We start from the raw sequence: 55744 nt of genomic DNA on the forward strand, positions 1-55744 counted from the left end.
TCCACGCGTCTCTATCGCACGCAAGGTCGATCCGGAATTCGCAACTTCGCCGGAATCAAGCGCGACCCCCGCCAGACCGCCGAGCGTAACGATCGCGGCTTCTCGCAAGCGGCGCGGCGACAGAAAAGACAGAGGCGACACCGGCTGCAAACTCCTGTTGAATGCAAATGAGTAAAAGCTTTGTAGCGGTGAATTGAATGAAGCGCGACACCCAATTGACCCGGGCCGGAAGGTCTCACCACGGAACCCGTCCCGTCAACGCGGCAATACAACGCGCCTCAACCGTCCTCGCAGGAGAAGCGAAAGATCTCTACAACCGCCCTGACGGCATACCGCTTTACGCCCGTTTTGGCATGGAAAGCCAGAATGCGCTGAAGAGTGCGCTCTGCGAAATGCAGGCTGCGGATTATTGCGCGCTTACCCCTTCCGGTCTTTCCGCCATGACCCTGGCAACAATCGCCTGCGTATCAAACGGTGGGCATGTCCTGGCAGCCGATTGCCTGTACGGCCCCACCCGTATGTTCCTGAGCGACTTGCTGCCGGACTGGGGGGTCAAGGTCGAATATTTCGACCCGCGCATTGGAGGCGGCATCAGTCAGCACATCCGCGAAAACACCCAGCTTGTTTTCTGCGAGTCGCCGGGATCCCTCACTTTCGAGGTCCAGGATATTCCCGCTATATCTGCCGCCGCGCACAAGGTTGGAGCCAGGGTTCTGGTCGATGACACCTGGTCAGCGGGTCTCAATGCCAACATGCTCGACCTCGGTGCCGATTATGCCGCGCAATCCCTGACGAAATATGCCGGTGGTCATTCCGATGTCATAATGGGCGCTGTCCTGTGCCGCGGTGATAATGCCGAGCGCCTGAAGGGGGCGGAATGGCGCCTTGGCCTGTGCGTTTCACCTGACGATGCTTTTCTCGTGTCTCGTGGTCTGAGGACGCTGGGAATGCGGATGGATAAAAGCGGCGCGGCCTCAATCGAAATCGCTGAGCGCCTCGCGGAACGGCCGGAAGTCTCGGAGGTCCTTCACCCGGCCCGCGCGGATCATCCCGACCACGCAATTTATACCCGTGATTTTTCCGCCCCCGCCGGTGTCTTTGGCGTGCAGTTCAAGGATTGGGATATCGCGCGAAGTGAACGCTTTCTCGATGCGCTTGAAATCTTCGGGCTGGGTTTTTCCTGGGGTGGATTTGAAAGCCTGGCTGTCCATTGCGACCCGCAATTGCGCCGCAATTTCCGCGACCAGCGGGATGGTGCCCTGATCCGCCTGGCGATCGGCCTCGAAGACGTCGACGATCTCTGGAATGATCTGGAGCAGGCGATCCGCGCCAGCGCCTGACTGGCGACCCCGGCAGGACTCGAACCTGCAACCGTCGGATTAGAAGTCCGGTGCTCTATCCAGTTGAGCTACGGGGCCGGTATCTGAACAGGCCCGCGGCCTGACATCCCTAATGCGACCAGGGCTCTTTTCTGTCCGCCGAGAAATTTGCCGCATAGGATTTCGGCTTTCGCACAATTTCCGGCTTTTCGGTCACACGAAACGGGATCCCGTGCTTCCTGGCGTAGGATACGGCCTGATCCTTTTCATCGAATTTCAGTTTCACCTGACTGGCCGTATCGCCGGTCGAGTTCCAGCCCATCAGCGGATCCGGGCGCTTGGCCATGGCCGGTTCGAACTCCAGCACCCAATGCCTTGTCTTGGCCTGACCCGATTGCATCGCATTGCGGGAAGGACGATAGATCTTCGCAAACATTGTGACCCCCGGGTCTTCAGATGAATGGTCGGGGCGGCAAGATTCGAACTTGCGACCCCTCGGTCCCAAACCGAGTGCTCTACCAGACTGAGCCACGCCCCGACATTGTATCCGATTCCTGTTTCGCGGTGTTTAGTGTTGGCGTGTCAGGCTGGCAAGCGCTTAGCCATCTTCGTCTGTATCTTCCGCTGCATCTCCAGCGGATTCGTCATCCGTCGCGCCATCTACAACCGGCCCCTGCTCCGGCTCGGTGTTCCCGAAAATCCGGTGACGCACGATATCGCCCGGACGAATGCCGACATCCCGGGCCAACCCTCCACGCACCTCCAGGACACCCAGGATCGGAAAGTCCGATTCATTGGAACGCAGGGTAAGCGGCTGGGCATTTGCCACGATTTTCACAATGCGGCCATCCTCGGCGATGAAGATGATATCCAGTGATATCAAGGTATTGCGCATCCAGATCGAAGCGGGTTGCACGGTCTCATAGTCAAACAGCATCGCCTCGTCATCAGCCAAGGCTTCACGGAACATCAAGCCCCGTTGCCGCTCCGGATCACTGTCAGCAATCAGGGCAGAAAACGATACGAATCCGTCATCGGTTTCGACTGTAACCGGTTCGGGTTCACCGAATTCGATAACCGTGTCGGGATTCGCCGGGTCACCAGCAGGAGCCGGCGGCAGCTGGGCGCCAGCCACAGATGCCAGGAAGCCGAATAGGGCAAGGAGCGCGATGTGTTTCATGGCGCGCAAGCTAGCTTCAGCCTGCGGCTTTCGCAATTGCGGATGACTGCAATATCAGGCGTACTGGGTCGGGTAGACCTCTGCCGCCAGAATTCCCTTGGGACCATCGGCGCAGCGTGCCTGCATCGTCTCGCCCGGGTGCACTTCATGAATGCCCGCCTTACGCAAGGTGGCAGCATGGAGGAAGACATCCCCGTCGACGCCGTCCACATCAAGGAAACCGTAGCCGCGATCAGCATCAAACCATTTCACGACTGCTGCGCAGACATTTTCGCCAGGTTCCCTTCTGGGATGAAACCGCCTTGGTCGCGGTGGCTCTACCGCTCCGCCTTCCAAGTCAATTATCTCGACGGCTTGCCGGCCCTTGTCTCCGGAAATTGCGAGACATTTAACCCGCGCGCCTTCCGGCGCGAACGATTTGCCGCACATGCGCAAGCGGCTGGCGTGCAGGAGCACATCACCCAAACCGTCTGCTGTCTCGATGAAACCGTATCCCCGGGACGGATCAAACCATTTGACGCGCCCCTCAATGACTGCTGCCAGCTTTTCAGCCGTGGCTGCTTCCCCCGCCATGAGAACCCTCGCAACTCAACTCACAGGGGAATTAATATAACAAATTCGTCATGAAAGGGAATAAAAACCCGATCCGGCAAAGATTAATACGATGCTGACGGAGATAAATGAACGGATTCAGCGCAATAGAGGACTATTACCGAAGTTGTTCACACAACTGTCCACGACAATCTTTGCAAGACAGTCGCATTCGCAGGATTTTCCGGAAAGCCGATGGCAGGCCCTAGGGGAATCGAACCCCTCTTTCCAGGTTGAAAACCTGGCGTCCTAACCGATAGACGAAGGGCCCGCGCGATCGGAGGGCGTCATATATCGACTTCGATGCTGACACGCAAGCGTCACGTTGCAGGGATTTTCATGTCGCCGCCGCAAGGTCTTCCAGATGAAACTGCACGCGCCGGTTTCCCCGCCATTCATCGACTTTCAATCGCCCCGCTGCATGCCAGAGAGACTCGCTTCCACCCAACAGGGCCGCGCCAATCGGCTGATCCGCTTGTCTGAAAATGATCCCGTTCACGCGCTGGCCGGATTCGTCCGTCAAACTGAATCGGACGTGATCAGCTCCGACTCGTTCGGCATATGCGACCCGGACATTGCGCAGGACAAAGCGCGGTTCGGAGAAACCTTGTCCATAGGGAGCTGCCGCCATGAGCGAATCGGCCAGCTCAACGCTCGCGCCGGCCGGGGTCAGAACAGCATCCAGCTTGAGGGCGCGATCTTCGTGAGAAGCCGCCCATTGAGACTGCAACTGGTCGCGCAGACAATCCGTCAGCTCCGCGATCCGGTCCTCGGACACCGTCAGGCCCGCCGCCATCGGGTGACCGCCACCGGCCTGCAACAGACCCGCAGTCCGCGCTGCCGCAACGGCACTGCCCAAATCAACGCCGGACACTGACCGCCCTGATCCCTTGCCAATGCCGTTATCAGTGCCAATGACGATGCAGGGGCGCCCGAAACGCTCTTTCAAACGCCCGGCTACAATGCCGATTACGCCGGGATGCCAACCTTCTCCGTGAGCAACCAGGACAGGCGAGTCAGTGTCTGCCGCCTCCAGCTGCGCCTGCGCCTCTTCCAGAACATCCATTTCGATCTGCTTGCGTTCGGCATTCAGCCTATCCAGCTCCGCAGCAATTTCTGCACATTCGCCCGGGTCATCACTGGACAACAGCCGGGCTCCCAGATCGGCCTTGCCGACCCGGCCACCGGCATTGATCCTCGGCCCTAGGACGAACCCCAGATGATAGGCCGACGGCTCTCCGGTCAGCCCCCCGACCTCTGCAAGAGCCTTCATGCCGGCATGACTCCAGCGCCCCATAACTTTCAAGCCCTGGGAAACGATGGCCCTGTTGATATCTCTCAAAGCGACGACATCACACAGCGTGCCAAGGGCTGACAGGTCTGCCAATCCGATCAGGTCCGGTTCGCCAACTTTGTCGAACTTGTTCCGTCGGCGGCCCTCGCGGTTCAGCGCGGCCAGCAGGACGAATGTCACCCCGGCAGCCGCCATGTGACCACAGCCGGACGTATCCCCGGGCCGGTTCGGATTCACGATCGCAAGAGCGGGGGGCAGATCGGAACTCATCAGATGGTGGTCTATGACCACCACGTCGAGCCCCATCGTTTTGGCTGCTTCCAAAGGCTCGTGCGCCGCAGCGCCACAATCCACCGTGATCACCAGCTCGGCGCCCATCTCCTTCAGTTTTTCAAAGGCCTCCGCGGACGGTCCATATCCCTCCTCGATGCGGTCGGGCACATACAGCAGGACTGATTGACCCAGATGACGGAAGTACCGGATCAATTGCGATGCGGACGTTGCGCCATCGACATCATAGTCGGCGAAAACCGCTATATTACGGCCAGCCTCCAGCGCATCCCAGATTGCGGCCACCGCAATATCCATATCCATGAATGCGGACGGGTCAGGGAAATAGTGGCGCAGAGTCGGATTGAGAAAGGCTTCGGCTTCATCGGCCAAAACACCACGCGCAGCCAGCATGCGCGCCACGATTTCCGAGGTACCCGCCTTCCGGCTGATATCGGCGACAAGGCCGCTATCAATGTCCCGCAGCCGCCAGGCCCGGCCAGAAAGAGATTTTTCGACCTTAAATGCTTCCGCCATCCGCGTCAGCCAAGCGGCCGTGTTGTCCGGATCCGGCGGACAATTGAACCGGATGATTGCATGATCAGCGTTTCCGTCGAGACATGTCCACCCGACTTGCTGACCCCATCCAGTAGACTGCCGTGCATGGTCACACCGGTTGCCACGAACAGGCAGTCTGATGAGGCGAGCTCCATAAGATCGTATTTCCGGTCCAGATCGGTAATGCCGGTCTTGGCTGCACGCGCGCGTTCGTCATCATTCCGGAAGAACAGGCGCGCCTGCATCTGGCCACCGACACACCGCAAGGCCGTTGCCGCAAGGACGCCTTCGGGGGCGCCTCCCTGACCCACATACATGTCGATGCCGGCGTCCGGGTCAGTCGTGGAAATCACACCGGCCACATCACCATCCGGGATCATCATCACCCGGGCGCCGGTAGAACGGATATCAGCCACGATTTTTTCATGCCGCTCACGTTCAAGAACACAAACGGAAATTTCATCCGGCGACACCCCCTTCGCCTTGGCAATCGCCATGACATTTTCGGACGGAGACCGGTCCAAGTCGACCACGCCTTTCGGAAGGCCCGGCCCAACGGCAATCTTGTCCATATAGGTGTCCGGGGCGTGCAGCAGGCCGCCGCGAGCAGCGAAGGAGACAACAGCCAGCGCATTGGGCATGCCCTTGGCCGTCAGCGACGTGCCCTCCAGAGGGTCCAGAGCAATGTCGATTTCCGGCCCCTCACCAGTACCGACTTCCTCACCGATATAGAGCATCGGCGCTTCATCGCGCTCCCCTTCCCCAATGACGATCCGCCCTTTCATGGCCATCGCATTAAGACCGGTCCGCAAGGCATCCACGGCAGCCTGGTCGGCATCTTCCTTTCGGCCATAGCCGATCAATGCGGAAGCTGCGACGGCCGCGGCTTCAGCGGCAGAAACAGCATCCAACGCAAGGCGTTCCAGATCACGGGCGACGGTCATGGCAAGACTCCGGGAAGTTATCAGTCAATCGGGGGCGGTGGGTTGGCACGCTCACGTGCATCCTGAGCGTAGGCTTCGGTATCGGCCACTCCCGGACGGGACGCGCGCTCTTCATGCATCAGAGCTTCGCGGGCGCCCAAAACGGCCTGTGTTGCTTCGGAAATCGTTTCGGCAGTCATGACCGGTGTCTTGTCCGGGATCACGGACGGCGCTCCCTGCGCACCGGCTCCGGCCTCAACACGTGCATCAAACCAGCTTTGTTCGTCCTCGAATCCACCCGGCAATTCCGGGGTGGCACAGGCCACCGCTAGAAATGGCAGCAGGATTGTGAATTTTCGGATCAAGGATCGCTCCGGTGCTGGACGCCGCTGCTGCTATCTATACGCTGTCAGAGATATCTGTCACCCGCCTGAGCACAGAATAGGGACGCCGTTGATGGCCGAGGAAAAAAAATCAACCGGGACGCGCAAAAAGTCGGCAAAAATCGCCACCGCAAGGAAACCGGCGAGGCCCGCTGCGAAAGACCAAAATCCGGAAGCGAAAAAGGTGACGCCGGAAGCTGAAGCGACGAAACCGGCTGCCACGCCAAACCCCGGATTTGATCCTTCCAGTTTCAACGCTCTCAATCCGGCGGATATCGAGGCCCTGGATCACATGTCCCGCAATCTGATGCAGGCCGCGCTCAAAAGCCAGAAACTGATGTCCGATTCCATGCGCAAGGCGCTGGAAGGAAAGGTGGAGTTTCCCGACACGGGGGCCATCAATTCGACACCTGAATTCGGCGAAGTCTGGACCAAGATCGTCTCCGATCCGGAAAAGATGATGAACGCCCAGGCCGGATTATTGCGCGGCTATCTCGACCTCTGGACGAATACGACCAAGCGATTTCTGGAAGGCAAATCGGACCCGGTCGTTTCCCCGGAGCCGGGCGACAAGCGCTGGCGCAGCGAGGATTGGTCTGAAAACCCGATCTTCGATGCGATCAAGCAATCCTATCTTCTGAATCAGAATTTCCTGATGGGCCTCGTCCACGGCGTCGAAGGCGTAGATCCGGCTGTTCAGCGCAAGGTCGAATTCCTGACAAAGCAGATGGTTGATGCGATGGCACCAACCAATTTTGCCCTGACCAATCCTGATGTGATCCGCGAAACCATGCAGTCGAAGGGCGAAAATCTCACAAAGGGCCTGGCCAATCTGGCGAGCGATCTGGAAGCCGGTGGCGGACGCCTGGCGCTTACCCAGACCGACATGGAGGGCTTCAAGGTCGGACAGGATCTGGCTGCAACGGAAGGCAAGGTCGTCTTCCGCAACGAAATTTTCGAGCTGATCCACTATGCACCGCTGACAGAAACGGTGAAGCAGCGGCCTTTGCTGATCGCGCCGCCCTGGATCAACAAATTCTACATCATGGATATGCGCGAGAAGAACTCCATGGTGCGCTGGCTCTCCCAGCAGGGCTTCTCGGTCTATCTGATTTCATGGGTCAATCCGGGTCCCGAACTCAAGGACAAGACCTTCCAGGACTACATCGAGGACGGCCTGTTTGTTGCTCTGGACGCTGTCAAGGAAGACACGGGCGAGGACAGCGTCAACGCTGTCGGTTATTGCATTGGCGGCACCATGCTGGCTTCCGCCCTGGCCTTGCTGGAAGCCCGCGGCGAAGCCGACCGGATCGCCTCGGCCACATTCTTTGCCGCCCAGACCGATTTCGAACTGGCCGGTGACCTTCTCCTCTTCGTGGATGATGCCTGGTTCAAGGAAATAAATCGGCTGATGGAAGCCCAGGGCGGTGTCCTCGACGGCCGCACCATGTCGGACACCTTCAATTTGCTTAGGTCAAACGATCTCGTCTGGTCCTTCGTGGTGTCGAACTATCTGCTCGGCCGCCAGCCACAGGCCTTCGACCTCCTATACTGGAATGCCGACCAGACCCGCATGCCGCAAACCCTGCATCTCTGGTATCTCGACAACATGTACCGCAAGAACCGCCTGTCGAAGGGCGAGATCGAAATGGGTGGGCACACGCTGCGGCTGGATGATGTGAAGGTGCCGATTTTCATGCAGGCCAGCCGGGACGATCACATCGCCCCCTACCCCTCCGTCTATCGCGGCGCCAAGCGTTTCGGCGGACCGGTCCGCTTCATGCTCGCAGGCTCCGGCCACATTGCCGGCGTCATCAACCATCCCGGCGCCAACAAGTACCAGCACTGGGTCAACAAGGATTTGCCCGACACGGTCGAGGAATGGCTCGAAGCCGCCGAGGAAGTGCCCGGCTCCTGGTGGCTGGAATGGCGCGACTGGCTTTATGAGCATTCGGGCAAGGATGTCCCGGCCCGCGTGCCGGGCGAAGGCAAGCTGAAGGCGATCTGCGATGCGCCGGGCGAGTATGTTCTGGTGCGGAGTTAGGGTCGGGGCATTTCCCGAACAAACAGCGCGACCTCAAACAGGCTTCGGCAATCGACAATCACGAAACAAAAAAAGGGCGGCCCGAAGACCGCCCTTTCGAAAGTCGGAGCAAGTGCTCGCCTAGCGCTTCGAGAACTGGAAGCTGCGGCGGGCTTTCTTGCGGCCATACTTCTTGCGTTCCACGACGCGGCTGTCGCGGGTCAGGAAGCCTTCGGCCTTCAGCGGCTTGCGCAGCGCCGGCTCGAACAGGGTCAGTGCCTTGGAGATGCCGTGACGAACAGCACCGGCCTGGCCCGACAGACCGCCACCCTTGACGGTGCAGATCACGTCGAACTCGTCCTTGCGCTCGGCAACTTCAAACGGCTGCTGCAGCATCATGCGCAGAACCGGACGGGCAAAATAGACTTCCTGATCGCGGCCATTGACCGTGATCTTGCCATTGCCGCGCTTGATCCAGACGCGGGCGACCGCGTCCTTGCGCTTGCCGGTCGCGTAAGAACGGCCATGCTCGTCGATTTGCGGCTCGGGAAGCGCTTCCGCTTCTTCGGCAGCAACCGGAGCGTCGGAACCCTTCAGGGCGTCCTTCAGGTCTTCGAGAGAATGAGTGGTCTCGGACATATTCTTAGCTCCGGACATTCTTGGAGGACATCGATTTGAAATCGACGACTTCCGGCTGTTGGGCTTCATGCGGATGCTCGGTACCGGCATACACACGCAGCTTGGAGAATTGCGAGCGCGCCAGCGGGCTGTCTTTCGGCAGCATGCGCTTGACGGCGAGTTCAACAACGCGCTCCGGGAAACGGCCATTGAGAACTTTCTCCGGCGAGGTTTCCTTGATGCCGCCCGGGTGACCGGTATGGCGGTAATAGCGCTTGTCTTTCAGCTTGTTCCCGGTGAAACGCACCTTGTCGGCATTGATCACGATGACATGGTCACCGGTGTCGACGTGCGGGGTGAAGTCCGGGCGGTGCTTGCCGCGAAGGCGGGTGGCAACGAAGGCAGCGAGGCGGCCGACCACGGCATCCTCGGCGTCAACGACGATCCACTTGTTTTCCACCTCTGCCGGCTTAGCGGTATAGGTTTTCATGGCGTATCTCTTCATTCCATTGCCGGGTAACGGCAAGTTGAGCCGCGCGAGTTAGTGAAATGACACTCACCCGTCAACATGTTTTTCAGATTGTAATAAATTCAATGGCATAGATATGCGGTATAATAATACCGCAGATATAATAAGTTTCTTTGACAGGCTTTATCAGGCGGCCATTAGCCCATAAATCCGGTGCTGTAACAGGGATATCGGATTATGGACCGACGTCAGTTTCTGAAATCCACCGCCGCAGTCAGCGCGGCCTTCACCGGCTTCGCTCTGATTTCGGGATGCGCGCGCAACGCGGCAGCCATCGAGGTAACGCCGGTTTCTCTGGTGCCGGACCCTGAGGGACTCCTCGACCTGCCGCCCGGCTTTTCCTATTCGGTAATTTCGACCGAGGGCGAGCCGATGTCTGACGGACTTCTCACGCCCGGCGATTTCGACGGAATGGCGGCCTTCGACATGCCCGACGGCCTCACGCTCATTCGCAACCACGAACTCAGTATCCGCCAGATGGAACGCTCGGCTTACATGCGGAACGGCCAACGCATTGGCGACCCTGACATTTCACGCTTTTACGATCCGATGCACGATGGCAGTGGCGTCCCTGGAGGCACAACCACGCTCGTCCTGGACCCGGATACTCTGGAAATCAGGCGGCAATTTCTGTCGCTCGTCGGCACTTATAACAATTGCGCGGGTGGCCCGACGCCATGGGGCAGCTGGCTGACATGCGAGGAAACCGTGGTTCGGGCCAACGAGCACATGACCCGCGATCATGGCTACGTTTTCGAGGTGCCTGCCGGCGCACGCGAACTTGTCGATGCCCGGGCGCTGACCGATATGGGTCGTTTCCGGCACGAAGCGGTCGCGGTCGATCCGGCTACCGGTATCGTCTATCTCACCGAAGACGATTACGATATCGCGCTGTTTTATCGTTTCATCCCCAATCAACGTGGCAACCTTGCGGCTGGCGGCCGCCTGCAATGTCTGAAAATCCGCGAAGTGCACGGACTTGATACCCGGAATTGGGAAGAGACCGGAATTTACATGGGCGAAAGTTTCGCCGTCGAATGGATGGATGTAGACCAACCCGACAATCCCGATGCGGACCTCGCCGAACGCCATGTTGCGGCAGGCGCCGCTCAGTTCACGCGTGGCGAAGGCATCTGGTTCGGCGATGGCGAGCTCTACTTCACCTGCACCGACGGCGGCCGGGAGCGCGTCGGGCAAATTTTCCGCTATATCCCGTCACGCCTTGAGGGACAGCCGGGTGAAGCCCGGGAACCAGGACGCCTTGAGCTCTTCATCGAGAGTCCGGGCGCCGAAATCATGGACTATTGCGACAATATCTGCATCGCGCCATGGGGCGATCTGATTGTTGCTGAGGATGGTCAGGGCGATCAATACATTCGCGGCGTGACGCCTGCGGGCCGTATCTATACGATTGCGCGCAACGCATTCAGCGTCGATGACCGCTACAGTGAGTTTTGTGGACCATGTTTCTCTCCGGACGGCAATATTCTGTTCCTGAACGTACAATCGGAACCCTCGCGAACCTTTGCAATCCGCGGGCCCTGGCAAAGCTTGGGCTCCTGACCGCAGGCGCAATGCTGCTGGCCGCCTGTGATCCGGCGCAGCCGGACGCGACGGGCGACACGACATCGCAACTGGCCGACGATGGTTACCTGGAAATGGTCTCCACCGGCGTGATGGAGCCGGTCCAGACCGAAGGCGTTTCAGCCGTCTCTTTCGTCCCTGATACATCAACAGCATGGGCGGGACTTGTGGCCGTAGCCCCCACCGAGGGCGGGATCGATCTTTTCAATGCTGATGGCGAATCCGTACACCGGATGACCGGACCCCGTCTTTGGGGACTTGCGACAGCTCCCGGCTTCCAGCTTCGGGGTGAAGCACTGCCGCTGCTTTTCGGTGCCGACCGGAACACCAATCTCGTTCGCGCTTTCGCACTGTTGCGTGACGGGCCGGAACTGATAGAGGCCCCCATTCAGCCGATCGGTCCGCAAGGGGATATTGCCAGCGTCTGTGCCCTTGGTGAGGGCATTGGCTATGTCGATCTTGTCGTTCTGTCTCGTGGTACATCCGTCGAGATCTGGCGGGTCGCAGATGATGGAGGCGATCTGATTGGCGCTGAACGCCGGGCACGATTCGACCTTCCCTCGCCGGCACGCTCCTGTGTCGCGTCCGATGGCGCAATTTATGCTGCGTCGCCAGCGGGCGGAATTTTCCGTTTCGATGAGGAAGGCAATGTCACGGCACAGATTGACGGCTATGCCAGCGCTCTGGCCGCCGGGGATTTTCTGGGCCGCCCCGTTCTGATCTTGTCCGATGGCAATTCCGAAACGCTGAATGTACGCGATGGAACCACCCTCTCCCCGATTGGCAATGTAATTGTCCGTGACGGCTTCTCTATTCCCGGGGTTGATCGTCCCGGCGCCCTTGCCGCAACAGAGGCATCATTCGGCGGCGCATCCTATCAAAGTGGACTGGTTGCGATTGCAGATGAAGAAGACGGCCGGGTCCGGCTGGTCGCCAGGGAAACCTTCGCCCGCGGCATCACCAACGTTGACTAGACCCGCCGCAGCTTCCAGGCCGTAACGCCGGCTGTCGTAAACAGGGCGATTGCTCCGGCCTGGTGCATCAGAGAAAGCGATAGTGGCGCTGCATGGACAAGGGTCGTGATGCCGAGAACGATCTGGATGATCGTGATGGCTGCAATCCACACAGCCGCGCGCTGCAGATCCGGATGACCATCACGCCAGAGCCGGAACGCCAGCACCCCGGCGCTGATCGCCACGATGTAGCCCAGCCAGCGATGATGAAGCTGTACAGCGGGACGGCTTTCAAAAATCGCCTGAAACCAACCCATACCGCCCAGATAGCCATCAGGTATCAGGCGACCTTCCATCAAAGGCCAGCTTGTATAGATGCGTCCGGCGTCCAGTCCGGCAACAAAGGCGCCGAGAATGATCTGAATGAACACCAGTGCCCAGAAAACCACGCCGAACGGCGCCTTGCGGTCTACCATCCGCGAACTGACACCGTAGCGTGCCTCCAGAGCCAGCCAGACTGACAGGCCGAGAATCACGAAGGCCATACCCAGATGAGTGGCGAGGCGATACTGGCTCACATCCAGCCGGTCCACGAGACCGCTGGAGACCATCCACCAGCCAATAGCGCCCTGCAGTCCTCCAAGGACGAACAGCGCGATCAAGGGCAGTTTGAGACGCTCCGGGATCATGCCGCGCAACCAGAAAATCGCGAACGGCACCGCGAAGACCAGGCCAATCATCCGGCCGAGGAATCGATGCCCCCATTCCCACCAGTAGATGAACTGGAACTCGCTCATCGACATGCCCCGGTTCTGGACCTGGTATTCGTGGGTCGAGCGGTAGAGTTCCAGCTCTCTATCCCAACCGGCCTCCGACAGAGGCGGTATGGCCCCTGTGACGGGCCGCCATTCAGTGATCGACAAGCCTGAATCCGTGAGCCGGGTCGCACCGCCGACGAGGATCATCGCCGACACCATGGCAGCGATAACAAGAAGCCAGATGAAAATGGCCTGACTGGTCTGCGGGCGAGCAAGCGGCATGGCGTTTCCTTTCGCTGCTGACTTACCCGGGTTTACGTCCAAGGCAAGTCCCGGCGCCCATTCGCCGCAGGTGGCAAAGGGGCTCGCCTCAAAGGATTCTCGCGCTAGTCTTTCGTCAGGCAAAGAGACCAGATGGGGAGCGTCATGAGCGATCTTGAAACTTTCCGCAGCGAGACCCGGGACTGGCTGGAAGCCAATTGCCCGGAATCGATGCGCAAACCGATGACCAATGAAAAAGACGTTTGCTGGGGTGGCAAGCGTTTCGAATTCGCCAGCGAAGATCAGAAGATCTGGCTGGAGCGCATGGCCGAACGCGGCTGGACCTGCCCGACCTGGCCGGCCGAATATGGTGGCGGCGGCCTCTCAAAGGAGGAGGCCGAGGTCCTGAAAGAGGAAATGGAACGCATCAAGGCGCGTCCGCCGCTTATCTCCTTCGGCATATGGATGCTGGGGCCAGCACTCCTGAAATACGGCACCGAAGAGCAGAAAAAGCACTACATCCCGCAGATCACGCGCGGCGAGATTCGCTGGGCTCAGGGCTATTCCGAGCCGGGCGCCGGATCCGACCTCGCATCGTTGCGTACCAAGGGCGAGGACAGGGGCGATCACTGGGTGGTGAATGGCCAGAAGGTCTGGACCAGCTACGCCGACGAGTGCGACTGGATTTTCGCACTGGTTCGCACCGAACCCGATGCGCCCAAGCATCTGGGCATTTCCTTCCTGCTGATCGACATGGAATGGGATGGTGTCTCGACGAAGCCAATCAAGCTGATCTCGGGCAAATCGCCCTTCTGTGAGACCTTCTTTGATGACGTAAAAGTTCCCAAGGAAAACGTCGTGAACGTGCCCGGCAAGGGCTGGGATGTGGCGAAATACCTGCTCTCGCATGAGCGCGCCAATATCGCAGGCGGTGGCAGCGGCGCCCAGATGAATCCGGTGACCGCCGCCCATAAATCCGGTTCGGTTGATGGCGATGGCCGCGTCGCCGATCCGATTCTGCGCGGTGATATCGCCCGTCTGACGATCGACGCGCTGGCCTTTGAAACGACGCTGCAGCGTATCAAGGACCAGGCCGATTCCGGCCAGGGCGTCGGCGCCAAGGCCTCGATGCTCAAATACTACGGAACCGAGTTGAACAAGCGCCGCCACGAATTGAACATGTCAGCGCTGGGAACAGATGGACTCCTGTGGGAAGGCGACAAGCCGGAAGATGGGGATCCCGCCCGCTCATGGCTGCGCTCCCGTGCCAATTCTATCGAGGGCGGCACATCCGAAATCCAGCTGAACATCCTTGCCAAGCGCGTCCTGGAACTGCCGGGCGGCTAAGCGGAGAACACATCAATGACTTATCTTCTGTCTGAAGAAGAGCAGATGCTGCGCGACAGCGCGAAAGCATTTCTCGAAGAAAAATCTCCGGTCTCCGAACTGCGCCGCTTGCGGGATGAAGGGTGCAAGGACGGATTTCGTCATGCGGTCTGGCAAGAAATGGGTGAGATGGGCTGGAACGGCATCGTCATTCCCGAAGAATATGGTGGAGTTGATATGGGCTTCACCGCGGCTGGCCTGATCCTTCAGGAAATGGGAAAGACGTTGGCAGCAACGCCCTTCCTGGCCTCCTCCATTCTTTGTGCAACAGCGCTCCGCATGGGCGGCACAGATGCTCAAAAAAGCGAGCACCTTCCAAAAATCGCCGCCGGTGAAAAGGTCTATGCCCTCGCCGTTGATGAAAAGGCCCGCCACGACGCCAATTCGATCGAGGCCACCGCATCCAAGGATGGCAACGGGTTCAAGCTGAGCGGCAAGAAACGCCATGTTGTCTGCGGCAATGGTGCCGACATCCTGATTGTTGCGGCCAGGACGGATGATGGTTCAATCGGGCTTTTCCTCGTTGACCCCTCCGCCCAGGGCGTGACCCGCACATTGCGGCGCTCGATCGACAGCCAGGCACCGGCTGACATCGATTTCGATGAAGTCAAACTGGACGGCGATGCGCTTCTGTCGGAAACCGATGACGGGCGCGCCCTTCTGGATGCCGTGCTCAATGCCGGCCGTGCCTGCCTTGCTGCCGAGCAATTGGGAGTCGCCGAGGAAGCGTTCGAACGCACCATTGATTACATCAAGGAGCGCGAGCAGTTCGGACAGAAAATCGGCTCATTCCAGGGCTTGCAGCACAGGGCAGCACACCTGCTGACCGAGGTGGAAATGACCCAGTCGCTTGTCATGAAAGCCTTGCGTCAACTCGATGAATCGCCGTCTCAGGCCCCGCTCTGGATTGCAGCCGCGAAAGCCAAGGCAACCAAGGTTGGCCGCCTTGCCGCTGCAGAAGCCATCCAGATGCACGGTGGTGTCGGGATGACCGACGAGTATGAGATCGGCTTTTTCTACAAGCGCGCTCAAGCCGCCGGCGAATTCCTCGGCGATGATGCCTGGGGTGCCGCCCAGGTCGCGACGATGAGCGGATACTAGCCGTATAAAGCTGAAAACAGGGGCCGCATCAAAAGGTGCGGCCCTTTTTTCATGCCTTCATGCCGCCGCATTTTCCCGGCCAGATACCGGAAAGACAGGGAGGCTGAATTGGCGGAAAGCAGCATTCCGGGGGTATACGGGCGCGGCGGCGTCGTGGCGCGGCTTCTGATTCTGGTTTCCAGCATTTGTCTGGCCGCGGGACTCCTGACACCAATGCTGGAGACCCGGCGGCTGATATTCTTTCATGACGCACATTCCCTTCTGGATGTCACCCGTGCCCTCCTCGAGGACGGCCAGCTGCTTCTGGGAATGGTGATCCTTGTTTTCTCGATCCTGTTTCCGATCGGCAAGGCGTTCTATCTGGCAGCGGTCAATGCCGGCTGGGCCCACGGACGCAGCGTGCTGATCTGGGTCGATCGTCTTGGCAAATGGTCGATGATGGATGTCCTGATCGCGGCCATCATCGTATTCACCCTGTCAGGTGATCGTGCCATGCGAATTTCCGAGCAGCCCGGCCTCTACTTTTTCACCGCCGCGATAATCGGCCTGATGATCGCCTCCGGCCTGATTGTGCGGGACTCCCCTGCCCGCGCCTAACAGGCGCCCAGAGACGATCCATTTTTGCAAAGCGAGAAATTACCGGTCCAACCGGAGCCGCCAGCCGTCCTATAGTAGACAATATAGCGGTCGGGTCCGGTCCGCGGTCCGAAAACGACTCGAATATCGAGAGCGGTGTTCCGGAAATAGACCCAGCTATCATCCGGGTTCACATTGTATTCCTCCATGCAAAGGGCCTCGCCCATTGTAATGGCTTCGGCGTCGTCCGGTGCGCCTTCTGCCAGTGATATCGCCTGCAATCGCCGCTGCAGACGTCCCTGGGTCAAATTCGCTGGAGCGCAGGCATCATAAGCAATCACATTGAATGTGCCGGTCACGGGTGTTCCCTGCCCGGACTGGTTTTCAGCACTGAATTCAAATGTATGGCTGCCTGACTCAGACGGAAATGTTCCCGATACGACCCCCGTCAGATTGTTAAAGCTGTATGGAATGCTTGGAGGCGTTGTCAGAACAAAGCGATCGATCTCGATATTGCCGTCAGCATGATCGTCGAGATCGACGGCAAAGGTCCCGTCGGTATCATCTTCCAGCGTGAACGCCGTCACGACGGGCACAGGTAGCGCATCCACAGTGACAGTTGCAGCCATGGCCGGAGACCATCCCGATGAATTTCCCGCCCTGTAGGTAAAGGTGTCACCCCCGGCCGCGCCGCCGGCCGTATACGTATACGCACCGGTCGCTGCATCCAGCGTCAATGTGCCCAGGCCGGGCCCCGATACGATTTCAAACCGGTCGTAATATCCGGTGGCATGGGTTGAAAGATTCCCGCTCGCCTGATCGTACGCCGTCACAGTAAAAGCATGGGCAGAATTCCCGGGAGGAACCAGATCACCGCTATCGCGAATAGCGACAGATGTGGAGCCACGGACCTGCCCGTCCACCTGCATCTGGAACTGGAAACGCTGGCTGGCATCAAACGGCGTCACATAATCTGTTTGCACAAACACACCGAATGTCGGTGTTTCGTTGGCGCCAATATTCAGCGTCAGCGATTCTGCGGGATTGGCCATGCACGCCCCCACCCCGTCCGTCTGACACACAAGTCCCGTTGCCGGCAGACCAGGATCCAGCGAACGCGCCGAAACTGTCACATCACCGGCACCACCCAGATTGATCGTGGCGACCGAAAACACACCGCCCGGGCCAACAGCAATGTCCACAATGCCGTTATTATTGATCGTGGCGGAAAGCGCGATCAGGTCCGGGCCACCGGCAGTATCCGCGCCCAGATCAATCGTGTTCAGTCCGGGCGATACCAGAGCCATTGGGATATTGTCGCATGAGGCATAGGGAGCGAACCGCACCGTAGAGGTGATGTCATCACCCGGCGTCAGCGACACAAGGAAAGTCTGATATCCACCAGCCGGAATGTTCACCGGCGTATCCGGCGATCCTGTCAGCCCATTGGTCGCCGGGTCAGTGGTCTGATAGCTGAAACTGTTCCGGTAAGGTCCGTGGTGTTCGATAATGCAGTTCGTACCATCGACACTGCCAGGATTGATGACCGTCATGAATGCCGTCGCGGCCGTGTTGGTCGCCACATAGCGGCTGGTTGGCAAAACAGCGCTGGCCAGGCGCGGATTGGGTACACCACGCGAAGGCTGTCCGGTCGCATAATCCGTCAGGGCCCGCGCCGCATAGGCACCATTTCCAGCCGCGTCATCAATCGGCACGCCGCAAAAACTGCCCCGTTCCGGGCATTCCACATTCGGATCGGAAAATTGCGGCGTCCGGTTAGCTCCGTAGGCCATGACAGATGTGAAAATGCCACCGTCAGCGGTCGCACTGTCAATCCTGAAGCCTCGCGCCCAGTTCACAGGCCGGCCGCGCGAGCCGGAACAATTGTCGACACCTTCGTCACAATCCGTGGCAACACCATGCGCCAGTCCCATATTGTGTCCGGTCTCGTGGGCGAGCGTCAGGCCGTTATGGCAAACATTGATATGGGAGCGACCGAACAGCGTGGATTCCGGATTGTGCACATAGCCGAGGCCACAAAAATTCTCGCGACTTGAGTCATAAACCCGGTTAAGCGAGATGACGTCGGTCTGAAGGGAATCAATCCGGTCCTGAAGACCATCGAAAACGCCGCGGCGCCCGCCCAGGTCCGTCAAAAGGTCATCGCTGGGATAATCGATCGCGACGTCCATGAATTGCAGCTGGGTCAGATCAGCCGTTAGCGGAACACCGGAATTGACGAGCGCCGTCGTCAGATTGCCGATATCCGTCACCGCGAGATCCGGCAGGCCCCAACCATGCGTCTCGATCATCTGAATGTCGTAGAAATAGAGAAAATCGAGCGTGTCCGACCCTGCCTGAATCCGGTCGAGTCCGTCCTCGGCTGCCATTGCCGAAACCGGCCCCAGTCCTGGGTCCAGAACCCCGTCATTTTCAGCCAGCGGAGGGTCTTCAGATGTTCGCAGGACAAGGCCGCCGCCGACCGACGGGCTGATCTCGTATTGGGCATCCCCCTGCCAGATACGGGCATAGGTCGCGTTGAGACCGATATGCATCAATACGCGGTCACCACTCTCCAGATCTATCTGGAGATGGCGTCCGCCCGTTGCCGTCGGAAAGTTGGACGTCATCACACCATCAACCATCCCGCCTTCCGGCATTGGTACCCGGATCATGTCTCCCGGAGCCAAATGGCCGATATGCGGTAAAACGTCTACGGGAGCCGAGAACGTTTCCTGGAGTCCACCGATATTTTCCGTGCCCTCAACCTGCTGCTCCGCTGTCCGCTGGATGTCCCAGGCAACGGGCACCTGAGCCTGAACAGGCGCCGACGCAATCAAGCAGGCAATGGAAAGGATGGCACGCATCAACATCTCCCTTTGTTATCCGGGAGTGTGACTCAGCCCGTATGGCAGGCCAACCACAAATCGTGTGCGGGAAATGGTCGGAGCGGCGAGATTTGAACTCGCGACCCCCGGTCCCCCAGACCGGTGCGCTAACCGGGCTGCGCCACGCTCCGAACCGAATTAGCAGGATCGCAAAGCGCCTGCAGGGGAAGCGTCTTATAGGAGCGGCTTTCGCCCACGGCAACTGCGGAAGTTAGTGCGTCGCGCGCGCTGCCAGCGTTTCATCCAGCTTGGCCTTGGCGGCCGCAAGTTTCCGGATCACCTGGCGTAGCCCCGCAGTATCCCCGTCAGTTGCGGCCGGCACATAACGATCAGCAATGGCAGGCGTTGCTGGAACGTCGCCATCGCCTGAGGCCAGCCCTGCCACATCTGCCACGCCATGTTCACGTAGGTATTTCTGGGCCCCCTTGATGGTGTAGCCCTGCTCGTAGAGCAATGTCCGGATGCCGCGCAGGAGCTGGATGTCACCGGGCCGGTAGAGACGCCGTCCACCGGCGCGTTTGACGGGTTTGATCTGCGAAAAGCGGCTTTCCCAGAACCGCAAGACATGCGCCGGCAGGTCCAGCTCGTCGGCTGCTTCACTGATAGTCCGGTAGGCGTCGGGTGCCTTCTTGGTCACTGGCCGTCCTTAGGAATGGCCCGCATCAACCTTTTCCTTCAAGACCTGGGATGGCTTGAAGGTCAGAACACGGCGGGGCTCGATGGGCACTTCTTCGCCCGTCTTCGGATTACGTCCGATCCGCCCGTTTTTGTCACGCAACACAAAAGAACCGAATGAAGAAAGCTTCACCGAATCTCCGGCAGCCAGCGAATCCGAGATCATTCCCAGTACGGACTGGACCAGATCAGACGATTCCTGTCGCGACAAACCGATCTTCTGATGCACGGCATCTGCCAGATCAGCTCGCGTTACGGTTTTACCTGACATTTTATTCCCCCACTAGACGAGAACAGGCTAGTCCCAACAGGCCAGCCTCGTCAATGTGTTAGCGCGTTCTAATCTTTAAAAACGCACCAGCGCCGACCCCCAGGTCAAGCCGCCGCCCAAAGCTTCCAGCAGACACAGATCACCGCGCTTGATCCGGCCATCATTGACGGCCTGATGAAACGCCAGAGGCACGGAAGCGGCAGACGTATTTCCATGTTGCGCGACGGTGGAAATCACCTTGTCCCGCGAGATTTTCAACTTGTCGGCCACGCCTTCGAGAATGCGCTGATTGGCCTGGTGCGGTACAAACCAGTCAATCTCCTCGATGGCGATCTTTTCGCGTTCGATGAGACGTTCCATGGAATTGGAAATCTTGGTCACCGCATGCTTGAAGACGGCAGGGCCTTCCATGGTCAGGACGCCCGATGATTGCGTCGAAGAGACCCCTCCGGTCGTTTTCAGCAAGCCGGAATAGCGGCCTTCGGATCGCAGATCATAGCCAACCAGGCCAGCCTTGCCGCCTTTAGCGCGCTCCAGAACCCAGGCCCCGGCCCCATCGCCAAACAGCACGCAGGTCGTCCGATCCTCCCAGTTGAGGATGCGCGACATGGTTTCAGCACCGATGACAAGCGCTCGCTCGAATACGCCGCCCTTCAGCAAACCATCTGTCACCGCCAGCGCGTAGACAAAACCAGAGCACACGGCCTGGACGTCGAATGCAGCACCGTGACGCATGTCCAGCTTGTTCTGGATCAGAGCGGCCGTAGACGGGAAAACAAGATCCGGCGTGGTCGTCGCGACAACGATCAGATCAATGTCATCCACCCCGCAGCCTGCATCGGCCAGCGCCGCCAATGCCGCCGCATGTCCCAGGTCGGCTGTCGTCTCTCCATCAGCCGCAACGTGACGCTCCCTAATACCCGTCCGGGCCTGGATCCATTCATCGCTGGTGTCCACGAAAGTGGAAATTTCGGCATTGGTGAGAACGCGCTCTGGGAGATACGCCCCCTGCCCCGCAACTCGGCTGATTATACGGGTCACGAATTGCTTTCGCTGGATTGTTCTTCGGCGGCTTTAAGCCGGTCGAGATTGGCTTCAATCTCGGTCAGGAAGTGGCTGCCGGCCATGTCGATTCCCAACCCCAGTGCTGTCGCAAAGCCTTCACCGTCCGTTCCCCCATGACTTTTCACGACCATGCCGTTCAAGCCCAACAGGACACCGCCATTAATGGATCGCGGGTCGAGTTTTGCCCGCAAATGATCGAGTCCGCCCATCTGGAGGAAAGCCGCGCCAATCTTGGCGGTGATCGAACTGGTGAATGCTTCCCGCATCCAGTGCCCTACGAGCTTAACGGCACCCTCAGCAGTCTTCAGGGCTATATTGCCACTGAAACCGTCGGTGACGACCACATCCGTCAGGCCAAGCGAGATGTCATCGCCCTCGACAAACCCGTGGTAATTGAGGTCCAGAGCCGCTTCGCGGATCAAGCGCGCGGCGGCCCGCACCGTATCATTCCCCTTGAGTTCTTCCTGACCGACATTCAGCAAGCCGACAGTGGGATTGGTTGAACCATGCACCGCCCTGTGAAAGGCCTCGCCCATGATTGCGAATTCCACGAGCTGGGATGGTCCGCACTCGACATTCGCCCCGACATCCAGAACCACAGTATGTCCGCGCGGCGTTGGCCAGCTGGCCGAGATGGCCGGGCGGTGAACGCCCTTTTTCATACGCAAAACAACTTTGGAAATGGCCATAAGCGCACCGGTATTGCCCGCGGACACGACCACATCCGCATCACCGGCCTTAACCGCAGCCAGCGCATTCCACATCGAAGAGCCTCTTGACCGACGAACCGCCTCACTCGGCTTGTCGGTCATTCGAACTTCGGTATCCGTGTGCTGAACCGCGATCCGATCTCGGGCTTTGGCGCTCAACTTTTCGATCAATGGCGACAGCTGCGCTTCATCACCGTGCACCAGGAAACGGGCTGCACTGTCGTGCCGGCGTTTCAGGATATGCTCTATGCCTTCAACCGCGATAGAGGGGCCCTGATCGGCTCCCATCGCATCGACCGAAATGATTGGCGAAGTGTGTGACATACCCACGCAAGTGCTGTGCGCGGCGAACCGGCGCAGTGAACGATTGGCGCGACCTTAGTCCAACATGAAGGCGATGCAAGCAGCCAAAACCGGAGGTTCAGCTCCCGTCAGCAGCAGGAAATAACTGGCTGTCCGGCGCGACGGGAGCCAACAGGTCACGGCCCGAGAGATGCTGTTCCGACGCCCTGCAATAAGCCGCCAGGCGATCAGAATTCCGGTCTGCTTCCGTTTCGAAAATGTTTCGCGCCATCATTGCGGAAAGAGCATCGGATTCATCTGCATCACGCGCTTCGAGATAGGCCTTGAAGCGCCCGAAGAAGACTTCCGCCATGGCTCGTACCTTCTTGCCGATACTGGTATCACCGATACCCATCTCGCGCATGGCGTAATCCATGTCCTTGAAGAAATGTTCGAACAGATTCTGTCCGACCGCTTTGCCTGCCTCGCCCTGGCCGTTCAGCCGGTCAACCGCGAGAATGACATGCAGCGCAATAATCTCGAACCGCCCCTCTGCGGTATCGGGCACGCCCATGTCACGGTAGAAAACCGGCTGGCGGGCGGCATCGACGATGCTGCTGTACAACGCCTCGACATGCGCTTTCGCCTGCCTTCGGCGCTTGAAGATCGACCACATGCGATGAACACTCCCTTGCATTCGCCCTTGAAGCTATGATCAGGCTTGGGTAGGTCAACGCGGCATACTTTCATCCGCTTGGAGTCAGGGTTTAATTCATGAAGCGCGCATTGCTATTGGCTGTTGCAGCCGGATCCGTCTTTGCCGCCGGTTGTACGCCGGTGCTCCGGAACCATGGCTTTATCTATGTCGATGGCGAAGTGCCGGAGATCGTGCCGGGTGAAGACAATCAGGCGAGCGTTCTCGAGCGCCTCGGCAGCCCGTCAACTCAGGGCGTCTTCGAATCGACAACCTGGTATTACATGTCGGACACACGCCAGTCTCTCGCCTATCAGCGCCCGCAAACCAGCTATCGGCGGATCATGGAGATCCAGTTCGATGATGCCGGCACCGTTACCGCCGTAAACGAATACGGAATTGGCGATGGCCGCCGCGTGACGCTGGTCGATCGCGAAACGCCTACGCCGGGCCGCGAGATGAGCGTCTGGGAACAGCTGTTTGGCAATATCGGCAATCTGCCGTCAGAACAGTTTGGCGGCGAACAGAATTTGCCCGGTGGCGCTGGCGGCCCCCGCCGCGACGAATAGTTTTCTTCCACGTCTGCTGGATACAAAAAAGCCCCGGCCGAACGACCGGGGCTTCTTCGTTGGATATGCAATCGTCTACATGTGGGCGATCACAGCCAGCAGCAGCAGAGCCACGATGTTCGTGATCTTGATCATCGGGTTCACAGCCGGACCAGCCGTATCCTTGTAGGGGTCACCCACAGTGTCGCCGGTGACGGCAGCCTTGTGAGCCTCAGAACCCTTTTCGTGCAGAACGCCATCGGAGTCGGTGAAACCGTCTTCGATCGCCTTCTTCGCATTGTCCCAGGCACCACCGCCAGAGGTCATCGAGATGGCCACGAACAGGCCGGTCACGATCACACCCAGCAGCATGGCACCAACAGCCGACAGAGCCGGACCCGGACCCGCAATCAGCTGGATCACGAAGAACAGCACGATCGGCGACAGAACCGGCAGCATGGACGGCACGATCATTTCGCGGATCGCAGCCTTGGTCAGCAGGTCGACGGCGCGGCCATAATCCGGGCGCTCCGTGCCCTGCATAATGCCCGGCTTTTCCTTGAACTGACGGCGCACCTCGACGACGACCGACTGGGCCGCACGGCCCACGGCCATCATCGACATACCGCCAAACAGGAAGGGCAGCAGACCGCCGAACAGCAGGCCGACCACAACATAGGGGTTGGACAGCGAGAAGTTCACGACATTCGCCGCGACTTCCGTGCCACCGTAGATGAGGCCCGCAAAGAAGCCCTCGCCATTGGCCGTTTCGATGAAGTGCTGGATGTCTGCAGTGTAGGCGGCAAACAGGACCAGTGCACCGAGGCCGGCCGAACCGATCGCATAGCCCTTGGTCACAGCCTTGGTCGTGTTACCAACAGCGTCCAGCGCATCCGTGGTGTTGCGCACTTCGCTGGGCAGCTCCGCCATTTCGGCAATACCACCGGCATTGTCGGTTACCGGACCGAAGGCGTCGAGGGCGACGACCATACCGGCCAGCGCCAGCATGGTGGTGACAGCGATCGCGATACCGAACAGACCGGCCAGCATGTAGGTGGCAATGATGCCGCCAATGATGACCAGAGCCGGAAGCGCGGTGGCTTCGAGAGAAACGGCCAGACCCTGGATGACGTTCGTGCCGTGGCCCGAGACCGAAGCCTGGGCAACCGACTTCACCGGGCGAGCAGAAACGCCGGTATAGTATTCGGTGATCCAGATGATGAGGCCGGTCACGATCAGGCCGATCAGGCCACAGATGAACAGGTCCATACCGGTGATATCCGACCCGGTGGCGATCGCGCCCATGCCGTTCGGTGCGACATACATGACCGCGGCGTAGACGGCAGGAACCGACAGAACGGCCGAGGCAATGAAGCCCTTGTAGAGCGCGCCCATGATGTTGTTGGACTTGCCGAGGCGAACGAAGAAGGTACCGATGATTGAGGTCACAATACAGACACCACCGATCGCCAGCGGAAGCAGCATCAGCGGACCGGCTTCACCGGCAAAGAAGATCGATGCCAGAACCATGGTTGCCACAACGGTCACGGCATAGGTCTCGAACAGGTCAGCCGCCATGCCGGCACAGTCACCGACATTGTCACCGACATTGTCGGCGATCGTCGCCGGGTTACGCGGATCATCTTCGGGGATACCCGCTTCGACTTTGCCGACCATGTCGCCACCAACATCGGCACCCTTGGTGAAGATGCCGCCGCCGAGACGGGCAAAAATCGAGATCAGGGACGCACCAAAGCCCAGAGCCACGAGAGCGTCGATAACCGTACGGCTTCCGGCATCATACCCCATGGCCAGAAGAACGTAGAAATAAACGGCCACGCCCAGAAGCGCGAGGCCAGCCACCAGCATGCCGGTAACAGCACCCGAGCGGAAAGCCATCGACAGACCGCCGGCCAGGCTTTGCGTCGCCGCCTGGGTGGTCCGGACATTCGCGCGAACCGAGATCAGCATGCCGATGAAGCCGGCAATGCCTGACAGAACGGCGCCGATCACGAAGCCAAGGGCAACGAGCGGTCCAAGCAGGATGCCGACAACAATGGCAACGACCACACCGACGATGCCGATCGTCATGTATTGACGGCGCAGATAAGCATTTGCGCCTTCCTGGATCGCCGAAGCGATCTCTTTCATGCGGTCATTCCCGGCGTCGGCCGCCAGGATCGACCGGCTTTGCCAAACGCCGTAAAGTACGGCGAGCAGGCCGGCGATGATAACCAGTCCCAGTTCCATATTCATGGCTAGAAGCCTTTCGTCCCAAATCGTTATGACTGTGAGGAGATAACGCGAAGGCCGAGCGCCGAGAATCGGCGAAGGGCCCTTCCCCCCCGTGGAAAAGTGGCGGGAATATGCCCAAACGCATAGGCGGGCGCAACACACCCGCCTGCATCCTGTCAAGCTATTGAAATATCAGCGAAGAAGCCGCGTGTCTGGCGTCATTATTGCCAAACGCTGGATAACACCCTCACCGAAATACTCCGCCAGCGTGTCCATCCAGACCTGAGTGGTCAGGTCGATATCAACCGTATCACCGCTCTCCGCTGTCAGATTTGTACGGTGGCTGGCCCGGATGAGGCGGTCCAGCGCAAAATGGGTGTGTTCGATGACGTCCCGTGTGCTTTCACCTTCAGCAACAAGCAAACGCGAGTGGAGATACGCATATCCCTGGAGCCGGTCATCGACGACCAGCGGCACAACGATCGCCGGCATGACCACAACGCGGGGATTGCCCTCATCGACACCAAGTGCCGCCACTGCGCTTTCATACTCGGCCTGGGCACTGCCTTCGTCCTGATTCCAGTCGATCGCAATCCGGTTGCTGTTGGCGCTATTGTCGCCACTGCCACCGCCACCCCCGCCGCTGGCAAAAGCCGGGGTCACCGCAAAAAGCGAGCAGATCGAGAAGGCGAGAAGAAAGCGTTTCATGCCGCTCTCTTAGCAAAACACCCTCAAAAATGCGTAAAGCCGGCCTGATCAATTCGAACCAGTTCGCCGCTCGTGGTCCGGACCTCCACGCCCTTGCCTTCGATGAGAGACCCGATGCGGGCGATATGCGTCCCTGCACGTTTGGCCGCGGCGAGAATTTCCTCGCGCTTTTCCGGCCCCGCGCTGAACAGAAGCTCATAATCATCACCCGACGTGATCAGCTTGACCAGCGTGGCAATGGGATCGCGCTGGATCCGGACCCAGGTTTCAGCCGCCGACGACAGCGGGATGGAATCCAGTTCTATCCCGGCTTTAACCCCGCTGGCCCGGGCAAGGTGTCCTGCGTCAGCAACCAGACCATCAGAGACATCCAGTGCCGCACTGGCCAGCCCGCACAATTCGCGGCCCAACTTCAGCCGCGGCGTCGGAAGCAGGTGCCGGTCTTCTACAATCGCCTTGTGCACGCCGGTCAGTCCCGCCAGCGTGTCGACTTCCAGGCCCAATACTGCGTCACCAATCGTGCCGGACACATACAGGTCCTGCCCGGCTTCACCCCCGGACCGCAGAAGCGGATGTTCGCATTGTCCGAGTGCGGTGACGGTCACCACGAGCAGTTCACCGCCCCGCGTAGTGTCACCGCCGATCAAGGGAATTCCAAAGGCTTCCAGATCGGTCTTCAGCCCGTCAACAAAACGCTGCATCTGCGCTGGCCGAACCGCTTGCGGCCATGTGATTGAGAGCAGAACCGCATGTGGGTCTGCTCCCATGGCCGCCAGATCGGATAAATTCACGCGAAGTGCCTTGCGCGCGACAAGATCCCACGGCTCCAGCTTTCTGAAGTGCACGCCCTGGATCATCGTGTCGGTGGTAATTACCAATCCCGGCACGTCTGCCAGGATTGCCGCGTCATCGGTCAGGCCGAAAGCACCCTCATAGCCCTGTGAAAGCGGCGCAAGGTGCTGCGCAATGAAATCGAATTCACCGGCCTCGCTCACGCATTTCCTTCCTGTGGACGGAGATCCCTTGCGATACGGTCGAGCACAGCATTGGCGAACGCCGTTTCCTTGTCGCTGAAAAACGCCCCGGCAAGGTCTACGTAATTCTGCAGGATGGTTCCGATAGCCAGATCCGAATGCGCGGTCAGCTCATAAACACCGCAGCGCAAAATGGCTCTCAACGTCGGATCCAGCCGCTGAACCGTCCATTTGTCGCTCAGAGCAGGCCGGATTTGCTGGTCAATCACCGGGACGGTCCCGACCACCCCGCGAACAATGTTCTCGAACAAGCGCTTATCCGCAGTGGGTTGCATCCGGTGCTCGAGGAATTGTGCCACGATCCGGTCAATCCCTGCATCATCCTGCTCGGCCTGGAAAACCGCCTGGACCGCGGCCAGCCGTGCGGCCGGCTTGGGCTTCATCTCCGGCATAATGTCCTCAGCCGGTTCCATCAGGCGGCACCGAAGCGTTCACGCAAACCGATCATGGCAAGACAGGCACGAGCCGCATCGCCGCCCTTGTCCTTCTCGCCTGCGCGCTTCATCGCCTGCTCACGGTTCTCGACCGTCAATATCCCGTTTCCGACAGCGACCCCATCCAGCGTCAGATCCATCAGCGCCCGCGCGGATTCGCCGGCCACGTAGTCATAGTGACTGGTTTCACCACGGATCACGCAGCCAAGCGCGACATAACCATCGAACCGGGTACGGCTCTTCACCGCACAGGCAATCGCGCCCGGGATTTCCAGCGCGCCGGGCACTTCCGCTATGTCGACATCAGCATCGCCAAGCGCCGCTTTGGCACCGGCCAGCAGGGCATCGCTGACTTCCTCGTAATAGGGAGCAACGACGATCAGGATACGCGGATTGCCATTCATGCTTCAAAATCTCCAAGCGGCACCGTCGAATTGATCGACAGGCCATATCCCTCAAGGCCGACAATCGGTCTGGGCGCTGTTGTCAGAAGGTCCATCTCGCCGACGCCCAGATCCGTCAGGATCTGCGCCCCGATCCCATATTCCCGCAGGCGGCGCTCTTCGCGCTTTTCATCGGGTTCAACCGGCTTTGCACCGAAGCGCTCACGGATGGCATTCAAATTGGTTTCACGGATGAAGACCATTACAGCGGGCCCGTCATGCTGTGCCAGGGACTGCATGGCCACTTCAACAAGACCTGACCGCCGTCCGGTGGCAGCTATCACATCATCGACGAAACTCACCTTGTGCATGCGCACCAGAGTAGGATGGTCCGCTTCCGGCTGGCCTTTCAGAAGGGCAACATGCTCGAATCCGTCCACCAGGCTGCGATAGACGACGAGCTTGAAAATCCCGCCCCAATGGCTTTCAAATGGAACCTCGGCACGGCGTTCGATAAACCGGTCATACCGGCGGCGGTACGCAATCAGATCAGCAATCGTCCCGATCTTCAGCCCATGCAGTTGCGCAAACGAAACGAGATCCGGCATCCGCGCCATGGTGCCGTCTTCATTCATGATCTCGCAGATCACGCCTGACGGGTTCAGCCCTGCCATCCGGGAAACATCGACAGCGGCTTCCGTATGCCCTGCACGCACCAGCACTCCGCCATCGCGTGCGATCAGAGGAAACACATGGCCCGGCGTTACAATGTCGTCCTGGCCTCTTGCCGGGTCGATGGCTGTGGCAATCGTCAGCGCCCGGTCATGCGCCGAAATACCCGTCGAGACCCCTTCCCTCGCCTCAATCGAGACCGTGAAGGCCGTCTGATGGCGCGTCCTGTTGTTCGAGGACATCATCTCCAGGCCGAGCGCATTGGCCCGCTCTGCAGTAACCGACAGGCAGATCAGCCCCCGGCCATGCCGCGCCATGAAGTTTACGGCCTCAGGCGTCGCAAACTGTCCCGGAATGACGAGATCGCCCTCATTCTCGCGGTCATCGGCATCGACAAGAATGAACATCCGTCCATTCCGGGCGTCCTCAATAATATCCTCGATCGGAGAAAGCGGCGTGTCGCTAGCCATGCCTTATCGGTCCACCTGCATCAGGCGTGCGGCGTATCGCGCCATGAGATCAACTTCAAGATTGACCCGCGCGCCAATTTGCAGTGAGCCGAGCGTCGTCACCTCGGCGGTGTGGGGAATGATCATCAGTTCGAAGCGATCTTCCGCGACGCTATTGACGGTCAGCGAGACACCATCGACGGCAATCGAGCCCTTTTCAGCAATAAATCTCGAAAGTTGTTCCGGCGCCTTCACCCTGAAGGACAGCCAGTCACCATTGTCTTCCCGGTCCACAATCTCGCCCACGCCATCGACGTGCCCGGTCACCAGATGACCACCCATTTCATCGCCGAGACGCAGGGATTTCTCCAGATTGATCTCCTCACCCAGTTGCCACGCCCCAAGAGTTGTGCGCGCGAGCGTCTCGGGAGAGACCTCAACTTCAAAGACGCTGCCCGAAGCAGTGGCCTGTTTGCTGACAACCGTCAGACACACGCCTGCGTGGCATATCGAAGCTCCCAGATCGATCGTCTCGACAGGGTAAGAAGAAGCGACTGTAAAACGCCGGTCCCCGGTACCGGTGGCGCTCTCCAGCCTGCCTTTTGCGGTCACAATGCCGGTAAACATCTAGCCGGCCTTTCTTTCATAGACTTCGTGCAGGTCTTCGCCGGACTCCCCGACGCTGACCCGGGTGAAGATGGGAGCTTCGTCCATGCGCTCAAGGCCAAGCACTGAAACAACCGGCAATCCGTCACCACCGAGCAGTATGGGGGCACGAAACCATTCAATACGATCGACCAGATCGTTACGGATCGCGCTTGCAGCCAGTTTACCACCCGCTTCGATCATTATCCGCTCGCCACCCAACGCCCTCACGCGCTCGATCACGGCCTTCAGGCTGAGACTGGGGCCATCGAAGCGGTTCAGTGTCTCGACTGTGGCACCTCTGGCTTCAAGAGCCGCACGGCTATGGGCAGGTACATCTCCGCCACACATGATCAGGACTGGTCCGCCATTATCCAGTATTCGGGCACTTTCAGGTGTCCGCAGCCGTGTATCGACAATAACCCGCCCTGGCTGGCCGCCGTCATATCCAGGCAAACGCGCCGTCAGTTCGGGGTCGTCGGCCAGGACTGTTCCGATGCCGGTCAGAACCACATCATGATCTGCTCTTAGCCGATGGACCTGTTCTCGCGATTTTTCGCCGGTGATCCACTTGGAGGTCCCATCGGACAAAGCGATGCGGCCATCCAGGGAGGTCGCCAGTTTGAGGGTGACGCACCGTTTCGGCGCCCCGCTCATTTCTTTGTCTTTACGGCTTCGGTGCCTTTTGGCGCCAACTTCTCGCCCTTGATAAAGTCCCGGAAATCATCGACTTCACGGAAATCCTTATAGACCGACGCATAGCGGACATAGGCGACAGGATCGAGCCCCTTGAGCGCATCCATTACCAGCTCGCCGATCGAATCCGACGTCACGTCGGAATCGCCTGAACTCTCAAGCCGGCGGACAATCCCGGAAATCATCTGATCGATCCGGTCCGGATCGATGTTCCGCTTCTGGCAGGCCAGGGCGACCGACCGCGCCAGCTTGTCCCGATCAAATGGCGCCCGGCGATTATTGCGCTTAACCACAGTCAGCTCACGCAGCTGCACCCGCTCGAATGTCGTGAATCGCGCCGAACAGCCCGGGCAAAACCTGCGGCGTCGGATAGAAGCACCATCTTCCGCGGGGCGGGAATCTTTGACTTGCGTGTCAGGATGGCTGCAGAACGGACATCTCATGGAACAAGTCTAGGACAATTCTGGATAAATCGGAAAGCGGGACGTCAGTTCAATCACCCGGGCCTTGACGGCTTCCTCCACGGACTTGTTGCCAGAACGGTTTTGCGAGAGTGCATCCAGCACCTCAACCATCATTTCGCCGATCTGACGAAACTCTGCTTCACCGAAACCGCGTGTTGTGCCCGCCGGCGAGCCGATACGAAGACCAGAAGTCACCATCGGCTTCTCGGGATCGAACGGCACGCCATTCTTGTTGCAGGTCATGTAGGCGCGCTCCAGCGCCATTTCGGAAATATCACCCGTCAAAGACTTCGGCCGCAGATCAACAAGCGCCAGGTGCGAGTCTGTACCACCCGAGACAATTTCATAACCGCCATCTTTCAATGTTTCGGCCATGATCTTGCAGTTCGCCACGACGGCCTTGATATAATCCTTGAAGCCCGGTTGCAGGGCTTCTCCAAACGCAACGGCCTTGGCCGCGACGACATGCATCAGCGGCCCGCCCTGCAAACCCGGGAAAATGGCGGAGTTGAACTTCTTTCCCAGATCTTCGTCGCGCGAAAGGATCATGCCACCGCGGGGCCCGCGAAGTGTCTTGTGTGTGGTCGTGGTCACCACATCAGCATGCGGGATCGGACTGGGGTATTCGCCGGCCGCAACCAGCCCTGCGAAATGCGCCATGTCGACCATCAGATAGGCGCCAACCTCGTCGGCGATCTTGCGGAAACGTTCAAAGTCGATGATCCGTGGATAGGCCGAACCGCCGGCAATGATCAGTTGCGGCTGCACCTCTCTGGCTTTCTCTTCCAGAGCATCATAATCAATCAGCGCGTCGTCCTCGCGGACGCCATAATGGTGCGCCTCGAACCACTTGCCGGAGATGTTCGGTTTGGCGCCATGCGTCAGGTGGCCTCCGGCATCAAGGCTCATGCCAAGAATTTTGTCACCGGGCTTCAACAGAGCCAGGAAAACACCCTGATTGGCCTGGCTTCCCGAACTCGGCTGCACATTGACGTAAGCCGCTCCGAACAATTTCCGGGCGCGGTCGCGTGCCAGGTCCTCGGCGATGTCGACGAACTCGCAACCGCCATAATACCGGCGCCCGGGATAGCCTTCTGCATACTTGTTGGTCAGCGGGGAGCCCTGTGCTTCCAGCACAGCTCGCGACACGATATTTTCCGATGCAATCAGCTCGATCTGCTGCTGTTGACGGCGGATTTCCTGGCCAACGGCTTTCGCCAGATCGGGATCGGACTCGGCCAGAGACTGGCTGAAAAACTCGGAAGACACGTGAATCACTCCTGGGCACGCCGGTTACTGGAGATCAGTGATAAGAGGCAACCGCTATCGTGACAACGCGAGTCTTGCGGCACTTGTGAATACCAACGCAGGTTCGACCCAAAGTATAATGAGAATTTTGTACAGAATGGCGATTGCCAAACCGGCTGTTGAATTCTAGACAAACCTCATCTCACCTAGGATAGCCGCAAAAAACCAAGTCTAATGGAGCTATTATGACAGACGAAAACCTCCCCATGATCGATGAAGAAGAACTTCTGCGGATGACAACTGATATTGTTGCATCTTTTCTGACGCACAATTCAGTTCCCGCCGAGAATGTTCCTGATCTCATTCGTTCTGTTCATGCAACAATGGGAGAAATCAGCGGAACAGCAGCCAAGCCTGAGCCAAAATCAAAACCGGCCGTTCCTGTTTCCAAGTCTGTTACTGACGAATACATCGTCTGTCTGGAGGACGGCAAGAAACTGAAAATGCTGAAGCGCTATCTGCGTTCGCAATACGACATGTCGCCGGATGATTACCGCCGGAAGTGGGGATTGCCATCTGACTATCCTATGGTCGCACCGGCCTATTCTCGTAAGCGCTCGGCGTTTGCAAAGGATATCGGTCTGGGGCGCGGAAAGCGCAAATCCAAATAGACCGAAGCTAGACCTTTATGCCGCGGCCGGGTGAACCCTCATCCGGCCGTTTCTTTTTGCCCGTCAGTCCCAGCTTTCTCGCCAGCTTTGCACCCGCGACGCGTTCCATTTCATGACGCGCCGCCGACTTTGGTGACTGGATCACCACTTCCTCACCGGTCGCCACATCAATGGCCGCCACCCGGATAGCCGGGCCGGTATCGATAAATTCGAAAATGATTTCGCGGTCGACGAGCGCCCGCGCCAGATCGGCGTTCGAAGTCAGGCGGTGCGCCGGGCCTTGAACCGGACCCAGACCTCTTGAAGAGCCTCAATCAGCTGATCGAACATTTCATCATCATGCGCCGGCGAAGGCGTGAAACGCAGCCGCTCGCTGCCCCGCGGGACCGTGGGATAATTAATCGGCTGAACATAAATGTCATGATCATCCAGCAGGGCATCGGAAAGACGCTTGCAGAGGACCGGATCGCCCACCCACAGTGGGACAATATGCGTTTCACTATCCATGACCGGCAAATCGGCATCCCGCATGCGCTGCATCAGCGTTTTCGCGCGTTCTTGGTGCTGCTCGCGAAGGTAATGGGCCGATTTAAGATATTCGACGCTCGCTCGCGCACCGGCTGCCAGTGCCGGAGCGAGAGACGTCGTAAATATGAATCCAGGTGCCCAGGAGCGGATCGCATCCACAATGTTCGCATCAGCAGCGATGTAACCGCCCATGACACCGAACGCCTTACCAAGCGTGCCCTCAATGATGTCGACCCGGTCGAGCAGACCTTCGCGTTCGGCGATCCCGCCGCCACGCAACCCATAAAGGCCAACGGCATGGACTTCATCAAGATAAGTCAGCGCATTGTATTTGTTGGCGAGATCACAGATCGCCTCGATCGGACCAATATCGCCATCCATGGAATAGACGGACTCGAACGCAATGAGTTTCGGCGCATCCAGGGGAGCTGCCCTTAGCAATTCCTCGAGATGCTCGACATCATTGTGTCGGAAAACATGCTTCTCGCATTTCGCTCCGCGCACGCCTTCGATCATGGAGGCATGGTTCAATGCGTCTGAATAGATGATCAGACCCGGCAGGATCTTCCCGAGCGTCGCGATCGTTGCCTCATTGGCGATATAGCCCGAGGTAAACAGCAAGGCGGATTGCTTTTGATGCAGGTCGGCGAGCGAACGCTCAAGCTCGACATGGTAATTCGTGGTTCCGGAGATGTTGCGAGTACCGCCGGCGCCAGCGCCAACATCGTCGATCGCACCTTTCATCGATTCGGTCACGCAGGGCTTCTGGCCCATGCCGAGATAATCGTTGGAACACCAGACCGTTACGTCCCGAACATCGCCATCTTCCGTGCGCCAGCGCGCCCTCGGAAACTCGCCGCGATAACGGCGTAGATTGGCGAAAACACGATACCGGCCCTCGGCGCGAACGCGCGCTACGGCAGATTTGAAGGCGTCCTGATAGTCCATGAATGAATTGCCACCGAGAGTCGCTTACCAAACGGATATCGACACTACTTAAACAATTCCGCCGCAAAGGCGAGTTGGACGTTTGGACGCAGGCTGAAAAATTACAGCCTGAAGCGAATATGATCGGTCCAGAAACGTTCCAGGCGATCCAGCGCAACATTGGTCGCTTCGACTGTTTCAGTATTCAGGCCGCCCGACGGCTCCAGGGCAACGGATTGCCGCGCGAATAGCGCGGTCAGGCGCTCACACACGTCGAGCCCTTCCTGGGTCAGGCTGATGCGGACCGTGCGCCGGTCGGCGCTGGAGCGCTTCTGATTGACGAAGCCGAGATCGACCAGCTTCTTCAGATTGTATGAAACGTTGGACCCCAGATAATGGCCTCGCGACTTCAGCTCGCCCGCGGTCAGAACCTGATCCCCGATATTATAGATCAGGAGCGCCTGAACACTGGTCAGATCACGCAGGCTTTCGCGGTCCAGCTCATCCTTCACGACATCCAGAAGCTGGCGGTGAAGGCGCTCGACGCGCTGCAGCAATTCGAGGTAATCGGGACGCGTTTCCACGTCCTGCGACGGCGACTCGGCAAGGGCCATGTCGGATCTCCATTCCACCCAATAGGTATTATTGTTTTGGCAGAACGCTAACCCAAACAGACTAAAAACCGATTAATTCGCCTTCCAGCTTCCGTCGATCAGCTTGAAGATGCCCGAGAAATCGGCCTCCCGGCCACCCAGATTGTCAAACATCGCATAGAGTGCTTCAGCCTGCGCTCCGAGCGGCGTGGACGCCCCGGCAGCAGCAGCGGAATCCATGGCCAGCTTCAGATCCTTCAACATCATCGCGGTTGCAAAACCCGGCTTGTAATCACGATTGGCCGGCGAGGTTTCGACTGGCCCGGGTACAGGACAATAGCTGGTCATTGACCAGGACTGGCCGGATGCCTTCGAGGAAATGTCGAAGAAATTCTGTCGATCGAGGCCCAGCTTGTCGGCCAGCGCGAAAGCTTCGCACGTTCCGATCATGGTAATGGCCAGCAGCATGTTGTTGCAGATCTTGGCCGCCTGCCCTGTCCCGGCATCACCGGCATGAATGACGGCTTTGCCCATGTTCGACAGGAAAGGTTCGGCCTTGGCAAAAGCCGCCTCGGGGCCACCGACCATAAAGGTCAGCGTGCCCGCATCGGCCGCCGCCACTCCACCAGACACAGGCGCATCAACGAAGTGAAACCCCTTGGCGGTCGCGGCTTCACCAACGGATTTCGCGGTGGCCACATCAATTGTGGAGCAATCCATGATCACGGTGCCGGCGGCGGCGGCATCGAATATCTCGCCCTCATAGACAGCCCGCACATGCTTGCCCGCCGGCAGCATGGTCACGATGGCGTCGGCACCACTGACCGCCTCGGCAGCGCTCGTGGCCGCGCTGGCGCCATTCGATACAGCACGCTGGACGGCATCCGCGCTCAGATCGAAGGCGCGCACATCATGGCCGGCCTTGGCGAGATTGGCGCACATGCCCGAACCCATATTGCCGAGGCCGATGAAAGCGATAGTGGCCATGATCTACTCTCCCAGAAAAGTCTGTTCTTTGTCCGCGGCAAGCGGCTCGAAATAGGCTTCCAGCGCCTCCGCATCGACCTTGCCGATAGCGGCCGGTGACCAGCTCGGCGCATTGTCCTTGTCGATGATAACGGCGCGGACGCCCTCGTAGAAATCCGTCCCGGCCAGACAGCGCATCGAGACGCGCAAATCCTGCCGCATGACATCCTCAAATGACAGATCCGCGCCACGGCGGAGGCATTTCGCTGTCAACACCATGGCCGTCGGCGACTTCGTGCCCATGATCTTCAATTGCTTGGCCGACCATTGATCGCCTGCAGCCTCCATGCGGGCCATCATCGCCGGCACATCATCGCCTTCGAACGCCGCATCAATCAGTCCGCGAACCAGCGCCAGCTCGGAAGAGCCCGGATCACCGGAATGGGCTTCCAGAATCTCTTCCAGCTTGTCTTCATCCGACGCGAGGTCGGCCTTCTCGAGCGCATCCAGCAACGAAGCCTGATCAGCCGACGGGCAATAATGAGTCGCCAGGCCTGCGGCGAGACAATCAGCCGCTTTCAACCGTGCGCCGGTCAGCCCCATCCACATGCCGATCTCGCCCGGCAGGCGCGGAAGGAAATAGGCCCCGCCAACATCCGGATGGAAACCGATCCCGGTTTCCGGCATGGCGAACATGGTCCTGTCGCCCGCCACCCGGTGGGAGCCATGCACCGATATGCCGACACCACCCCCCATGGTGATGCCGTCGATCAACGCGACATACGGTTTCGGGTATTCCTGGATCAGCGTATTCAACTGATACTCGTCATGCCAGAACCGCCAGGCATCCTCACCGCCCGCCTTGCCGCTATTGTGCAGCATCAGAATGTCGCCACCGGCGCAAAAGCCCTTCTCGCCTTCGGCGTCTACGACAATTGCCTGCACCCCGGCATCGTCCTTCCAGGACATAAGCGCCTCGGTCATCGCATGCACCATGGGCAGGGTCAGCGCGTTGAGCGCTTTGGGACGGTTCAGCGTGATCCGGCCCAGCTGGCCGACTTTTCGGGCAATGATTTCATCGGTCATGAACATGTGTCCTCAGAACTTGCAGAAGGGGTATTCGAAGGCTTGCCAGATGCATACCCCAATGAGTGAGAAAACCGTATTTGAACGCGTGAACAGCCTTGTCTTCTCCGGCTTCTGACGCGAGAAAAACAACGTGCTGGAGGTCGATCACCGTATGATGCAAATCATCCCAAGGCCGCACGTTTTCGGAAGCAAAAGGCTCCAGGATGGCAAATCGGTGTCGGATCGCATCCACCGAAGGCTCGACCAAACCGACTTCATCATCTTGCCGGCCCGTCTCCTTGATTGCCGGCAAGGTCCGCCCCAGCAATACAAGCTTGTCCGAAAGGCTTTTGACCCGCGCGATGTCGTCAATCGTGGCGGCACCCGGCGCAAGAACAAGGCCGATGAAGCCTCTTGCGCACTCGACAGCATCTTGCCCGGGGCTGGCGCCCATTACCTCATCACATCCTTCGCGATGATCACACGCATGATTTCGTTCGTGCCTTCAAGGATCTGGTGGACCCGCAGATCGCGCAGGATCCGCTCGATCGGATAATCCTTCAGATAGCCATATCCGCCATGCAGTTGCAGAGCCTGGTTGACGATGTCGAAGCAGGCATCGGTCGCGAAGCGTTTGGCCATGGCGCAATGCTTAGGCGTCGACGGATCCTTGGCATCAATCGCGGCCGCAGCGCGATACAGCATCAGGCGGGAGGCTTCGAGATCGGTAGCCATATCAGCCAGCTTGAACTGGGTGACCTGGAAGCCGGCGATCGGCTTGCCGAACTGCTGGCGCGACTGCACATAATCGGCAGCAATATCCAGCGCCTCCGCCGCACCGCCGAGTGAACAGGCGCCGATATTCACGCGCCCGCCATTGAGGCCGTTCATCGCGATCTTGAAGCCAATGCCTTCATCGCCCAACCGGTTGGCGGCCGGCACCCGGCAATCCTCGAAATTGACGACAGCGGTCGGTTGGGAATTCCAGCCCAGCTTTTTCTCGTTGGCGCCAAAGGAAAGCCCCGGCGTGCCCTTCTCGACCACGAAGGTGGAAATGCCTGAGGGCCCCTCACCGCCCGTGCGCGCCATCACGACATAGATATCCGAGCGTCCGCCACCGGAAATGAAGGCCTTGGATCCATTGAGGATGTAATCGTCGCCATCCTTCACCGCCTTCGTTCTGAGAGAGCCGGCATCAGAACCCGCACCAGGCTCGGTCAGGCAGTAGGACGCAAAATGCTCCATCGACATCAGTGCTGGCAGGAATTTCGCGCGCTGTTCGTCATTGCCCCATGTGTCGATCATCCAAGCGCACATATTGTGGATGGAGATGTAGGCTGCCGTAGAAACACAGCCGCGCGACAATTGTTCGAAGATCAGCGCCGCATCCAGCCGGCTCATGCCCGAACCACCATGCTCGTCGCCGGTATAAATCCCGGCAAAGCCCATTTCGGCGGCTTCACGCAGAATGTCTTCCGGGAAATGCTTGGTCTCGTCCCATTCCGCCGCGAACGGTTTCATACGGTCGTCGGCAAACTTGCGGGCGGCGTCCTGTATCAGGCTCTGGTCTTCACTCAGCTCGAAGTGCAAGGAAAGCTCCATCAGGCTTTTGATTGAGGCCGCGAAGCCCTAACGTGGACCACGCGTCAGGGCAAGCTGCGAGGGTAGAAGACGATGAGCGCATTTCCAGCCACACGCATGCGGCGGCTGCGCCAGGCCGACTGGTCGCGCCGCCTGGTCTCGGAAAACACGCTGACGGCAAATGATCTGGTCTGGGCGGTCGTCGTCTCCGACACAGCCGATCCGACCGAACCGGTCGCCGCCATGCCAGGTGTCGAACGCCTCGGCCTTGACACCCTCGCGAACGCTGCCAAACGCGCGGAAATGCTGGGCATCCCGGCAATGGCGATCTTTCCGCATATCGATCCGGCGAAGAAAGACGAAAAGGGCAGCGAGGCCTTCAACAAGGACGGGCTGGTGCCCCAGGCCATCCGGACCATCAAGGAGGCTGCGCCGAATGTCGGGGTGATCTGCGATGTGGCGCTCGATCCCTTCACCACGCATGGCCATGACGGGCTGATGCAGGATGGCGCCATCCTGAATGACGAGACCGTCAATGTGCTCATCAAACAGGCCCTGGTGCAGGCCGAAGCCGGCTGCGACGTGATCGCCCCGTCCGACATGATGGATGGCCGTATCGGCGCGATCCGCGACGCACTCGAGGCCCATGGATTCACCGATACGATGATCCTGTCTTACGCCGCGAAATACGCATCGGGCTTTTATGGTCCCTATCGGGAGGCCATCGGGTCCGGCGCGGTGCTGCAGGGCGACAAGAAATCCTACCAGATGGACCCGGCCAATACCGAGGAGGCGCTGCGCGAGGTTGCGCTCGACATTGATGAGGGTGCCGACATGGTGATGGTCAAGCCCGGCCTGCCCTATCTCGATATTGTCCAGCGCATTTCCGAGACCTTCGGCGTTCCTACCCTCGCCTTCCAGGTCTCCGGAGAATACGCCATGATCGAAGCTGCTGCCGCCAATGGTTGGATCGATGGCAACCGGGTGATGATGGAAAGCCTGATGGCTTTCAAACGCGCCGGAGCGGCCGGGATCGTCACCTATTTCGCGCCCCGCGCGGCGGAGATCCTCAATGGCTGACGAGCACCGGGAAATCGCGGCTGTTCAGGCCCTTCACCGGATCGACCCCGAGACCGGCGCGGTCATTCCACCCGTCCACCTGTCCAGCACCTATGGGCGCGGGTCCGATAACGAATTGCTTGGCAGTATCGATTATCGGCGCCCTCACGGGCCAACCGAGCAACACGCTGCCGACGTCATCGCCCGGCTGGAGGGCGCGGCTGAAACCCGCCTGTTCTCTTCCGGCATGGCAGCCATTGCCGCTGTGTTCGAGACGGTTCCGACCGGCGGCCATGTCGTCGCCCAGACCGAAATGTATTACGGCGCCAAGGCCCTTTTGAACCGCCTGGCCGCCAAACAGCGCCTGTCGGCCAGCTTCGTGGAACCGGGCAATCTGGAGGCGCTTCGGAATTCGGTCCGCCCCGGCGAAACCGATCTGGTCTGGGTGGAAACGCCCGCCAATCCGGGCTGGAAAATCGTCGACATCGCCCCAACGGCAGACATTGCGCATGCCGCAGGCGCCCCCCTCGCCATCGATTCCACCTGCGCGCCGCCGTGCACCACAAGGCCGCTGGAATTGGATGCGGACATCGTGATGCACTCGGCGACGAAATATCTGAATGGGCATTCGGATGTCCTCGCCGGCGTTCTGTCGACCCGCGAAATAACGCCCCGCTGGGCCGAGATCGGCGAAATTCACAACAAGACGGGTGCGCTGGCCGGTGGCATGGAAAGCTGGCTGTTGATGCGGGGTCTGCGCACGCTTTTCATCCGTTTCGAACGCCAGAGCGCCAATGCCCTGGCTGTTGCGGAAGCCATGCAAACACATCCGGCCGTCGAGTCGGTCCTCTATCCGGGGCTACCGTCTCACACCGGACACGAAATCGCCGCCCGGCAGATGACAAACGGCTTCGGCGGTATGCTCTCGCTTCGTCTGAAAGGCGGATACGAGGCGGCCCGCAAACTGGCTGCCGGGACAAAGATCTTCATCCAGGCAACGTCGCTGGGCGGCGTGGAAAGCCTGATCGAACACCGCAAGCCGATTGAAGGCCCGGATAGCCCGACGCCAGACGATCTCGTTCGCCTGTCTTGCGGGATCGAACCGGCCGAATCCCTGATCGAGGATCTGAGGCAGGCGCTGGCCTAGCCGACCTTGCCGAGCGGCGGCAGCGTCCAGTTAAACAGAATCGCACACCCGCGAATGACAAAAGCAATTAAAGCGGCGCCAATCGCCGCCGTGCCGGTCGCGATTCCCAGAGATATGGCCAACACATAGGCGCCCGCTCCCGCCAGCGCAGCCAGCGCATAGATTTCCGCGCGCAGCACCAGCGGCACGTCATTGACAATGATGTCCCGCAACAATCCACCGAAAGCCGCACTCATAACGCCGGTCAGCATGGCTATCGACCAGTGCGATCCAGCGGCCAGGCCTGCTTTTGCTCCCAGGACGCAGAAGACAGCCATACCGACGGCATCCGCCCAGACAAGAGCCGCCCGACGGCTGGCCAGGGACTGCGCCCAGGGCGAGGTATAATAGCCCAGCAAGGCACCGCCGAGCGCGATCCAGAGATATTCTGGGGCTTCCACCCAGTAGACAGGCACATCCCCCAGCAGGACATCGCGAAGCGTGCCGCCACCCATGCCAGCCACAGCGCCCAGAATCGCCGCACCGAACGGATCCAATTCCTTGCGCGCCGCCAGCATGCCTCCCGAATAAGCAAAGAGGCCGATCCCGGCAAAATCAAGAATGAGAAAGAGAGTTTCGACTGTCATGCTCACAAAATCCTGTTCGGAACAATCAAATAAAACCTGTTGAATACTGCCCGCTTCGGGATTGAGAAAAAATCCTTAACCCACTTACACTGGACGCGCCACGCATGACGTTTTGGTCATGCGAGAAGCAAACGACAAAGGGGAGACCAATGTCACTCGATAAGATCATCTGGGCCGTCGCGTTTCTGGCGGCTATCGTGTTCGCGTTCGTGAGTTTCGACTATGCCGCACTTATTCTGGCTGTGCTCGGCCTGGCAAGTGGCTGGTTCGTGAAGGGCGATCATCGCAAATCCCTGCTGATGGGCGCAATTTTCCTTCATGTCGGTCATGCTGCGCTGGGCGGCGTACCGGCGGTCGGGGAATACCTGACAGCCATCTTTGCCAATTATGGCGCCGTGCTGAATGCGGCCGGCCTGCTGGTCATCGTTATGGCAACGGTAGAGCGGCTGATGCCGGGCGGCGAATAGCCTCACCGGATTGTCCTTTGGAAATGGCCCCGTGGCGCAAGCTGCGGGGCTTTTTTCATGGAAGCTGAAGCGCATCCCGGGCTGCCACATGCCAAGCGACAACCGTCAGTACGATGATGAGAACGGCCCAGACTGCATAATTCACGAACACGGACCGCTTGGCCGATTTTCGTTCCAGCCAGGTTCGCGGCCGCACGCCTTTGACCCGGTAGGTAAACAGAGCGGCCAGATTGACGCTCACCACATTGATCATCAGCAAGAGGCCGGCGCGCGCCGCCATCCCCCACTCGCCAGCACCGGCATAAAGTCCCATCGCAGCCGAAGGCGGCAGCAAGGCCACGGCGACCATGACACCGACAAGTGCACTGGCGACACCGGTCGAAAGCGAAAGCGCCGCCGCCGCACCAGAAGCCAGGGCCAGCGCTGTCGTATCGACGCCGACAATCGTGCGCGCCACGAGTTCCGGACTTCCGGTATTGACGGATAACGTCATGCCAAGAGCGACACTGATCAGCAGACCGAACGCCAGCCCCGCTACAGCAGTCCGCGCGGCCTTGGCCATCAATTGTAGATCACCGAGCGCCGATCCGAAAGAGAAGGCCAGTATCGGTCCCAGAAGGGGCGCAATCACCATGGCGCCGATTACAGCCGCCACATTGTTGGCGTTCAGGCCGAGCGCAGCCACCACAGCCGACAAGGCCGTCAGGATCAGGAAATCCCTATTCAGCTGCGCACCGGAAGCAATGTCTTCGTAAAGCTCTTCCCGCAGCGCCAGCGTCTTTCGTTTCTTGCGGGTTTCCTCATCCTCCACTTCCTCTTCCTTGGGAAGCGTTGCCTCAATGGGAATGACAACCAGACGCCAATCTGTCGTATCGGCCAATTGCCCTTGAATGGCATCGATCGCCTCCTGCCCCTGCCCACTCTTGAAATAGAGGCGCAGCACACGGCGGCCACGGTCATCGGCTGGCTCCAGCCTGTAATCCACGGGCTCGGCGCGAAGGCAGGATTTCAGAAGCGGCTTGGTATCTACCGTGTCGGGAAAAGAGAGCTCGATAAGGCGCATTCAGCGTTTATCGGCGTTTTTCAGGCGCGCAATCAAGCTTGATGTATCCCACCGTCCACCGCCCATGGCCTGGACCTCGGCATAGAACTGGTCAACCAGCGCCGCCACAGGCAGTCGGGAATCATTCCTCCGGGCCTCGTCCAGGGCAATGCGGAGATCCTTGCGCATCCAGTTCGTGGCAAACCCGTGTTCGAACTCCCCTGCGACCATCGTCTGCCAGCGATTTTCCATCTGCCAGGATTGTGCAGCACCTTTCGAGATGGCGCCGATCACTTTCGACGGATCGAGACCGGCCTGCTCGGCAAAGTGCAGGCCTTCAGAAAGGCCCTGGACCACGCCGGCAATACAGATCTGGTTGACCATCTTGGCCAGCTGCCCGGCGCCAGCCTCACCGATCAGCGTGATCGCCTTGGCATAAGCATCCATGACCGGCTCTACCTTGGCAAAAACCGCTTCATCACCGCCGCACATGATGGCGAGCTGACCGTTCTCGGCACCCGCCTGACCGCCGGACACCGGAGCATCAATAAAATCGACGTCCCGCGCCGCACAGACGGCATAAAGCGACCGGGCCAGCTCGGCCGATGCCGTCGTATGATCGACAAGCACGCTGCCCGCTTGCATGGCGGGGATGATCTGGTCAGCTACAGCCTGAACATCCGGGTCGTCGCCCAGACACATGAAAACAAAGTCCGCTTCGTCCACGGCATCGTTCAACGACGTTGCCGCCTGCCCCGGATGATCGCTGGCCCATTTCTCGCCCTTCGAAGCCGTCCGGTTCCAGACCGTGACGTCATGCCCGGACGCCGCCAGATGGCCCGCCATCGGAAACCCCATCACACCCAGTCCGAGGAATGCGCATCTGGCCATGGGCTACTCCATTGTTCCGTACTGGCTGCGATAGAAGGTCAATGCCCCGGCCTCATCGCGCATTGAGATGCGCAGCACTTCTCCAATGATAATGTCATGATCACCAGCGGGGTATACGGCATGCTGGCGGCAATCCAGCACGACCGGGCAATTCTCGACAACGGGAAATCCGTAAGCGTTCTCACTCCACCGCCCCGCCGGCAGGGCCTCATTGTCTGCACAGAATTTTGCAATTTCCGACTGGTCCGAGCCAAGGAAACAAATGGAAAAGCTCTTGGCATCCGAAAATACCTGGCCGCGGCTGCCCGTCTTGCCGACCGACCACAAGACCAGAGGCGGTTCCAGCGAGACTGAGGCAAAAGAATTCGCCGTCATGCCGACCGCGCGCCCCTCATGATATGTCGACACCACCGTCACCCCGGTCGGGTATCGGGACATCGCAGCGCGGAAATCATCTGATGCGGACAAAATGCCCTCCGAATCGTTTCGAAACCGGACCTTAACCGTGTTGCGACATAATCCGCCGCTAAAGAAGAACAAACAGGGTGGTACGGAAGATGGCTTCGGATCAACCGATCATCATCAAGAAAGTCAAGAAAAGCGGTGGTCATGGACACCATGGCGGCGCCTGGAAAGTGGCCTATGCAGACTTCGTAACGGCCATGATGGCATTCTTTCTCCTTATGTGGCTGATCAATACAACGACGCCGGAGCAGCGTCGCGGCATCGCCGATTATTTCGCACCGGCCAGTGTAAGTCCGTCACAGTCAGGTAATGGTGGAATTCTCGCCGGAACCGCTCTCGGCGAGGACGGGGCGCGCGGCGCAGGCACTTCTTCGGTGATCGAGCGTTTGTCGCCCGACGCCATTCGTGACGAAAATGAAGATCCGCAGGAATCGCCGGAATCCGCGACCAGCCAGGCCAGTGCTGAAGCGATGGCTGAAGCCCGCGAGCGCCGCGAACAGGCCCAGTTTGCCTCCGCCGAAATGTCTTTGCGTCAGTCCCTGCAGGATATGCCGGAACTGGCAGAGCTAACGCGTCAGTTGATCATCGAGGAAACGCCGGAAGGCCTGCGCATCCAGCTGGTCGATGAAGAAGGCCGGCCAATGTTCAACCCGGGTTCGGTGCAGCCGAACGAGCGGGCTGTCATCCTGTTGCGCGCCGTGGCCGAGATTGCCGAGCAATTGCCGAACCGAATTGCGATTTCGGGCCATACAGATGCCGGCCCTGCCCCCAGCTCTGAATACACGAACTGGGAGTTGTCGGCCGACCGCGCCAACGCCGTCCGGGCCATCATCCAGGAGGGCGGCCTTTCCGATGACCGGATTGCCGAAGTGACCGGCCGCGCGGGATCCGAACCGCTTTACCCGGATGATCCCTACATGGCAGGAAACCGCAGGATTTCGATCCTCTTGCTGCGGGAAGCGCCGGTAATTGCGCCTGGACACGGTCTCAACCGGTAATCCACAACTCTACCTGAAACTGGATCGCCCAAAGCCCAATGGCTCGTGTTAGGGTCGAGTCAGGTTTGTTCCTGACCGTGCGAGGCGAACGGGATGATCGAAGGTTTTGCCGGATCCTGGCAAATGTGGGCAGCCATGGCCTTCGTGGCCGTCGCAATTGTCTTTTATGTATGGGAAAGACTGCCGATCGAGGTGGTTTCGGCGTCGATCGTCGCCGTCGTCCTTGTCTTTTTCCAGTTTTTTCCGCTGGAGCGGGGCAATCCTGACACCGCGCAGATTCTGGCAGGCTTTGCCAATCCGGCCCTCCTGACCATCATGGCGCTTCTGGTGGTCGGACAGGGCATTTTTCAGACCGGCGCAATGGAAGGCCCGACGCAGCGTTTGCTCGCCTCGTACGACAAACGGCCGCTCCTGACTTTGCTCGCAATATTTTTCTTCGTGTTTGTTGTCAGTGCCTTCATCAACAATACGCCTGTAGTGGTGATGTTCATCCCGATCCTGGTCGCGATCGCCGGGAGAATGGGCGCATCCCCGTCCAAGATCATGATCCCCCTCAGCTTCGTGTGCATCCTCGCCGGGATGACCACGCTGATCGGCTCGTCGACCAATCTACTGGTGTCTGACAGTTACGCGGCCTTCACCGGCGAAGCGCTGAACTTCTTTGCTCCATCACGATACGGGGTGATCCTGGCCTTTGTCGGCATCCTCTATGTCACTTTCGTCATGCCGCGCCTCTTGCCGGAACGCGCGACGATGGAAAAGGAGATCGCCGGAGGCGATGGCAAGCAATTCATCGCCCAGCTGGAAATCACCCGCGACCATCCTCTGCGGGGCCAGTCGCCTGTAGCCGGTATGTTCCCGGACTTGCCCGACATCACGGTACGCATGATCCAGCGGGGTGAGCATGCCATTCTCCCCCCCTTCGACGACGTCAAACTGCGGACCGGTGATCTTTTGATCGTTGCCGCAACGAGAAAAACACTTTCCGACCTTCTGACGTCGCGAGCCGAATATCTGCGCGGTCTTCTGCAGAGCGGAGCTGGCGGAGACGAGCCCTCACCCGGAGAGCGGCTGGGTCTGTCTGAAACGGTCGTACCACCGGGCTCGCGCATGATCGGGCGGACAGTTGAGCATATCGGATTCCGGCATCTGACCGGTTGTGTCGTGCTCGGCGTTCAACGGCGCTCCCGGATGATCCGCAAGAAGATGGGCGAGATCCGCATCGAAGCTGGCGATGTCCTGCTGCTTTTCGGGAAAGCCGATGCGCTACGCCGCCTGCGCAACGACCGGGACCTTTTGCTTATGGCCTGGGCAACGACAGATCTGCCAGACCCCAGGCGGGCCAATTTTGCGCTGATCATCTTTGCCGGCGTCGTCGTCCTGGCAGCCACAAATCTGATGCCGATTGTGCATGCATCAATACTGGGCGCGGTCGGAATGATTGCCGCCGGCTGCCTCAACTCTCGTCAGGCGGCCCGCGCCATTGACATGCGGGTCTATCTCCTCGTCGGCTCGGCCTTTGCGCTCGGCACAAGCCTGCAGGCTACCGGCGCCGCAGATTTCCTGGCCGGCGTCGTCGTCAGCACATTTGCGCCATACGGTCCGGTCGCCCTGGTGTCGGTATTGTTTATCCTGATCGCGGCGCTCACCAACGTCCTGTCGAACAACGCCACTGCCATCCTTTTTACCCCGGTCGCCATCGGCGCTGCCAACCAGATGGGAGCGGATCCTGCACTTTTTGCGTTGACGGTATTGTTTGCGGCAAACACCTCTTTTGCTACGCCGATCGGTTATCAGACCAATCTGCTGGTCATGGGGCCCGGCCATTACCGGTTTGCCGATTACATCCGCGCCGGCGCTCCACTGGTGATCCTGATGTGGATAGTGTTCACGGTCATCGCGTGGTTCCATTTCGGAATGTAGCATTCCAAGATAGACTTGATCCCGAAGGCAAGATTCGAAGGACCACGTGACCCATCCGTTCACCACACGTCAGATCCCGTTCTACCTGACGGCGGCAGGTCCTTGTCCCTACTTGCCCGGACGGCTGGAGCGCAAATTGTTCACGCGTCTGGAGCCAGGTGATGGTCCGGCTCTCAATGATGCTCTCACACATGCCGGGTTTCGCCGCTCGCAGGCCGTGCTTTACCGGCCTGCCTGTGAAGGGTGCGACGCTTGCCGGTCTGCCCGTATTCCGGTTCAGGATTATGTATTTACACGCAACAACCGCCGGGTGCTGAAAGCCAATGCGGACCTCGTTCGCGAAGAATTGCCGGCACATGCCACAATGGAGCAATTCCAGCTATTGTCGCGTTACCTTGATGCACGCCATGGCGATGGTGACATGGCGGGTATGAGCTTTGCCGATTATGCGATGATGGTGGAAGATGGCGCGCAGCGGACGGACATCATCGAATATCGCGACGAGGCCGGAATATTGCGGGCCGCTGCCCTGATCGACAGGCTGCGGGACGGCCCGTCGCTTCTCTACAGCTTCTTCGATCCGGAACAGCCGCAGCGCAGTTTTGGCAAGTTCGTCATTCTGGACGCCATACGCTGGTGCCAGAACGAGGAATTGCCTTTCGTCTATCTGGGCTACTGGGTGCCCGGCAGTGCAAAAATGTCCTACAAATCGCGCTACCGGCCGCTGGAAATCCTGACTGCATCAGGTTGGCGGCGCTTTGAAGACACTGAATACGGTCGCCAGACCGAAATGGATTTTGGGGAAGATTGATATGGATCGCCGGACCTTTCTGAGCGGAGCGAGTATTGCTGCCGCCTCTGTCGCCACGGCCTGCAGCAGCGGTCAGGAAAGCGAGGTCGCCTCGCCGAATGTCCAAACGCGGCGCACGCGCCGGTTACGCATGGTGACAACCTGGCCGGCCAATTTCCCCGGTCTCGGCACAGCGGCCGAACGCGTCGCCGAGTACTGCAACGCCATGTCCAACGGCTCTCTGGAAGTGGAAGTCTTCGCAGCTGGCGAAATTGTCGGCGCTTTTGAAGCCTTTGACGCCGTCGCGACCGGCACGGCCGACATGTATCATGCCGCCGAGTATTACTGGCAGGGCAAATCCCCTGCTTTCAACTTTTTCACCGCTGTTCCGTTGGGCATGACGGCCTCGGAAATCATGTCCTGGGTGGAATTTGGCGGCGGTCAGGAGCTCTGGGAGGAGCTGGGCCGCTCCTTTGGTGTGATTGCCTTCCAGGCCGCCAATTCAGGCCACCAGATGGGCGGCTGGTTCAAACGCGAGATCAACTCCCTGGAGGATTTCCGCGGCCTGAGAATGCGTATTCCCGGCCTCGGCGGCAATGTGCTCAGGGAGCTCGGCGGTGCCGCCGTTGCCCTGTCGGGCGGCGAGATCTACCCGGCCCTGCAAAACGGCACCATCGATGCCACCGAATGGGTCGGCCCCTGGAATGATCTTGCCTTCGGTTTCTATCGCGAAGCTCCATACTATTACGGTCCCGGGTTCCACGAGCCGGGATCTGCGCTCAGCCTTGGCATCAATGCCGATGTCTGGGACGGCCTGGATAGCGATCACCAGGCCATCATCCGGGCCGCTGCCCGCGCGACGAACAATATTTCACTGGCGGAGTATCCGCACGAGAATGCGCGCGCGCTCGACGTTCTTGTTAATGAGCACAATGTCCAGCTCCGGTCCTTCTCGGACGAAGCCTGGCTTCGGATCGGTGAAATCTCCGAACAGGTCGTTGCCGATGTCGCAAACGCTGACCCGCTGACCCGGCGGGTCTATGACAGCTACATGGCGGCCCGCCGGCGCGGCCGAGAATGGGCCCGCATTTCCGAACATCCCTACTTCACGCAACGCGAACGCGTTCTGGGCCGCTAACCCATGCGCGGGGGAGATGCGCTCTTACTGCTGATCATCGCAATCAGTCTCCTTCTGGTGATCGGTGACGGGACCAGCGGCGGCGCCGTATCGGGATGGATCGAAACCAGCCTCTATGACCAGGCCCGCGGGTTTGGTGCGGCGATTCGATGGATCGGTTGGGGTCTCCTTCCATTCCTGGCGCTTCCTCTACTCGCTGGCCTGCTGGGCCGGTTTGCCGGTTTGCCGAACCCGTTGGAAAACCTGTTCAACCGGATTATCGGCCTGTTCGATTCAGTCAGCACGGTCGTGGGGGATGCTGCGCGTTGGTTGGCCCTCGCCCTGGTGGTCGTAACCGCCACGGTGGTGATCCAGCGCTATGTGTTCGGCTTTGCCTCGACCAAGCTTCAGGAAAGCATCATCTACCTGCACGCCCTGCTTTTCCTGCTGGCGTCCGGCTCAACCCTGCTCGCCGACGGTCATGTGCGGGTCGATATCATCTATTCCAAGCTTTCAGAGCGGGGAAAAGCCTGGACCGACATGATCGGCACCTATCTGGCGCTGTTCCCGATGGCGCTGCTGATCCTCTGGGTTTCAACCCCCTATATCAATGCGAGTTGGCGCATCCTTGAACGGTCCCGTGAGAGCGATGGTTTGCCGCTGGTCTTCATGTTGAAGACCGCCATTCCGGTTTTCGCTGTCCTGATGATCCTGCAGGGTCTCTCCATGGCGATGCGGGCCGCCCTGGTCCTGTCAGGCAAGGATGCCCCACCAGTTCATCGCACCGCTGGTCAGGAGCCCTAGATGGATATCCTGATCGAAATTCTGCCTTTCCTGATGTTCGCAGCCGCCTTCATTGCGCTGCTTCGAGGATATCCGGTGGCATTTACGCTAGCCGGTGTAGCCTTGGGCTTTGCGCTGCTTGGTCTGGCGCTCGGCGTCTTTGATTCGATCCATCTGCGCGCCTTCCCGCAGCGCATCTACGGCAACATGATGGAGATGGACCGCTCTATCCTCGTGGCCGTTCCGCTTTTCGTCTTCATGGGCGTGATGCTGGAAAAATCGAAAGTCGCCGAGGAATTGCTGGAAGCCATGGGCGCGCTCTTCGGGTCCCTGCGCGGCGGGCTTGGGATTTCAGTGATCGTGGTCGGTGCCCTTCTGGCAGCGTCGACGGGCATCGTCGGTGCGACGGTCGTAACCATGGGGCTCCTGTCGCTTCCGACCATGTTGAAGCGGGGGTATGATCCCGGCCTGGCATCTGGCTCCATTGCCGCTGCAGGAACGCTCGGCCAGATCATTCCACCGTCGATCGTACTGGTTCTGCTGGGCGATCAGATTTCCAACGCCTATCAGGAGGCACAGCGCGCGCAGGGCATCTTCTCACCAGATATCGTCTCTGTCGGCGACCTCTTCGCCGGCGCACTGATCCCCGGCCTGATCCTGGTTGGCATCTATATCGGCTACCAGGTTTTCGTAGCAATCACCCAACCGTCCAAAGCGCCGGCCGCACCGGCTGACGACGGTGTGACTTTCGGGAAGATTTTTCACGCACTGGTCCCGCCATTGGCGCTGATCATTGCGGTACTGGGGTCCATCCTGACCGGGCTGGCCACCCCGACCGAAGCGGCCGCTGTCGGAGCCGTCGGAGCGACTTTCCTGGCCGCCTTCCGGAACGCCGGTGCGGGCAGTAACCCCGTTATCGGGCAGGCAGCGACAGGATTGGGCGCCCTGGCATTGATCGGCATGATCGGCCTGACGCTGTTTTTTGACCTTCGGCTCGGCCGTGAGGCGGTCAGCCGGACCGATCAGCTCGGCATCAATATCGCGTTCCTTTTCGCCGCCGTGACGGTTCTGGGGACACTTGTAGCCCTTTGGCGGCTGAAAAAATCGGGCGTGCTGGACGATGTCATGACGTCGACGGCTCGTATCTCATCCATGGTCTTCGTCATTCTGATCGGCGCAGCCCTGTTTTCTTTGATTTTCCGCGAGCTGGGAGGTGACGCGACGGTACAAGCCGCGCTGGAAGCTGTCCCCGGCGGAAAATGGGGCGCGCTGGCCATCGTCATGTTGGTGATGTTCCTGCTGGGCTTCTTCCTCGATTTCATCGAGATCACCTTCGTGGTTGTGCCGATTGTGGCGCCGATCCTTCTGATGATGGGAATAGACCCGGTCTGGCTGGGTGTCCTGATGGCACTCAATCTCCAAACCAGCTTCCTGACACCGCCATTCGGGTTCGCACTCTTCTATCTGCGCGGGGTGGCACCACCGTCTGTTACCACCGGCGCCATCTATCGCGGCGCCCTGCCATTCGTGGGCATACAGATGGCGGTGATCATTATGGTTGCACTCTTGCCCTGGCTGGCAACCGGGCTTCCCGACATGCTGTATGACTAGCTTTCCCGTCGCCCCGACCGTCAAAACGAAACGCCTTGTGCTGCGCGCGCTCAAGGCGGACGACTTCGAGAATGTCCATCGAATCTGGTCGGATGCTGAGAATGTAAAGTTTCTCGGAGGGAAACCGTCAACGCGCATGGAATCCTGGCGCCGCATCACCAACAGCGCCGGTATGTGGCCCATTCTCGGCTACGGATATTGGGCCGTGGACGAGGCCAGCTCCGGAAGCTTTATCGGCATGGTCGGCTTTGCCGATTTCCAGCGCGACGAGCCGGAAGGCTTCTCGGGCGACCCCGAGATCGGCTATGTTATAGACAAGGCATTTCATGGTCAGGGCTATGGCCGGGAAGCCATGGCAGCCTGCATGCAATGGCTGGATGAAACTCATGGACGCCGCCGCAGCATCTGCATGATTGATCCGGACAATATCGCATCTATCCGGATCGCCGAGCGACTCGGCTACCGGATCTTTGATGAAGGCGTCCTGGGCGGCAAAACCCTGTTGCTCCTGGAAAGACTCTAGACCGCCGGCACGCTGGTTGACCGGTCCTGGCGGTGACCGCCGGCGAACTGGATCAGCGCTTCAATGCGCTTTTCAATTGGCGGATGGGTCGCGAACATTCCCATAAAACCATTATGCGGGTTTTCGATCATCATTTCCCGCACGCCATCCGGCGCGTTTTCGATCGCAGCATGCCCGGAAATCTTTTCCAGTGCCGAAATCATCGCATCCGGATTGCGGGTCAGTTCGACCGCGCCGGCATCCGCCATGTATTCGCGCTTTCGCGACAGGGCAAAGCGGATCGCGATCGACAGGAAATAGGCGATCGCAACGATGGCTATAGCGATTATGATCAAAAGCGCCGCATTACCGCGGCGCCCTGTCGAGCGCCCACCAATCCGCCCCCAGAAAAGCGAGCGGAAAACGATCTGGGCCACGAATGAGAATATCCCGACAAAGATCACCGAGATCACCAGCAAACGGACATCCCTGTTCCGGATATGGCTGAGCTCATGCGCCAGAACGGCTTCGAGTTCATCCCTGTCCAGATTTTGCATCAGCCCCCGGGTGACAGTCACCGCATACTGCTTCTCGGTCAGACCGCTGGCATAGGCATTCATCACATCGGTTTCGATAATTTTCAGCTTCGGCATGGTCAGGCCGCGCGAAATGCACAGGTTTTCCAGAAGGTTGTAGAGTTCAGGCTCATCCTGACGCGATACCGAATGCGCGCCGGTCGACATATCGATCATGGCCTGATGGCCAAACCACGCGATGACGAACCAGATGCCGGCAATGGCAAGCGACCACAGCGCCATCATTGGCAGATTATCGAACGCCAGGCCAAATTCTGCTGCCAGACCACTGGAGGCCTTGCCATCCGAATATACCTGGTAGCCAGACCCGCCATCCATGGCGGTAAAAACCAGCGACGCGGCGAACGCCAACAGCAATATCAAGAACGGAAACCCAGCCAGAAGCAGGATGGATTTCAGATTATTGTTCCAGATATGCGTGCGGAGCCCGACCGCGCCCATCATGGCTTACGCTCCTAGAACTTCACCTCGGGAGCGTTTTCCACCGAAGCCCGGTCGGCAACCTCGAAAAAGTCCCGCTCAGAGAAACCGAACATGTTGGCGAACACGACAGCGGGAAATTGCTCTCTGGCCGTGTTGTACTCGCTGACAGCATTGTTGAAGAAGCGGCGAGCCGCGGCGATCTTGTTCTCTAGATCGGCCAGCTCGTGCTGCAGCTTCATGAAGTTCTCGTTCGCTTTGAGGTCCGGATAGGCTTCAGACAGGGCGAACAACTGGCGAAGCGCACCGGACAGCATGTTCTCGGCCTGGGCCTGATCCTTGACGCTGCTTGCATCCACAGACGCCTGGCGCGCCTTGATGACGTTCTCCAGCGTTTCTTTCTCGTGAGTGGCATAGCCTTTTACCGTGTTCACGAGATTGGGGATGAGATCGACCCGCTGCTTCAGCTGGACATCAATATCGCCCCAAGCCTGGTTCGTCGTTTGACGCAGTGCAACGAGCCGGTTGTAGATCCCGATCACGAAGAAGGCGATCACGATCAGAACAACAAGAAAAATAATGGCTTCCATGAAGCTCCCTCCGAAATATTCCAGATCTGTCTATCGAGTGATTACGCCGAATCCATGGCGCGCGCTACCGCAACCGGGTCGGCTGGCATGAATTTCCCGGTTTTCGGGAAGCCGCGTGGACGGGCTGAGCCTGCCTGAGCCCGCTTGCCTTCCCATTCCGCCCACTCGGTGAACACATGGCGCCGGCCGGCACCGTCAATCCAGATCAGACCCTCTTCGGGATCGAACGTGGCGACATCAATCAACTCGGCGCCCTTGCCGCCCATGAGGCGAACACCCTTGCCCCGGCTCATCTGCGGCAAATCCTCGACGTCAAAGATCAACAGCCGCTTCTTGCTGTTGGAGACCGCTATCTTGCTGCCGATCACGGGCACACAGGCAATGGCCTCCCCGTCGCCGACATTCAGCGCCTGCTTGCCGCCCTTCTTGGTTGCGAAAACATCCGCCTCTTTCACGCGGAATCCGTTTCCGGCCTCCGACGCGATCAGCAATTCGCGTTCGGGGTCGTGCTTGAACAGTGCCAGTGGCGCAGCGTCCTCCGGGAGGCCGGCATGAATCCGCAAGGGATCGCCATGGCCCCGTCCGCCCGGAAGCTTGGAAGCATCAATGGCGTAGAATTTTCCATCCGTGCCGAACAGGATCAGCTTGTCGATCGTCTCGCATTTCACGGTGAACAGCGCGCTGTCGCCTTCCTTGAAGGCAATTCCCGCAATGTCGTGAGCATGGCCTTTCAGCGCCCGGATCCAGCCTTTCTGGGAAACAACAACGAGGATCGATTCCTTGACGATCAGGGCTTCGGCCACGGCATCGGAAATGTCTTCACCGGCTTCACCAAAATCGGTGCGGCGTCGGCCGATGTCCGTCTTCGGCCCGAAGCTTTCCTCAACACCTGCGATTTCCTCATCGACCTTGGCCCATTGGACCTCTTCCGACCCGATCAGGGTTTTCAACTCACTGCGTTCGCCCTTCAGCGACTTTTCTTCCTTGCGGATCTCCAGCTCTTCCAGCTTGCGCAAGGCCCGCAAACGCATGTTCAGAATGGCCTCGGCCTGCCGGTCCGACAGGTCGAAGCGTTTCATCAGTTCTGCCTTGGGCTCGTCCTCAAAGCGGATGATGCGGATCACTTCGTCCAGATCGGCATAGACGATGATGTAGCCGGCCAGCACTTCGAGCCGGTCCTCGACCTTGGCGAGGCGGGTCTGTGCGCGGCGCACAACCACTTCGCGGCGGTGATCCAGCCAGATGCGCATCACATCCTTCAGGCTCATCACACGGGGCGTTCCTGATGGATCGAGAACGTTCAGATTCAGCGATATCCGGGTTTCCAGATCGCTCATCTTGAACAGGGCCGCCATCAGGAGTTCCGGGTCGACATTCTTGCTCTTGGGCACCAGCACCAGCCGGATGTCTTCGGCACTCTCATCGCGGACATCTTCCAGCAGCGGCAATTTTTTCTGGTCCAGCAACTGGGCGACGCGTTCAACCAGTTTCGATTTCTGGACCTGGTAGGGAATTTCCGTGACCACGATCTGCCAGGTACCGCGCCCCAGATCCTCGGTTTCCCACCGCGCCCGCAGGCGGAACCCGCCGCGACCGGTTTCATAGGCCTCGCGGATGGACGCGGGCGGTTCGACACAAATTCCGCCGGTCGGGAAATCCGGCCCCTTCACCGAGCGCAGCAATTGCGCTACCGAAGCCTCCGGGTTGGCAATCAGAGTACGCGCCGCCCGGCACAATTCATAGGCGTTGTGAGGCGGGATCGACGTCGCCATGCCCACGGCAATACCGGTCGCGCCATTGGCCAGAAGGTTCGGAAATGCCGCCGGCAGAACCACCGGCTCTTCCTCGGACCCGTCATAGGTCTCGCGGAAATCCACTGTGCCCTGATCGATATCCTGCAGCAGAAGCTCGGCGGCTTCCGTCAGGCGGGCCTCGGTGTAGCGCATGGCGGCCGCACCATCGCCGTCAATATTAC

59 protein-coding genes and 4 tRNA genes (2 of these 63 running past the window's edge) are annotated in these 55744 nt (G+C 59.3%); 19 read left to right on the forward strand and 44 right to left on the reverse strand.

Translation table 11 applies throughout. The annotated features are described in order from the left end of the window. On the reverse strand, nucleotides 1-141 hold the beginning of the coding sequence (locus V0U79_RS01330) for an amino acid ABC transporter substrate-binding protein (protein WP_330197657.1). It extends 921 nt beyond the left edge of the window; only the first 141 of its 1062 coding nucleotides appear in the window; its start codon is at nucleotides 139-141; the stop codon falls past the left edge of the window. A 56-nt stretch (nucleotides 142-197) separates the two neighbouring features. Here V0U79_RS01330 and metC point away from each other — a divergent pair, with 56 nt between their 5' ends. Further along, nucleotides 198-1340, forward strand: a complete 1143-nt coding sequence (metC, locus tag V0U79_RS01335; protein WP_330197658.1) for a cystathionine beta-lyase — start codon at nucleotides 198-200, stop codon at nucleotides 1338-1340. A gap of 1 nt (nucleotide 1341) precedes the next feature. Here metC and V0U79_RS01340 read toward each other — a convergent pair. The 9 genes from V0U79_RS01340 to V0U79_RS01380 form a co-directional block, all read right to left on the reverse strand. Then, a tRNA-Arg gene (locus V0U79_RS01340) sits at nucleotides 1342-1418 on the reverse strand. Nucleotides 1419-1449: 31 nt separating this feature from the next. Then, complete coding sequence (locus V0U79_RS01345; protein WP_330197659.1) at nucleotides 1450-1755, reverse strand: ETC complex I subunit; 306 nt, start codon at nucleotides 1753-1755, stop codon at nucleotides 1450-1452. A 25-nt stretch (nucleotides 1756-1780) separates the two neighbouring features. Next, nucleotides 1781-1857, reverse strand: a tRNA-Pro gene (locus V0U79_RS01350). 60 nt (nucleotides 1858-1917) lie between these two features. Further along, entirely contained in the window at nucleotides 1918-2499 is a 582-nt protein-coding gene (locus tag V0U79_RS01355) for a DUF192 domain-containing protein (protein ID WP_330197660.1), read from the reverse strand. Between the two features lie 54 nt (nucleotides 2500-2553). Next, entirely contained in the window at nucleotides 2554-3072 is a 519-nt protein-coding gene (locus V0U79_RS01360; RefSeq protein WP_330197661.1) for a cold shock domain-containing protein, read from the reverse strand. Between the two features lie 214 nt (nucleotides 3073-3286). Then, a tRNA-Glu gene (locus tag V0U79_RS01365) sits at nucleotides 3287-3361 on the reverse strand. A 66-nt stretch (nucleotides 3362-3427) separates the two neighbouring features. Continuing rightward, entirely contained in the window at nucleotides 3428-5191 is a 1764-nt protein-coding gene (recJ, locus tag V0U79_RS01370; protein WP_330197662.1) for a single-stranded-DNA-specific exonuclease RecJ, read from the reverse strand. Between the two features lie 5 nt (nucleotides 5192-5196). Beyond that, on the reverse strand, nucleotides 5197-6156 hold the full coding sequence (gene glpX, locus V0U79_RS01375; RefSeq protein ID WP_330197663.1) for a class II fructose-bisphosphatase: 960 nt from the start codon (nucleotides 6154-6156) through the stop codon (nucleotides 5197-5199). Nucleotides 6157-6176: 20 nt separating this feature from the next. Next, nucleotides 6177-6500, reverse strand: coding sequence for a hypothetical protein (locus tag V0U79_RS01380; protein ID WP_330197664.1), 324 nt, complete (start codon nucleotides 6498-6500; stop codon nucleotides 6177-6179). A 91-nt stretch (nucleotides 6501-6591) separates the two neighbouring features. Between V0U79_RS01380 and phaC the strand changes: the two genes are divergently transcribed. Continuing rightward, on the forward strand, nucleotides 6592-8562 hold the full coding sequence (gene phaC, locus V0U79_RS01385) for a class I poly(R)-hydroxyalkanoic acid synthase (protein ID WP_330197665.1): 1971 nt from the start codon (nucleotides 6592-6594) through the stop codon (nucleotides 8560-8562). 120 nt (nucleotides 8563-8682) lie between these two features. Here the strand turns inward: phaC and rpsI are convergent, their stop codons facing one another. Together rpsI and rplM are read right to left on the reverse strand one after the other, a co-directional pair. Beyond that, nucleotides 8683-9180, reverse strand: coding sequence for a 30S ribosomal protein S9 (rpsI, locus tag V0U79_RS01390; RefSeq protein ID WP_373696416.1), 498 nt, complete (start codon nucleotides 9178-9180; stop codon nucleotides 8683-8685). Nucleotides 9181-9184: 4 nt separating this feature from the next. Next, complete coding sequence (gene rplM / locus V0U79_RS01395) at nucleotides 9185-9649, reverse strand: 50S ribosomal protein L13 (RefSeq protein ID WP_330197666.1); 465 nt, start codon at nucleotides 9647-9649, stop codon at nucleotides 9185-9187. Between the two features lie 216 nt (nucleotides 9650-9865). On the opposite strand from rplM, the gene V0U79_RS01400 reads away from it, so the two are divergent. After that, nucleotides 9866-11251: an alkaline phosphatase PhoX gene (locus V0U79_RS01400; RefSeq protein WP_330197667.1), complete on the forward strand. Its 1386-nt coding sequence runs from the start codon at nucleotides 9866-9868 to the stop codon at nucleotides 11249-11251. A gap of 11 nt (nucleotides 11252-11262) precedes the next feature. Continuing rightward, entirely contained in the window at nucleotides 11263-12246 is a 984-nt protein-coding gene (locus V0U79_RS01405; protein ID WP_330197668.1) for a hypothetical protein, read from the forward strand. Here V0U79_RS01405 and V0U79_RS01410 read toward each other — a convergent pair. Then, a complete protein-coding gene (locus tag V0U79_RS01410; protein ID WP_330197669.1) occupies nucleotides 12243-13265 on the reverse strand; it encodes a COX15/CtaA family protein in 1023 nt (340 codons plus the stop codon). The two genes, V0U79_RS01405 and V0U79_RS01410, sit on opposite strands and share 4 nt — an antisense overlap. A gap of 144 nt (nucleotides 13266-13409) precedes the next feature. Between V0U79_RS01410 and V0U79_RS01415 the strand changes: the two genes are divergently transcribed. From V0U79_RS01415 to V0U79_RS01425, 3 genes are all read left to right on the forward strand, one after another. Next, nucleotides 13410-14591, forward strand: a complete 1182-nt coding sequence (locus V0U79_RS01415) for an acyl-CoA dehydrogenase family protein (RefSeq protein ID WP_330197670.1) — start codon at nucleotides 13410-13412, stop codon at nucleotides 14589-14591. A 15-nt stretch (nucleotides 14592-14606) separates the two neighbouring features. Beyond that, nucleotides 14607-15731 (forward strand): acyl-CoA dehydrogenase family protein, encoded by a 1125-nt coding sequence (locus tag V0U79_RS01420; RefSeq protein ID WP_330197671.1) that lies wholly within the window; start codon nucleotides 14607-14609, stop codon nucleotides 15729-15731. 108 nt (nucleotides 15732-15839) lie between these two features. Beyond that, nucleotides 15840-16328 (forward strand): paraquat-inducible protein A, encoded by a 489-nt coding sequence (locus tag V0U79_RS01425; protein ID WP_330197672.1) that lies wholly within the window; start codon nucleotides 15840-15842, stop codon nucleotides 16326-16328. On the opposite strand, the gene V0U79_RS01430 is transcribed toward V0U79_RS01425, so the two are convergent. From V0U79_RS01430 to V0U79_RS01460, 7 genes are all read right to left on the reverse strand, one after another. Further along, complete coding sequence (locus V0U79_RS01430) at nucleotides 16325-19174, reverse strand: Ig-like domain-containing protein (RefSeq protein WP_330197673.1); 2850 nt, start codon at nucleotides 19172-19174, stop codon at nucleotides 16325-16327. The genes V0U79_RS01425 and V0U79_RS01430 overlap by 4 nt on opposite strands. A 74-nt stretch (nucleotides 19175-19248) precedes the next feature. Beyond that, nucleotides 19249-19326 (reverse strand) — tRNA-Pro (locus V0U79_RS01435). An 80-nt stretch (nucleotides 19327-19406) separates the two neighbouring features. Then, nucleotides 19407-19832: a MerR family transcriptional regulator gene (locus V0U79_RS01440; protein ID WP_330197674.1), complete on the reverse strand. Its 426-nt coding sequence runs from the start codon at nucleotides 19830-19832 to the stop codon at nucleotides 19407-19409. A gap of 9 nt (nucleotides 19833-19841) precedes the next feature. Beyond that, the gene (locus V0U79_RS01445) at nucleotides 19842-20141 is read right to left on the reverse strand and encodes an integration host factor subunit alpha (RefSeq protein WP_330197675.1); all 300 of its coding nucleotides are present in this window, start codon (nucleotides 20139-20141) and stop codon (nucleotides 19842-19844) included. A 75-nt stretch (nucleotides 20142-20216) separates the two neighbouring features. After that, nucleotides 20217-21182, reverse strand: coding sequence for a beta-ketoacyl-ACP synthase III (locus V0U79_RS01450; RefSeq protein WP_330197676.1), 966 nt, complete (start codon nucleotides 21180-21182; stop codon nucleotides 20217-20219). Next, nucleotides 21179-22240 (reverse strand): phosphate acyltransferase PlsX, encoded by a 1062-nt coding sequence (gene plsX, locus V0U79_RS01455; protein ID WP_330197677.1) that lies wholly within the window; start codon nucleotides 22238-22240, stop codon nucleotides 21179-21181. Before plsX ends, V0U79_RS01450 begins: the two co-directional genes overlap by 4 nt. Nucleotides 22241-22337: 97 nt before the next feature. Continuing rightward, on the reverse strand, nucleotides 22338-22874 hold the full coding sequence (locus V0U79_RS01460; protein ID WP_330197678.1) for a ubiquinol-cytochrome C chaperone family protein: 537 nt from the start codon (nucleotides 22872-22874) through the stop codon (nucleotides 22338-22340). A 98-nt stretch (nucleotides 22875-22972) separates the two neighbouring features. Here V0U79_RS01460 and V0U79_RS01465 point away from each other — a divergent pair, with 98 nt between their 5' ends. Beyond that, the gene (locus tag V0U79_RS01465; RefSeq protein WP_330197679.1) at nucleotides 22973-23461 is read left to right on the forward strand and encodes an outer membrane protein assembly factor BamE; all 489 of its coding nucleotides are present in this window, start codon (nucleotides 22973-22975) and stop codon (nucleotides 23459-23461) included. Between the two features lie 75 nt (nucleotides 23462-23536). Here the strand turns inward: V0U79_RS01465 and V0U79_RS01470 are convergent, their stop codons facing one another. From V0U79_RS01470 to glyA, 10 genes are all read right to left on the reverse strand, one after another. Continuing rightward, entirely contained in the window at nucleotides 23537-25696 is a 2160-nt protein-coding gene (locus tag V0U79_RS01470; RefSeq protein WP_330197680.1) for a sodium-translocating pyrophosphatase, read from the reverse strand. 171 nt (nucleotides 25697-25867) lie between these two features. Continuing rightward, a complete protein-coding gene (locus tag V0U79_RS01475; protein WP_330197681.1) occupies nucleotides 25868-26383 on the reverse strand; it encodes a hypothetical protein in 516 nt (171 codons plus the stop codon). Nucleotides 26384-26406: 23 nt separating this feature from the next. Next, complete coding sequence (thiL, locus tag V0U79_RS01480; protein WP_330197682.1) at nucleotides 26407-27378, reverse strand: thiamine-phosphate kinase; 972 nt, start codon at nucleotides 27376-27378, stop codon at nucleotides 26407-26409. Beyond that, nucleotides 27375-27830 (reverse strand): transcription antitermination factor NusB, encoded by a 456-nt coding sequence (gene nusB / locus V0U79_RS01485; RefSeq protein ID WP_330197683.1) that lies wholly within the window; start codon nucleotides 27828-27830, stop codon nucleotides 27375-27377. The genes thiL and nusB overlap by 4 nt, the downstream gene beginning before the upstream one ends. After that, nucleotides 27830-28255, reverse strand: coding sequence for a 6,7-dimethyl-8-ribityllumazine synthase (gene ribH / locus V0U79_RS01490; RefSeq protein ID WP_330197684.1), 426 nt, complete (start codon nucleotides 28253-28255; stop codon nucleotides 27830-27832). The genes nusB and ribH overlap by 1 nt, the downstream gene beginning before the upstream one ends. Further along, nucleotides 28252-29376, reverse strand: a complete 1125-nt coding sequence (gene ribB, locus V0U79_RS01495) for a 3,4-dihydroxy-2-butanone-4-phosphate synthase (RefSeq protein WP_330197685.1) — start codon at nucleotides 29374-29376, stop codon at nucleotides 28252-28254. Before ribB ends, ribH begins: the two co-directional genes overlap by 4 nt. A 3-nt stretch (nucleotides 29377-29379) precedes the next feature. After that, nucleotides 29380-29982, reverse strand: a complete 603-nt coding sequence (locus tag V0U79_RS01500) for a riboflavin synthase (protein ID WP_330197686.1) — start codon at nucleotides 29980-29982, stop codon at nucleotides 29380-29382. Further along, on the reverse strand, nucleotides 29983-30657 hold the full coding sequence (locus tag V0U79_RS01505; protein ID WP_330197687.1) for a RibD family protein: 675 nt from the start codon (nucleotides 30655-30657) through the stop codon (nucleotides 29983-29985). Next, nucleotides 30654-31139, reverse strand: coding sequence for a transcriptional regulator NrdR (gene nrdR, locus V0U79_RS01510; RefSeq protein WP_330197688.1), 486 nt, complete (start codon nucleotides 31137-31139; stop codon nucleotides 30654-30656). Before nrdR ends, V0U79_RS01505 begins: the two co-directional genes overlap by 4 nt. 9 nt (nucleotides 31140-31148) lie before the next feature. Beyond that, nucleotides 31149-32429 carry a serine hydroxymethyltransferase gene (gene glyA, locus V0U79_RS01515; RefSeq protein WP_330197689.1) on the reverse strand — a complete coding sequence of 427 codons (1281 nt, stop codon included), beginning with the start codon at nucleotides 32427-32429 and terminating at the stop codon, nucleotides 31149-31151. A 224-nt stretch (nucleotides 32430-32653) separates the two neighbouring features. Between glyA and V0U79_RS01520 the strand changes: the two genes are divergently transcribed. After that, complete coding sequence (locus V0U79_RS01520; protein WP_330197690.1) at nucleotides 32654-33079, forward strand: Ros/MucR family transcriptional regulator; 426 nt, start codon at nucleotides 32654-32656, stop codon at nucleotides 33077-33079. Nucleotides 33080-33086: 7 nt separating this feature from the next. Here the strand turns inward: V0U79_RS01520 and V0U79_RS13675 are convergent, their stop codons facing one another. From V0U79_RS13675 to V0U79_RS01555, 7 genes are all read right to left on the reverse strand, one after another. Continuing rightward, the gene (locus tag V0U79_RS13675) at nucleotides 33087-33374 is read right to left on the reverse strand and encodes a DUF6898 family protein (RefSeq protein WP_373696424.1); all 288 of its coding nucleotides are present in this window, start codon (nucleotides 33372-33374) and stop codon (nucleotides 33087-33089) included. Further along, entirely contained in the window at nucleotides 33341-34555 is a 1215-nt protein-coding gene (gene hemA, locus V0U79_RS01530) for a 5-aminolevulinate synthase (protein WP_330197692.1), read from the reverse strand. The genes V0U79_RS13675 and hemA overlap by 34 nt, the downstream gene beginning before the upstream one ends. A gap of 101 nt (nucleotides 34556-34656) precedes the next feature. Further along, nucleotides 34657-35148 carry a MarR family winged helix-turn-helix transcriptional regulator gene (locus V0U79_RS01535; RefSeq protein ID WP_330197693.1) on the reverse strand — a complete coding sequence of 164 codons (492 nt, stop codon included), beginning with the start codon at nucleotides 35146-35148 and terminating at the stop codon, nucleotides 34657-34659. A gap of 72 nt (nucleotides 35149-35220) precedes the next feature. Further along, nucleotides 35221-36114 carry a 3-hydroxyisobutyrate dehydrogenase gene (mmsB, locus tag V0U79_RS01540; RefSeq protein ID WP_330197694.1) on the reverse strand — a complete coding sequence of 298 codons (894 nt, stop codon included), beginning with the start codon at nucleotides 36112-36114 and terminating at the stop codon, nucleotides 35221-35223. A 3-nt stretch (nucleotides 36115-36117) separates the two neighbouring features. After that, complete coding sequence (locus tag V0U79_RS01545) at nucleotides 36118-37179, reverse strand: enoyl-CoA hydratase/isomerase family protein (RefSeq protein ID WP_330197695.1); 1062 nt, start codon at nucleotides 37177-37179, stop codon at nucleotides 36118-36120. After that, a complete protein-coding gene (locus tag V0U79_RS01550) occupies nucleotides 37169-37615 on the reverse strand; it encodes a hypothetical protein (RefSeq protein ID WP_330197696.1) in 447 nt (148 codons plus the stop codon). The genes V0U79_RS01545 and V0U79_RS01550 overlap by 11 nt, the downstream gene beginning before the upstream one ends. Then, complete coding sequence (locus V0U79_RS01555) at nucleotides 37615-38751, reverse strand: isobutyryl-CoA dehydrogenase (RefSeq protein ID WP_330197697.1); 1137 nt, start codon at nucleotides 38749-38751, stop codon at nucleotides 37615-37617. Before V0U79_RS01555 ends, V0U79_RS01550 begins: the two co-directional genes overlap by 1 nt. Before the next feature lie 84 nt (nucleotides 38752-38835). Here V0U79_RS01555 and hemB point away from each other — a divergent pair, with 84 nt between their 5' ends. Both hemB and V0U79_RS01565 read left to right on the forward strand, forming a co-directional pair. Continuing rightward, nucleotides 38836-39822, forward strand: a complete 987-nt coding sequence (gene hemB, locus V0U79_RS01560) for a porphobilinogen synthase (RefSeq protein WP_330197698.1) — start codon at nucleotides 38836-38838, stop codon at nucleotides 39820-39822. Next, nucleotides 39815-40948, forward strand: coding sequence for a trans-sulfuration enzyme family protein (locus tag V0U79_RS01565; RefSeq protein ID WP_330197699.1), 1134 nt, complete (start codon nucleotides 39815-39817; stop codon nucleotides 40946-40948). The genes hemB and V0U79_RS01565 overlap by 8 nt, the downstream gene beginning before the upstream one ends. Here V0U79_RS01565 and V0U79_RS01570 read toward each other — a convergent pair. Then, nucleotides 40945-41574 carry a trimeric intracellular cation channel family protein gene (locus V0U79_RS01570; RefSeq protein ID WP_330197700.1) on the reverse strand — a complete coding sequence of 210 codons (630 nt, stop codon included), beginning with the start codon at nucleotides 41572-41574 and terminating at the stop codon, nucleotides 40945-40947. The genes V0U79_RS01565 and V0U79_RS01570 overlap by 4 nt on opposite strands. Nucleotides 41575-41723: 149 nt before the next feature. Here V0U79_RS01570 and V0U79_RS01575 point away from each other — a divergent pair, with 149 nt between their 5' ends. Then, entirely contained in the window at nucleotides 41724-42041 is a 318-nt protein-coding gene (locus V0U79_RS01575; protein ID WP_330197701.1) for a hypothetical protein, read from the forward strand. A gap of 55 nt (nucleotides 42042-42096) precedes the next feature. Here the strand turns inward: V0U79_RS01575 and V0U79_RS01580 are convergent, their stop codons facing one another. Genes V0U79_RS01580 through V0U79_RS01590 form a run of 3 tightly spaced genes read right to left on the reverse strand, consistent with a single transcriptional unit; the run spans nucleotide 42097 to nucleotide 44442 of the window. After that, nucleotides 42097-43104 (reverse strand): TIGR00341 family protein, encoded by a 1008-nt coding sequence (locus V0U79_RS01580; protein WP_330197702.1) that lies wholly within the window; start codon nucleotides 43102-43104, stop codon nucleotides 42097-42099. Continuing rightward, nucleotides 43105-43974 (reverse strand): NAD(P)-dependent oxidoreductase, encoded by an 870-nt coding sequence (locus V0U79_RS01585; protein ID WP_330197703.1) that lies wholly within the window; start codon nucleotides 43972-43974, stop codon nucleotides 43105-43107. It lies immediately after the preceding gene. A 3-nt stretch (nucleotides 43975-43977) separates the two neighbouring features. Next, complete coding sequence (locus tag V0U79_RS01590) at nucleotides 43978-44442, reverse strand: flavin reductase family protein (protein WP_330197704.1); 465 nt, start codon at nucleotides 44440-44442, stop codon at nucleotides 43978-43980. 89 nt (nucleotides 44443-44531) lie between these two features. Between V0U79_RS01590 and V0U79_RS01595 the strand changes: the two genes are divergently transcribed. From V0U79_RS01595 to V0U79_RS01625, 7 genes are all read left to right on the forward strand, one after another. Continuing rightward, nucleotides 44532-45437, forward strand: a complete 906-nt coding sequence (locus V0U79_RS01595; protein ID WP_330197705.1) for a flagellar motor protein MotB — start codon at nucleotides 44532-44534, stop codon at nucleotides 45435-45437. Between the two features lie 93 nt (nucleotides 45438-45530). After that, nucleotides 45531-47360: an SLC13 family permease gene (locus V0U79_RS01600; protein ID WP_330197706.1), complete on the forward strand. Its 1830-nt coding sequence runs from the start codon at nucleotides 45531-45533 to the stop codon at nucleotides 47358-47360. Nucleotides 47361-47406: 46 nt separating this feature from the next. Continuing rightward, a complete protein-coding gene (locus tag V0U79_RS01605; protein WP_330197707.1) occupies nucleotides 47407-48171 on the forward strand; it encodes an arginyltransferase in 765 nt (254 codons plus the stop codon). A 1-nt stretch (nucleotide 48172) separates the two neighbouring features. Further along, entirely contained in the window at nucleotides 48173-49288 is a 1116-nt protein-coding gene (locus V0U79_RS01610; RefSeq protein ID WP_330197708.1) for a TRAP transporter substrate-binding protein, read from the forward strand. A 3-nt stretch (nucleotides 49289-49291) separates the two neighbouring features. Beyond that, the gene (locus V0U79_RS01615) at nucleotides 49292-50071 is read left to right on the forward strand and encodes a TRAP transporter small permease subunit (protein ID WP_330197709.1); all 780 of its coding nucleotides are present in this window, start codon (nucleotides 49292-49294) and stop codon (nucleotides 50069-50071) included. Continuing rightward, nucleotides 50072-51661, forward strand: a complete 1590-nt coding sequence (locus tag V0U79_RS01620) for a TRAP transporter large permease (protein WP_330197710.1) — start codon at nucleotides 50072-50074, stop codon at nucleotides 51659-51661. Then, nucleotides 51654-52184: a GNAT family N-acetyltransferase gene (locus V0U79_RS01625; RefSeq protein ID WP_330197711.1), complete on the forward strand. Its 531-nt coding sequence runs from the start codon at nucleotides 51654-51656 to the stop codon at nucleotides 52182-52184. The genes V0U79_RS01620 and V0U79_RS01625 overlap by 8 nt, the downstream gene beginning before the upstream one ends. On the opposite strand, the gene V0U79_RS01630 is transcribed toward V0U79_RS01625, so the two are convergent. The 3 genes in view from V0U79_RS01630 to parC are tightly spaced (at most 41 nt apart) and all read right to left on the reverse strand, a layout consistent with a single transcriptional unit that may run on beyond the window. Beyond that, nucleotides 52181-53203 carry a M48 family metallopeptidase gene (locus V0U79_RS01630; protein WP_330197712.1) on the reverse strand — a complete coding sequence of 341 codons (1023 nt, stop codon included), beginning with the start codon at nucleotides 53201-53203 and terminating at the stop codon, nucleotides 52181-52183. The two genes, V0U79_RS01625 and V0U79_RS01630, sit on opposite strands and share 4 nt — an antisense overlap. Nucleotides 53204-53214: 11 nt before the next feature. After that, nucleotides 53215-53769, reverse strand: coding sequence for a LemA family protein (locus tag V0U79_RS01635; RefSeq protein WP_330197713.1), 555 nt, complete (start codon nucleotides 53767-53769; stop codon nucleotides 53215-53217). 41 nt (nucleotides 53770-53810) lie between these two features. Further along, nucleotides 53811-55744, reverse strand: the 3' portion of a protein-coding gene (gene parC / locus V0U79_RS01640; RefSeq protein ID WP_330197714.1) for a DNA topoisomerase IV subunit A. Its footprint extends 340 nt past the window's final position; 1934 of the gene's 2274 nt are visible here — the last part of the coding sequence; its start codon lies off the right edge, out of view; the stop codon is at nucleotides 53811-53813.

The sequence above is a fragment of the Hyphobacterium lacteum genome (genome assembly GCF_036330345.1).
GTDB lineage: Bacteria > Pseudomonadota > Alphaproteobacteria > Caulobacterales > Maricaulaceae > Hyphobacterium > Hyphobacterium lacteum.

Excerpts from the sequence above, each read along its gene's own strand:
- metC (WP_330197658.1), top strand. The coding sequence starts at position 198 with ATGAAGCGCGACACCCAATTGACCCGGGCCGGAAGGTCTCACCACGGA.
- V0U79_RS01345 (WP_330197659.1), bottom strand. The coding sequence starts at position 1,755 with ATGTTTGCGAAGATCTATCGTCCTTCCCGCAATGCGATGCAATCGGGT.
- V0U79_RS01355 (WP_330197660.1), bottom strand. The coding sequence starts at position 2,499 with ATGAAACACATCGCGCTCCTTGCCCTATTCGGCTTCCTGGCATCTGTG.
- V0U79_RS01360 (WP_330197661.1), bottom strand. The coding sequence starts at position 3,072 with ATGGCGGGGGAAGCAGCCACGGCTGAAAAGCTGGCAGCAGTCATTGAG.
- recJ (WP_330197662.1), bottom strand. The coding sequence starts at position 5,191 with ATGGCGGAAGCATTTAAGGTCGAAAAATCTCTTTCTGGCCGGGCCTGG.
- glpX (WP_330197663.1), bottom strand. The coding sequence starts at position 6,156 with ATGACCGTCGCCCGTGATCTGGAACGCCTTGCGTTGGATGCTGTTTCT.
- phaC (WP_330197665.1), top strand. The coding sequence starts at position 6,592 with ATGGCCGAGGAAAAAAAATCAACCGGGACGCGCAAAAAGTCGGCAAAA.
- rpsI (WP_373696416.1), bottom strand. The coding sequence starts at position 9,180 with ATGTCCGAGACCACTCATTCTCTCGAAGACCTGAAGGACGCCCTGAAG.
- rplM (WP_330197666.1), bottom strand. The coding sequence starts at position 9,649 with ATGAAAACCTATACCGCTAAGCCGGCAGAGGTGGAAAACAAGTGGATC.
- V0U79_RS01400 (WP_330197667.1), top strand. The coding sequence starts at position 9,866 with ATGGACCGACGTCAGTTTCTGAAATCCACCGCCGCAGTCAGCGCGGCC.
- V0U79_RS01405 (WP_330197668.1), top strand. The coding sequence starts at position 11,263 with ATGCTGCTGGCCGCCTGTGATCCGGCGCAGCCGGACGCGACGGGCGAC.
- V0U79_RS01410 (WP_330197669.1), bottom strand. The coding sequence starts at position 13,265 with ATGCCGCTTGCTCGCCCGCAGACCAGTCAGGCCATTTTCATCTGGCTT.
- V0U79_RS01415 (WP_330197670.1), top strand. The coding sequence starts at position 13,410 with ATGAGCGATCTTGAAACTTTCCGCAGCGAGACCCGGGACTGGCTGGAA.
- V0U79_RS01420 (WP_330197671.1), top strand. The coding sequence starts at position 14,607 with ATGACTTATCTTCTGTCTGAAGAAGAGCAGATGCTGCGCGACAGCGCG.
- V0U79_RS01430 (WP_330197673.1), bottom strand. The coding sequence starts at position 19,174 with ATGCGTGCCATCCTTTCCATTGCCTGCTTGATTGCGTCGGCGCCTGTT.
- V0U79_RS01445 (WP_330197675.1), bottom strand. The coding sequence starts at position 20,141 with ATGTCAGGTAAAACCGTAACGCGAGCTGATCTGGCAGATGCCGTGCAT.
- plsX (WP_330197677.1), bottom strand. The coding sequence starts at position 22,240 with ATGTCACACACTTCGCCAATCATTTCGGTCGATGCGATGGGAGCCGAT.
- V0U79_RS01460 (WP_330197678.1), bottom strand. The coding sequence starts at position 22,874 with ATGTGGTCGATCTTCAAGCGCCGAAGGCAGGCGAAAGCGCATGTCGAG.
- V0U79_RS01465 (WP_330197679.1), top strand. The coding sequence starts at position 22,973 with ATGAAGCGCGCATTGCTATTGGCTGTTGCAGCCGGATCCGTCTTTGCC.
- V0U79_RS01470 (WP_330197680.1), bottom strand. The coding sequence starts at position 25,696 with ATGAATATGGAACTGGGACTGGTTATCATCGCCGGCCTGCTCGCCGTA.
- V0U79_RS01475 (WP_330197681.1), bottom strand. The coding sequence starts at position 26,383 with ATGAAACGCTTTCTTCTCGCCTTCTCGATCTGCTCGCTTTTTGCGGTG.
- nusB (WP_330197683.1), bottom strand. The coding sequence starts at position 27,830 with ATGGAACCGGCTGAGGACATTATGCCGGAGATGAAGCCCAAGCCGGCC.
- ribH (WP_330197684.1), bottom strand. The coding sequence starts at position 28,255 with ATGAATGGCAATCCGCGTATCCTGATCGTCGTTGCTCCCTATTACGAG.
- ribB (WP_330197685.1), bottom strand. The coding sequence starts at position 29,376 with ATGGCTAGCGACACGCCGCTTTCTCCGATCGAGGATATTATTGAGGAC.
- V0U79_RS01500 (WP_330197686.1), bottom strand. The coding sequence starts at position 29,982 with ATGTTTACCGGCATTGTGACCGCAAAAGGCAGGCTGGAGAGCGCCACC.
- V0U79_RS01505 (WP_330197687.1), bottom strand. The coding sequence starts at position 30,657 with ATGAGCGGGGCGCCGAAACGGTGCGTCACCCTCAAACTGGCGACCTCC.
- nrdR (WP_330197688.1), bottom strand. The coding sequence starts at position 31,139 with ATGAGATGTCCGTTCTGCAGCCATCCTGACACGCAAGTCAAAGATTCC.
- V0U79_RS01520 (WP_330197690.1), top strand. The coding sequence starts at position 32,654 with ATGACAGACGAAAACCTCCCCATGATCGATGAAGAAGAACTTCTGCGG.
- hemA (WP_330197692.1), bottom strand. The coding sequence starts at position 34,555 with ATGGACTATCAGGACGCCTTCAAATCTGCCGTAGCGCGCGTTCGCGCC.
- V0U79_RS01535 (WP_330197693.1), bottom strand. The coding sequence starts at position 35,148 with ATGGCCCTTGCCGAGTCGCCGTCGCAGGACGTGGAAACGCGTCCCGAT.
- mmsB (WP_330197694.1), bottom strand. The coding sequence starts at position 36,114 with ATGGCCACTATCGCTTTCATCGGCCTCGGCAATATGGGTTCGGGCATG.
- V0U79_RS01545 (WP_330197695.1), bottom strand. The coding sequence starts at position 37,179 with ATGACCGATGAAATCATTGCCCGAAAAGTCGGCCAGCTGGGCCGGATC.
- V0U79_RS01550 (WP_330197696.1), bottom strand. The coding sequence starts at position 37,615 with ATGGGCGCCAGCCCCGGGCAAGATGCTGTCGAGTGCGCAAGAGGCTTC.
- hemB (WP_330197698.1), top strand. The coding sequence starts at position 38,836 with ATGAGCGCATTTCCAGCCACACGCATGCGGCGGCTGCGCCAGGCCGAC.
- V0U79_RS01565 (WP_330197699.1), top strand. The coding sequence starts at position 39,815 with ATGGCTGACGAGCACCGGGAAATCGCGGCTGTTCAGGCCCTTCACCGG.
- V0U79_RS01570 (WP_330197700.1), bottom strand. The coding sequence starts at position 41,574 with ATGACAGTCGAAACTCTCTTTCTCATTCTTGATTTTGCCGGGATCGGC.
- V0U79_RS01575 (WP_330197701.1), top strand. The coding sequence starts at position 41,724 with ATGTCACTCGATAAGATCATCTGGGCCGTCGCGTTTCTGGCGGCTATC.
- V0U79_RS01580 (WP_330197702.1), bottom strand. The coding sequence starts at position 43,104 with ATGCGCCTTATCGAGCTCTCTTTTCCCGACACGGTAGATACCAAGCCG.
- V0U79_RS01585 (WP_330197703.1), bottom strand. The coding sequence starts at position 43,974 with ATGGCCAGATGCGCATTCCTCGGACTGGGTGTGATGGGGTTTCCGATG.
- V0U79_RS01595 (WP_330197705.1), top strand. The coding sequence starts at position 44,532 with ATGGCTTCGGATCAACCGATCATCATCAAGAAAGTCAAGAAAAGCGGT.
- V0U79_RS01600 (WP_330197706.1), top strand. The coding sequence starts at position 45,531 with ATGATCGAAGGTTTTGCCGGATCCTGGCAAATGTGGGCAGCCATGGCC.
- V0U79_RS01610 (WP_330197708.1), top strand. The coding sequence starts at position 48,173 with ATGGATCGCCGGACCTTTCTGAGCGGAGCGAGTATTGCTGCCGCCTCT.
- V0U79_RS01615 (WP_330197709.1), top strand. The coding sequence starts at position 49,292 with ATGCGCGGGGGAGATGCGCTCTTACTGCTGATCATCGCAATCAGTCTC.
- V0U79_RS01620 (WP_330197710.1), top strand. The coding sequence starts at position 50,072 with ATGGATATCCTGATCGAAATTCTGCCTTTCCTGATGTTCGCAGCCGCC.
- V0U79_RS01625 (WP_330197711.1), top strand. The coding sequence starts at position 51,654 with ATGACTAGCTTTCCCGTCGCCCCGACCGTCAAAACGAAACGCCTTGTG.
- V0U79_RS01630 (WP_330197712.1), bottom strand. The coding sequence starts at position 53,203 with ATGATGGGCGCGGTCGGGCTCCGCACGCATATCTGGAACAATAATCTG.
- V0U79_RS01635 (WP_330197713.1), bottom strand. The coding sequence starts at position 53,769 with ATGGAAGCCATTATTTTTCTTGTTGTTCTGATCGTGATCGCCTTCTTC.